At 64.9% G+C, this 41159-nt stretch carries 35 protein-coding genes and 1 pseudogene; 10 read left to right on the top strand and 26 right to left on the bottom strand.

The annotated features are described in order from the left end of the window. The 3 genes from IRZ56_RS08795 to IRZ56_RS08785 form a co-directional block, all read right to left on the bottom strand. On the bottom strand, positions 1-1934 hold a 1934-nt coding region (locus IRZ56_RS08795), incomplete at its 3' end, for a T6SS effector BTH_I2691 family protein (protein WP_328311273.1). 345 nt (positions 1935-2279) lie between these two features. Further along, the gene (locus IRZ56_RS08790; protein ID WP_196144599.1) at positions 2280-5339 is read right to left on the bottom strand and encodes an efflux RND transporter permease subunit; all 3060 of its coding nucleotides are present in this window, start codon (positions 5337-5339) and stop codon (positions 2280-2282) included. 5 nt (positions 5340-5344) lie between these two features. Then, positions 5345-6445 (bottom strand): efflux RND transporter periplasmic adaptor subunit, encoded by a 1101-nt coding sequence (locus IRZ56_RS08785; protein WP_196144598.1) that lies wholly within the window; start codon positions 6443-6445, stop codon positions 5345-5347. A gap of 171 nt (positions 6446-6616) precedes the next feature. On the opposite strand from IRZ56_RS08785, the gene IRZ56_RS08780 reads away from it, so the two are divergent. Continuing rightward, a complete protein-coding gene (locus tag IRZ56_RS08780) occupies positions 6617-7246 on the top strand; it encodes a TetR/AcrR family transcriptional regulator (protein ID WP_196144607.1) in 630 nt (209 codons plus the stop codon). 208 nt (positions 7247-7454) lie between these two features. On the opposite strand, the gene IRZ56_RS08775 is transcribed toward IRZ56_RS08780, so the two are convergent. Continuing rightward, entirely contained in the window at positions 7455-8243 is a 789-nt protein-coding gene (locus tag IRZ56_RS08775) for a class I SAM-dependent methyltransferase (RefSeq protein WP_196144597.1), read from the bottom strand. Between the two features lie 93 nt (positions 8244-8336). Between IRZ56_RS08775 and IRZ56_RS08770 the strand changes: the two genes are divergently transcribed. Continuing rightward, positions 8337-8960 (top strand): energy transducer TonB, encoded by a 624-nt coding sequence (locus IRZ56_RS08770; protein ID WP_196144596.1) that lies wholly within the window; start codon positions 8337-8339, stop codon positions 8958-8960. Here IRZ56_RS08770 and IRZ56_RS08765 read toward each other — a convergent pair whose 3' ends face one another. The 7 genes from IRZ56_RS08765 to ppc all read right to left on the bottom strand — a co-directional run bounded on the left by IRZ56_RS08765 (position 8961) and on the right by ppc (position 16372). Further along, positions 8961-9647: an extensin family protein gene (locus IRZ56_RS08765; RefSeq protein WP_196144606.1), complete on the bottom strand. Its 687-nt coding sequence runs from the start codon at positions 9645-9647 to the stop codon at positions 8961-8963. Positions 9648-9653: 6 nt separating this feature from the next. Then, positions 9654-10484: an isocitrate lyase/PEP mutase family protein gene (locus IRZ56_RS08760; RefSeq protein ID WP_196144595.1), complete on the bottom strand. Its 831-nt coding sequence runs from the start codon at positions 10482-10484 to the stop codon at positions 9654-9656. A 33-nt stretch (positions 10485-10517) separates the two neighbouring features. Further along, complete coding sequence (locus tag IRZ56_RS08755; protein WP_196144594.1) at positions 10518-11387, bottom strand: DUF72 domain-containing protein; 870 nt, start codon at positions 11385-11387, stop codon at positions 10518-10520. A gap of 3 nt (positions 11388-11390) precedes the next feature. Continuing rightward, the gene (locus IRZ56_RS08750) at positions 11391-11678 is read right to left on the bottom strand and encodes a hypothetical protein (protein WP_196144605.1); all 288 of its coding nucleotides are present in this window, start codon (positions 11676-11678) and stop codon (positions 11391-11393) included. A 395-nt stretch (positions 11679-12073) separates the two neighbouring features. Then, complete coding sequence (tsaB, locus tag IRZ56_RS08745) at positions 12074-12748, bottom strand: tRNA (adenosine(37)-N6)-threonylcarbamoyltransferase complex dimerization subunit type 1 TsaB (RefSeq protein ID WP_196144593.1); 675 nt, start codon at positions 12746-12748, stop codon at positions 12074-12076. Between the two features lie 88 nt (positions 12749-12836). Continuing rightward, entirely contained in the window at positions 12837-13487 is a 651-nt protein-coding gene (gene adk / locus IRZ56_RS08740) for an adenylate kinase (RefSeq protein ID WP_196144592.1), read from the bottom strand. 257 nt (positions 13488-13744) lie between these two features. Further along, positions 13745-16372 (bottom strand): phosphoenolpyruvate carboxylase, encoded by a 2628-nt coding sequence (gene ppc / locus IRZ56_RS08735; protein ID WP_196144591.1) that lies wholly within the window; start codon positions 16370-16372, stop codon positions 13745-13747. 137 nt (positions 16373-16509) lie between these two features. On the opposite strand from ppc, the gene IRZ56_RS08730 reads away from it, so the two are divergent. The 3 genes from IRZ56_RS08730 (at position 16510) to IRZ56_RS08720 (ending at position 18372) form a co-directional block, all read left to right on the top strand. After that, on the top strand, positions 16510-16854 hold the full coding sequence (locus tag IRZ56_RS08730; protein ID WP_196144590.1) for a pilin assembly protein: 345 nt from the start codon (positions 16510-16512) through the stop codon (positions 16852-16854). Between the two features lie 263 nt (positions 16855-17117). Continuing rightward, positions 17118-17531, top strand: coding sequence for a DUF4398 domain-containing protein (locus tag IRZ56_RS08725; RefSeq protein WP_196144589.1), 414 nt, complete (start codon positions 17118-17120; stop codon positions 17529-17531). Between the two features lie 52 nt (positions 17532-17583). Continuing rightward, the gene (locus IRZ56_RS08720) at positions 17584-18372 is read left to right on the top strand and encodes an OmpA family protein (protein ID WP_196144588.1); all 789 of its coding nucleotides are present in this window, start codon (positions 17584-17586) and stop codon (positions 18370-18372) included. A 121-nt stretch (positions 18373-18493) separates the two neighbouring features. On the opposite strand, the gene IRZ56_RS08715 is transcribed toward IRZ56_RS08720, so the two are convergent. The 15 genes and pseudogenes from IRZ56_RS08715 to IRZ56_RS08645 form a co-directional block, all read right to left on the bottom strand. Continuing rightward, complete coding sequence (locus IRZ56_RS08715) at positions 18494-18820, bottom strand: hypothetical protein (protein WP_196144587.1); 327 nt, start codon at positions 18818-18820, stop codon at positions 18494-18496. Beyond that, positions 18817-19740, bottom strand: coding sequence for an alpha/beta hydrolase (locus tag IRZ56_RS08710; protein WP_196144586.1), 924 nt, complete (start codon positions 19738-19740; stop codon positions 18817-18819). Before IRZ56_RS08710 ends, IRZ56_RS08715 begins: the two co-directional genes overlap by 4 nt. Beyond that, on the bottom strand, positions 19712-20989 hold the full coding sequence (locus IRZ56_RS08705) for a flavohemoglobin expression-modulating QEGLA motif protein (protein ID WP_196144585.1): 1278 nt from the start codon (positions 20987-20989) through the stop codon (positions 19712-19714). Before IRZ56_RS08705 ends, IRZ56_RS08710 begins: the two co-directional genes overlap by 29 nt. Positions 20990-21123: 134 nt before the next feature. Then, a complete protein-coding gene (locus tag IRZ56_RS08700) occupies positions 21124-21672 on the bottom strand; it encodes a hypothetical protein (RefSeq protein ID WP_196144584.1) in 549 nt (182 codons plus the stop codon). Positions 21673-21718: 46 nt separating this feature from the next. After that, the gene (locus IRZ56_RS08695) at positions 21719-22423 is read right to left on the bottom strand and encodes a TetR/AcrR family transcriptional regulator (protein WP_196144604.1); all 705 of its coding nucleotides are present in this window, start codon (positions 22421-22423) and stop codon (positions 21719-21721) included. A gap of 270 nt (positions 22424-22693) precedes the next feature. Continuing rightward, complete coding sequence (lysS, locus tag IRZ56_RS08690) at positions 22694-24196, bottom strand: lysine--tRNA ligase (RefSeq protein ID WP_196144583.1); 1503 nt, start codon at positions 24194-24196, stop codon at positions 22694-22696. A 93-nt stretch (positions 24197-24289) separates the two neighbouring features. Beyond that, positions 24290-25385 (bottom strand): peptide chain release factor 2 gene (prfB, locus tag IRZ56_RS08685; RefSeq protein WP_196144582.1). Its coding sequence is split into 2 segments (ribosomal slippage): positions 24290-25312 and positions 25314-25385, totalling 1095 coding nucleotides; the frame shifts between segments, so codons are not numbered across the junction. 353 nt (positions 25386-25738) lie between these two features. Then, on the bottom strand, positions 25739-26743 hold the full coding sequence (locus IRZ56_RS08680) for a response regulator (protein WP_196144581.1): 1005 nt from the start codon (positions 26741-26743) through the stop codon (positions 25739-25741). A gap of 51 nt (positions 26744-26794) precedes the next feature. Continuing rightward, positions 26795-27808 (bottom strand): annotated as a pseudogene (locus IRZ56_RS08675) (chemotaxis response regulator protein-glutamate methylesterase). Next, complete coding sequence (locus IRZ56_RS08670) at positions 27805-30084, bottom strand: hybrid sensor histidine kinase/response regulator (RefSeq protein WP_196144580.1); 2280 nt, start codon at positions 30082-30084, stop codon at positions 27805-27807. Before IRZ56_RS08670 ends, IRZ56_RS08675 begins: the two are co-directional and overlap by 4 nt. Continuing rightward, positions 30081-30746 (bottom strand): chemotaxis protein CheW, encoded by a 666-nt coding sequence (locus tag IRZ56_RS08665; RefSeq protein WP_419183255.1) that lies wholly within the window; start codon positions 30744-30746, stop codon positions 30081-30083. Before IRZ56_RS08665 ends, IRZ56_RS08670 begins: the two co-directional genes overlap by 4 nt. Next, positions 30743-31993: a CheR family methyltransferase gene (locus IRZ56_RS08660; protein ID WP_196144579.1), complete on the bottom strand. Its 1251-nt coding sequence runs from the start codon at positions 31991-31993 to the stop codon at positions 30743-30745. Before IRZ56_RS08660 ends, IRZ56_RS08665 begins: the two co-directional genes overlap by 4 nt. Beyond that, positions 31990-32496, bottom strand: a complete 507-nt coding sequence (locus tag IRZ56_RS08655; protein WP_196144578.1) for a chemotaxis protein CheW — start codon at positions 32494-32496, stop codon at positions 31990-31992. Before IRZ56_RS08655 ends, IRZ56_RS08660 begins: the two co-directional genes overlap by 4 nt. A 5-nt stretch (positions 32497-32501) precedes the next feature. Then, positions 32502-34124, bottom strand: coding sequence for a methyl-accepting chemotaxis protein (locus tag IRZ56_RS08650; RefSeq protein WP_196144577.1), 1623 nt, complete (start codon positions 34122-34124; stop codon positions 32502-32504). 114 nt (positions 34125-34238) lie between these two features. Then, complete coding sequence (locus IRZ56_RS08645) at positions 34239-34961, bottom strand: tellurite resistance TerB family protein (protein WP_196144576.1); 723 nt, start codon at positions 34959-34961, stop codon at positions 34239-34241. Between the two features lie 213 nt (positions 34962-35174). Here IRZ56_RS08645 and ydcS point away from each other — a divergent pair, with 213 nt between their 5' ends. The 5 genes from ydcS to IRZ56_RS08620 all read left to right on the top strand — a co-directional run bounded on the left by ydcS (position 35175) and on the right by IRZ56_RS08620 (position 41071). Beyond that, a complete protein-coding gene (gene ydcS, locus IRZ56_RS08640; protein WP_196144575.1) occupies positions 35175-36326 on the top strand; it encodes a putative ABC transporter substrate-binding protein YdcS in 1152 nt (383 codons plus the stop codon). Between the two features lie 531 nt (positions 36327-36857). Next, positions 36858-37898, top strand: a complete 1041-nt coding sequence (locus IRZ56_RS08635; RefSeq protein ID WP_196144574.1) for an ABC transporter ATP-binding protein — start codon at positions 36858-36860, stop codon at positions 37896-37898. Position 37899: 1 nt separating this feature from the next. Next, positions 37900-38835, top strand: coding sequence for an ABC transporter permease (locus IRZ56_RS08630; RefSeq protein WP_196144573.1), 936 nt, complete (start codon positions 37900-37902; stop codon positions 38833-38835). Continuing rightward, a complete protein-coding gene (locus IRZ56_RS08625; protein WP_196144572.1) occupies positions 38825-39631 on the top strand; it encodes an ABC transporter permease in 807 nt (268 codons plus the stop codon). Before IRZ56_RS08630 ends, IRZ56_RS08625 begins: the two co-directional genes overlap by 11 nt. 15 nt (positions 39632-39646) lie before the next feature. Beyond that, on the top strand, positions 39647-41071 hold the full coding sequence (locus tag IRZ56_RS08620; protein ID WP_196144571.1) for a gamma-aminobutyraldehyde dehydrogenase: 1425 nt from the start codon (positions 39647-39649) through the stop codon (positions 41069-41071). Positions 41072-41159: the final 88 nt, after the last annotated feature.

Below are 41159 nucleotides of genomic sequence, written 5' to 3'. Positions count from 1 at the left end.
GCCGGGGCGGTATGATCCAGCGCGCCCACGCCATGGCGTGCTCCATTGACTAGCCGCTCATGCACCTCCTGCGCACGGCCTTCGACCCACAGGCTGACGGAGATCGTGCTGTCGGCCAGCTTCGGGTCGAGCACGGCGAGGCTCAATAGCCCGTCCTGGAGGATGGGGCGGACATTGCGCAGGTTGCTGAGGGATTGCGCTTCGAAGGCTCTCATACTGCGCAGCCTCTGTTCGCGGGCCTTGGCGACCGCCTGGTTGGCCTGTTTCTGCAGCTGGCGCAGGTGGGCGCTTTGCAGGGCGTAGTATTCACCGAGCTTCATCTGCACCTGCAGCTCGATCAACTGGACGCCGTTGTGCAACCACTGCGTGGCGGCGTTCAGGCGCCTCACCGCGTTCGGGACTTCAGGGGCCAGACTCGGCTCCAGGCGTTTGCTGGCGGCATTGACGGCTCCTTGGAGGTCGGCCACCGCCTGCTTGAGGCCGTCACGAAATGCCAGGCCAAGGTCATCGCTGGTGATGAACTTGTTGAGCACCGAATAAAGCTTCTCGCTGTCGTTCCAGTCGACTTCGTTGGTCGAGAAGCTGGGCAACAGCGCGTCTAACAACGATTCATTGCGCATCAGCAGGGCGCGGTAGGCTGGACTGGCAGGGTCCTGCAGCCATCGCAGCCAGAGTGCTTCACTGGGACCTGGCGGTGCTTGCGCCTCCGACCTCAACGCTTCGGTGATTCCGCCCGCCAGGCATGAAGCCAGGGTCATGCTGTAGGCGACGGCGGAATCAGAGTCCTGGCCATCGTAATCGTATTGCTCGATGAGCTTGAAGGCGGAGCTGTCGCAAAGCGCCGCATAGGCCTGGGCGTTCAGGTCGATGTAATGCTGGTATTGGGCGTCCTGACGTTCGTACTCGGCCTGGAAGGCGGCCCGGGCCGGCTCGTCATAGCGCTCTTCGAGTCGGGCATCGCTTTCATCGCCGCGCTGATCCACCACGCGTTGGCGTTCGATACGCGGGTCGACGAAGACCGGAGGTCCATCGCCAGACTGCGGCTCGAAGCTGGATACGGCCTCTTCGGCCCAGGCGCGGTGCTGGGCGCGAATGATCTGCAGGATATGCGAGGTTTGCAGCTTGTACGCCCGCAGCGGTTCTTCACGCCATTGCTGGCGAGCCACCAGCCAACCGAGACGCGCATGGTTGTATTCCTGGATCAGGCCGACGGTGTCATCGATGACCACGGCCAGCACGCCCTGCTCGAGCTGGTGCTTGGCCATGGCATGGGTCACGTAGTTGCGCAAGGCGGTATGGCGCAGGTAACGGCTGTGGAAGCCGTGTGCGCTGTCGAAGGGCCCCGGTAGCTGCTTGGCATACTCGAACACCTGGCGGTCGACTTGCAGGTTGTCCGGTGTCATGAGCATGCCGAACCTGCCTGGGTTCGTCCGGAGCTGGGTCAGGTCCAGTTCATGAAAGCGATCCGAGGGGAATGTGCCATCCCTGTAGGCGTTCAACACGCTGAGCGGCCATGGATCGCTGGCGAAGGCGATCCAGGCGGTGCTGTAGGTCTTGGTGTCGAAGGTCAGAAAGGCCGAGGGGATATCGTGGTCTTTGCCGGAGCACCAGTCGGGCAGTGGACGAGGCGGCCCGAGCGGCGGCTCGATGGGGTTGAAGCGACGCAGATAGCCTTGTTCGGTGACCTCGTAGGCGTGCCAGATCCGGCGATCGAGCAGGACGTACAGGTAGCCCATGCGCAGGGTGCGCAAGCCCATCTTGGTGTCGACGCGACGGCCCTCCAGCGGCGGTGCTGCGGCGGTGGAGAGCAGGTCTGGGACCAAGGCCTGGCGCAACACCAGGACAGGCAACCCCTGGCGTTCGCAGGCCTGGCATTGGCCGGGAGGGAGTGCCGATTCGGCGATGACATGGGCGATGTTCTGGCTGAGGTTCATATCAAAGCCTCAGATCGCATTGGCTGGGCATGTGAATTCCTTGTCTACAAAGCGACCGTCGAGCTGGCCTGGTAGGCGACAGCCTCGACGTCCCTGGATCACCTGTTATCGAATCCAGCGGTTAACGCTAAGGGAGAAGGACTTCTCAGAGGTAATTCATGCGTCCCAAGGGTTTGTAGGAAGCTTCGCTTTTTGCGATTTCGGCGCAGCATCGGGGCTGTTATTCACATGACCTGGCGGACCTTGTCCATCCGCAGGCGCAGCCATTGCGGGGCGAGCCCGTTCCTACAGGGTCGGCAAGCCGGAGCACGTGTCCGGCTTGCCGCAGCGCTCAGCCTTCGTGCTTCACCCCTTCTTCACCCTGAACCATGCCGCATACAGCGCCGGCAGGAACAACAGGGTCAGCACCGTCGCCACGATCAACCCACCCATGATCGCCACCGCCATCGGCCCGTAGAACACGCTGCGCGACAGGGGGATCATCGCCAGCACCGCCGCCAGCGCGGTGAGCACGATGGGCCGGAAGCGCCGTACCGTGGCTTCGATGATCGCCTGCCAACGGTCCAGCCCAGCGGCGATATCCTGCTCGATCTGGTCGACCAGGATCACCGAGTTGCGCATGATCATCCCCGCCAAGGCGATGGTGCCGAGCATGGCGACGAAGCCGAACGGCTGGCGGAACACCAGCAGGAACAACGTCACGCCGATCAGCCCCAGGGGGGCGGTGAGAAATACCATCACCGTGCGCGAGAAACTGCGCAGCTGGATCATCAGCAACGTCAGCACCACCACGATGAACAGCGGCATGCCGGCATTCACCGATTTCTGCCCGCGTTCGGAGTCCTCCACCGTACCGCCCACCTCCAGCAAGTAACCGTCCGGCAACTGGTCGCGCACCTGCTGCAGGGTCGGGAGGATTTGCTTGACCAGCGTCACCGGCTGCTCCTTGCCGTAGATATCGGCGCGCACGGTCACCGTCGGCAGGCGGTTACGGTGCCAGATGACCCCTTCCTCGAAGCCATATTCCAGCGTCGCCACCTGCGACAGCGCCACGCTCTGGCCGTTATCGGTGGGCAATGCCAGGCTGCCCAGATTACCCAGCTCATGGCGCTCCTGGTCGGTACCGCGCAGCAGGATCTCGATCAGTTCATTGTCTTCACGATACTGGCTGACGGTGGTGCCGGTGAGCGAGCTTTGCAGGAAGCTCGACAGGTGCGCAGTGCTCACGCCCAAGGCACGTGCGCGATCCTGGTCGATCTCCAGGAATACAGCCTTGCTCGGCTCCTCCCAGTCCAGGTGCACGTTCACCACGTGGGGGTTCTCGCGTACCTTGTCGGCGACCTGACGCGCCAGGGCGCGGACCTTCTCGATATGCTCGCCCGTCACGCGGAACTGCACCGGGTAGCCCACGGGAGGGCCGTTTTCCAGGCGTGTGACCCGCGAGCGCAGCTCGGGGAACTGTTCGTCCAGCGTGGCGATCAGCCAACTGCGTAACGCCTCGCGATCTTCCAGGCTCTTGGCCAGCACCACGAACTGAGCAAAGCTCGCCGCCGGCAATTGCTGGTCCAAAGGCAGGTAGAAACGCGGCGAACCGGTGCCGACATAAGCAACGTAGTTCTCGATGCCGTCCTGTTGCTTGAGCAAGGCCTCCAGGCGCTTGACCTGCTCGGCGGTGTTGGCCAGCGACGCGCCCTCGGCGAGCTTGAGGTCGACCATCAGCTCAGGCCGGCCCGACGCCGGGAAGAACTGCTGGGGCACGAAGCGGAACAACAGCAGGCTGCCGACGAACGCAGCGAGGGTCAGCACGATCACCGTCTTGCGCCGCCGCACGCACCACCCCACCACGCGGCGCACCCGCTGGTAGAACGGCGTACCGTACGGGTCATGGCCAGCCTCGCCATGGCGCGCCGCGTGGCGCTTGGCCAGGTCCGGCAGCAGCCGGTCGCCCAGGTAGGGCACGAACACCACCGCGGCGACCCAGGAGGTCAGCAAGGCGATGGTCACCACCTGGAAGATCGAACGGGTGTATTCGCCGGTACTCGAGGCGGCGGTGGCGATCGGCAGGAAGCCCGCCGCAGTGATCAGGGTACCGGTGAGCATCGGAAAGGCCGTGCTCGACCAGGCATAGCTGGCCGCCTTGAGCCGGTCGAAGCCCTGCTCCATCTTGATCGCCATCATCTCCACGGCAATGATCGCATCGTCCACCAGTAGCCCCAGGGCCAGTACCAGCGCCCCCAGGGAAATCTTGTGCAGGCCGATGCCGAAGTAGTGCATGGCGGCGAAGGTCATGGCCAGCACCAACGGAATGGCCAAGGCCACTACCAGGCCGGTGCGCAGGCCCAGGGAGAAGAAGCTCACCAGCAGTACGATGGCCAGGGCCTCGACCAATACCTGGACGAACTCGCCGACCCCGGCCTTCACCGCCGCCGGCTGGTCGGAGACCTTGCGCAGTTCCATGCCGGCGGGCAGGTTGCGGGCCAGACGGGCGAACTCACCCTCCAGGGCCTTGCCCAGGACCAGAATGTCGCCGCCCTCCTTCATCGACACTGCAAGACCAATGGCATCTTCCCCCATGAAGCGCATGCGCGGCGCGGGTGGGTCGTTGAAACCACGGTGCACATCGGCCACGTCGCCGATACGGAAGGTCCGATCGCCCACTCGGATGGGGAACTGGCGGATCTGCTCGACCGTGTCGAATTGCCCGCTCACCCGCAGTTGCAGGCGTTCGCTGGGGGTTTCGAAGAAGCCGGCGGTGCTTACCGCATTCTGCTCCTGCAAGGCTTGCTGCACGGCCTGTAAAGGCACGCCCAGGGTCGCCAGCTTGACGTTGGACAGCTCGATCCAGATCTTTTCGTCCTGCAGGCCGAGCAGCTCCACCTTGCCCACGTCCTTGACCCGCTGCAGCTGGATCTGGATGCGGTCTGCATAGTCCTTGAGCACTGCGTAGTCGAAGCCTGCGCCGGTCAGGGCATAGATATTGCCGAAGGTGGTGCCGAACTCGTCGTTGAAGAACGGGCCCTGGATTTCCGGCGGCAGGGTATGGCGGATATCCGCGACTTTCTTGCGAATCTGATACCAGAGTTCTGGGATGGCTTGCGAATGCATGGAGTCGCGGGCCATGAAAGTGACCTGGGATTCACCCGGGCGCGAGAACGAAACGATGCGCTCGTACTCGCCGGTTTCCATCAGCTTCTTTTCGATGCGTTCGGAGACCTGCCGGGAGACTTCTTCGGCAGTGGCACCCGGCCAGATCGTGCGAATGACCATGGCTTTGAAGGTGAACGGAGGGTCCTCGCTCTGCCCCAGCTTGGTGTAGGACATGGCGCCAACCGCTGCCAGGAGAATCATCAGGAACAGCACGATCTGCCGGTTGCGCAGGGCCCAGGCGGAAAGATTGAAACCCATCGGGACTACTCCTTGGCCGCCAGGTTCACGTCACGGTTGGTGCGGTCCACGGGCCGGACTTGCTGGCCCTCGCGCAATACATGGCCACCGGCGGCCACCACCCAGTCGTCGGCCTTGAGGCCTTCGAGTACCGGCACGCTGTCGGCGCCATAGGGGCCCAAGCGCACCACGGCGCGCTCCAGCCGGTTGTCCTTGCCGACCCGCCAGACGTAAGCCTGGCCCTGCTCGGCGGTGACGGCCGACAGCGGCACCGACAGCGGCGCCTGCTCGGCATGGGCAATGAACACCCTTGCACTTTGGCCCAACTCTGCCGGCGCGCTGGCCGAGGTGAAGGCAATGCGCGCGGCGAAGGTACGCGAACGCGGATCGGCCGCCGGAGACAACTCGCGAATACGCCCTTCGTAGCGCGCATTGGGATGCGACCACAGCTCCACGCTGACCGTTTGCCCCACGGCAAAACGGGCGAACTGCTGCTCCGGCAGGCCGATGAGCACTTCACGCTCGCCGTCGGCGGCCAGGGTGAAAACGGTTTGCCCGGCGGCCACCACCTGGCCCACCTCGACTTGGCGCTTGGCGATCACGCCAGCCTGGGGCGCGCGCAACACCGCGTACTCGGCCTGGTTGCCGGCCACGTCGAATTCGGCCTGGGCCTGTTTGAGCCGGGCCAGACCGGCGCGGTAAAGATTCTCGGCGTTGTCGAACTGGGAATGGCTGACCATCTGCTTGTCGAGCAGCCTCTGGTAGCGGTCGCGCTCGGTCCGCACCAGGGCCAGGTTGGCCTGGGCGGCAGCAAGCTGGGCACGGTTGGCCTCCAGTTGCAGGCGCACATCCTGCGGGTCGAGTTCGGCCAGAGGCTGGTCCGCCTTGACCCGCTGCCCTTCCTCTACCAGGCGCTTGGTGACCTTGCCGCCGATCCGGAACGCCAGCTCCGGTTCGAAGCGAGCCCGCACCTCGCCAGGGTAACTGTCGGCCGACGCTCCGGCCGGCTGGGGCTGGACCACCAGCGCCGGGCGAGGCGCCGCGGGTGCCGCGGTTTCCTGCCCGCAAGCGGACAGCAGCAGGGCCAAGGCGGCAGGCAAAACGATGGGCAAGGCATGACGCAACATGATGGAAATCCTTTCGAGGGCAGCGCCTGGAATATTTATACTGGCGAGTATATTAAATCAGCTGATCGGGCCGGGGAAGCGGGTAGATGCGAGAAAACGTTCCCCCAACGCACGCCCATCGCCGCCAGACCCGGTAAGATGGAAGCCTTTTTCAACCAGATTCGGATCCTCATGTCCCACGACGCACCCATAGGCCCGGGCCGGCCCAAGGACCTGGCCAAACGCGAGGCCATCCTCGAAGCCGCCAAGACACTGTTTCTCAGCCTTGGCTATGCCAACACCAGCATGGATGCGGTCGCTGCGGCGGCAGGTGTTTCAAAACTCACGGTCTACAGCCATTTCACCGATAAACAGACGCTGTTCGGTTCGGCGGTCATGGCGACTTGCCAGGCGCAATTGCCGGATTTGATCTTCGAACTGCCCGAGGGGGTGCCGCTGGAGCAGGTGTTGCTGAACATCGCTCGCGGGTTCCATGCGTTGATCAGCAGTGAAGAGTCGGTGAGGTTGAGCCGATTGATCATTGCCCTGGGGAACCAGGACCCTGGCTTCGGGGAGTATTTCTGGGAGGCGGGGCCAAAACGGGTGCTCGGGGGGATGGAGGCGCTGCTGCGCTGTGTTGCGCAGCGGGGGCTGCTGGCGATCGACAATCCGCTGCGGGCGGCGGAGCATTTCTTCTGCCTGGTGAAGGGGGCGCCGGATTATCGGTTGTTGCTGGGGTGTGCGCCGGCGTTGGTGGGGGATGAGGCCGAGGCGCATGTGCGGGAGGTGGTTGGGTTGTTCATGCGGGCGTATCGGGTTTAGGCGCTTTTTTTGTGCCGCCTGCCTTGCGACGTGTTTGTCGTGAAATATGCAGCGCTTGTGAGACCGCGCGCCGCGCGGGCGGCGCGCGATCTACGCATCACTTCAACCCCAAGACAGGAACCCAAAAACGCTGGCTCCTGCATCCGGCCTCCTGACGTCGCAATTGGCGGCGCCTGGGCTGTTGCGTAAACGGCGGTGGCGGTGCCACTCACCCCCCAGCCTTGAGCGCCTTCTTGGGATAAATGTCATACCGACTCGACTTCCCCTCCAGGCTGTGACTCGGCTTGGGCCCCTCGATAATCGGCGCCTTGCGCGGCCGCTTGACCACCACCCGGTGCGAAGCCAACGCCAGGGCCGCCTCGAGCAACGCCGGCGCATCCAGGTCATCACCCACCAAGGGCCGAAACACCCGCATCTCCTTCTTCACCAACGCACTCTTGTCCCGATGCGGAAACATCGGATCAAGGTAGATCACCTGCGGCGCCTCGCCCTCCCAGCCGCGCATGCGTTCGATCGCATTGCCCGTCAGCAAGCGCATGCGCGCCACGATCGCGCCAACCTCCTCATCACCGCGCGCCCGTGCCAGGCCATCTTCGAGCAAGGCCGCGATCAACGGCTGGCGCTCGATCAAGGTCATCTGGCAGCCAAGGCTGGCCAGGACGAACGCGTCCTTGCCCAGTCCCGCCGTGGCATCGAGCACCTGGGGCCGTACGCCCTGGGCGATGCCGACCGCCTTGGCGATCATCTGCCCATTGCCACCGCCATAGAGCCGCCGATGAGCCGCCTGCCCTTCGACGAAATCCACCCGCACCGGCCCCGGTGCCTGCGGCCCCAACTGCTGGATCTGCAAGCCCTCGGCCCCCACCTGTACGGCGAAGCCGGCAGCGTCGTCCACCAGCGGCAAACCCAGACGCTCGGCCCATGCCACCGCCTGGGCCTGAAATTCGATCGACAAGGCCTCGACCCTGATACCCGCGCCCTGCTCTAGCTCTGCCATCCGTTCCCGCACTCGAAAAATTAATGAAATCCCGGCCACCGCCGATACACGCAGTATCCGCTATTCTGCCAGAGCACAACGCGCGCGACTGCCATGTCAGATACTCTTCCCATCGGCTTGACCTACCTGTCGCCTGTCGACCACTTCGGTCGGCAGAACACCCAGGCACTCGGGGGCGTCAGCCACCTGTGGCAGGATTTCTTCGCCCGCGCATTGGCCGAACAGCAGGCGCCGGAGCCCGACCCAGTCAGCCAGGCCATCGAGAAGCAGGTCGATCAGCACAGCGGCGAACCAGTGGGCGGTGCACACGCTCTGGCGCAGATTCGCCTGCAGCGCGCCTGCGACCTCCATGACAGCGAAATCATCCCACCCGAACCCTTGTTCCTGCCCAAGGCCGAGCTCGAGAGGGAGCTGCTGGAAAGCGCCCCCGAGCCCTTCAGCGCCGCCGAGCTCATCGAGCAGCAACGTCAGCTCGACCTGAACAACAGCTGGTTGCGTCCGGTGGTCATGAGCCAGGGCCAACCGCTACCCGAGCCAGGCCCGGCACCTTCGCCGCGCCCACTGTTCCTGCCGATCGCCGAGTTCGAGATGGACCTGCTGGACAAAGCCCCCGAACCCTACGATGAGCCCACCCTGGCCCAGCAACGGAACGACCTGGAATTCGACATCCATTGGGCCCGCCCAGTGGTGCTGAACAACGTGCGCGTACACGCCTGATCAGCGACAGACCTGCCAGAAGCCCATATCCAGATGAAAATGGTTGTGGTGAGCAGCGTTGTAGTCCGGCCCCAGTACTGTGCTGAAACTGGCGCACGCCGCCTCATGCACCCGCCGCAAGAATTCGGCCTCCCGCCCCTGCCTCTGCCAGTCCCGCGCCAGCACGATACGCCGGCCGTCCTGGAGGCGAAAACCGCTGATATCCAGGGCATTGGCGGTGGCATGCTGGCTCAGGCGCCCCTGCTTGCGGTGATAGACGTTACGACAGGCAAAGCTGCCCAGGTGCTCGACCTGCGCCACCGGTTGGCCGAATACACGTCGTGCCGCCGGTTGCACGCCATGGGTTTCGAACAACGCGTAGGCCACCGCCAGCGGGCACGACGCCAGGAAGCTACTGCCCAGCCGTGCCTGGCCACCTTCGATGCGCCAAACGTTTTGCAGCGGACACGTTGCCGTCGGCGGGCTGTCGGCCTGCGCCCGATAGCGCAGGGATGAGGTCTGCAGCGCCTGGCGGCACAGGTCGGCATCGGTGCGCAGGCGCGACAGCTTGTAGGGGGTGAGCAGGTTCGGTGGCTGGCGTACATCCAGCACTGCCCAAGGGTTCCAGGTCGACGGCAGTCGCCAGCCCAGCTGCCAGGCAAGGGCCGCCAGCAGCAGCAGCAGGCCGACGGCCAGCACCGACAACAGGCGCATTCAGCGCCGGAACAGCTCGTTGAGTTCGGTGAACGGCATGGCCTGTTCGCCATAGCCGAACGTGCCCTCGTCGCGAATCTCCAGCGCCGCGCGCCGGAACGCCCCCAAGGCCGCCCGGGCCAGGGACGAACCGACGCTGATGCGTTTCACGCCCAGATCCTGCAACTGGTTGACGCTCAATGCCACCCCAGCCATCCCCATCAGCACATTGACCGGCTTGGGTGCCACGGCCTGCACCACGGCACGGATCTCGTCGACACTGCGCAAGCCGGGGGCATACAGCACATCGGCACCGGCTTCGGCATAGGCCTGCAGGCGGCGGATGGTGTCATCCAGGTCCAGGCGACCGTGCAGCAGGTTCTCGGCCCTGGCGCAGAGGGTGAAGGGAAATGGCAGTTCACGAGCAGCCTGCACCGCAGCACGTACACGCTCCACCGACAGGCCGAAGTCGTAGATCGGTGCATCGGCATGGCCGCTGGCATCTTCGATCGAGCCGCCTACCAACCCTACCCCGGCGGCCTGCCGGATCGCCTCGGCACAGTCCTGCGGCAAGTCGCCAAAACCGTTTTCCAGGTCGGCCGCCACGGGCAAGGGCGTAGCATCGACAATCGCCCGGGCATTGCTCAGCGTTTGTTCGAGGTCCAAGGCCGCCTGCGCATCAGGCCGCCCCAGGCTGAAGGCAAGGCCGGCACTGGTGGTCGCCAGCGCCTCGAACCCAAGGCTGGCCAGAAACTTGGCAGACCCAGCATCCCACGGGTTGGGAATGACGAACGCGCCCTCGCGTTCATGCAACGCCTTGAAGGCTTCGGCTCGCAGGGTTTGCACATCCATGGTCATGACCTCCAGCAGCGTGTTGAGGATTGCTCAGAGTAGCCCCAGTTGTTCGACCTCAGGCGCGCGGGGCAATTCCGGCAGCGGCGCAAGGCCGGGCAGACGCGCCATCAGGCGCTGGTGAAAGCGCTGGGCCAGGGCAGCGGCCAGGCGGTTGTCGGCCGTGTGCAGGAAGACATAGGGGCTGCGGCCTTCCTCGATCCAAGTGGCAACCTTGTCTACCCAGGGTGTGAGGAAAGGTTCGTTGGCGTCCAATTGCGGATGCCCGATGAAACGCACTTGGGGATGCTGGCTGAAGGCGGCCGGACGTGGAGGCACCCGTGGTTTCTTGGCCTGTGCGTCCAAAACGCCGGGGTCACGCAGGGTGCAACTGAACAATGCACGCGGGTCCAGGCAGATACGCTCGACGCCACGCTCGCGCAGCAGCCGATTGAGCAGGCGCTCCTCTTCGCCACGGGCGAAAAATGCGTCATTACGCACCTCGACCGCCACCGGCACGCCGATCTCATCGAGAAAATGGCACAACTCCCCCAGGCGCGTAGGGCCGAACTGCGCGGGCAACTGCAGCCAATAGGGCGAAACCCGTGGGCCCAGTGGTGCCAGCAGCCGCGTGAAATCGAGCGCCGAGGCCAATTGTTCGCCTAGGTGGCTCGCGTGGCTGACGTCGCCAGGAAACTTGGCAGTGAAACGGAAATGCTTGGGCATCACCTGCGCCCAGCGCTCCACCGTGGCCGGTGCCGGGCGGGCGTAGAACGTGGTATTGCCCTCAACGGCGTTGAACACCTGGCTGTACAGCCCAAGGTATTCGGCAGGACGGGCGTCGGCAGGATAGAGGTAGTCGCGCCAGGCGTTGTCACTCCAGGACGGACAACCGAGAAAATAAGGAAGAGGCGATGGATTCATCCATCAAATGTACAGGTCCAGCCCCAGCACTTCCATCTCCCAGTCGGTGAAGCCGGCCGTGGCCAGGTAGCTGGCCAGAGCGGTGGCGGTACGTCGGTCGCGGGCCCGAGGGAAGACCATGTCCTGTTGCCGGGCTGGAACCCCGGCCGTATGGCGCCGGGTTCCCGGGTCCTGAGGCACCTGCACCTCGTCGACCACTTCGGCGTCCTCGATTGTTTCGTCGCGCACCGGTGCCTTGCGCGCAGGGCGCTTGATCGGATAGGACTGCGGGGAGAAACCATCGATACGCATGGACAGGGCACTCAGGATCAGTGATGGCAATTTAGCAGCACCAGGGATCCGTCGCTAATGCCCGATTTGTTAACTGGACCACAGTTTAGACAAAAGGTTCGGGGTTGGGCTAATGCCGGTCAGTTAATCCATTGGGCCGGTCCCGCTATCACTGTCGCCTGGCAAGGGCTTCGCCCTTGGTCGCGGGACAAGCCCGCTCCTACAAGGGATCAGCGCTAGCCGCTTTTTCTCTGCCCAATACAGTCAACGCATAACTATTTTTTTGGCCGGCCCGTGGGGGCGGGGGTTTGCCCCGCGATTGGGCCGGGCCCGCTATCACCTTCGCCCTTGATCGCGGGACAAGCCCGCTCCTACAAGATCTGCGCTATAGGTCTGTTTTTGCCACAAAGGCTCGTTCAGCGCGCCTTGGGTGTGGCGACGTTGTCGCGCAGGTACACAGGTTGTGCCTGCTCGGCAGCGATGGCCTCACCGCGGCCCCAGGCGAAGGTGGCCAGGCTGAGGATGTCCAGGGCGCTGGGCAGCGCCGAGGCATCGCTCTCGCTCACCGGCACCGCCAGGCGCCCGGCATAGCCCCAACCGGTGCCGGCACCGAACCAATCACCGCTGGCGCCTTCGGGCAACTGCACCCGCTCCGGCGGCAGTACCGCCTCGCGCCCGAGCAGGCGCATCTCGCCCTCGCAGGCCTGGTAGCAGCCCCAGTACACCTCGTCCATGCGTGCGTCGATGGCCGCAGCCACCTGCTGCACGCCCCGCTCGCGCAAGGCACCCTGAGCCAAGGCCGCCAGGTTGGACACCGGCAGCACCGGGCGCTCCAGGGCGAAGGCCAACCCCTGAACCACGCCAATGGCGATACGCACGCCAGTGAACGCGCCCGGGCCACGGCCAAAGGCGATGGCGTCGATGGTATTGAGCGCCACACCGGAGTCGCCCAGCAGCTGCTTGATCATCGGCAGCAGTTTCTGGGCGTGCATGCGTGGGATCACCTCGTAGTGGCTGGTCACCTTGCCGTCATGCAGCAAGGCGACGGAACAGGCTTCAGTGGCGGTATCCAGGGCCAGCAACGTGGTCATCGAACGGTATTCCAGGGCAGAGGTAAAAAGAGCGGCAGTATAAACGACAACGGCCCGCAAGCGGGCCGTCGTGACGCACGGTGATGGATCAGCTCAGGGCTGCCAGTACCTTGGCGGTGATCGACTCGACCGAGCCGACACCTTCGATGTGGGCGTACTTCGGCTTGCCATTGTTGGCGGCCGACAGCTTCTGGTAGAAGTCCACCAGCGGCTTGGTCTGGCTGTGGTACACCGACAGGCGGTGGCGCACGGTCTCTTCCTTGTCGTCGTCACGCTGGATCAGCTCTTCGCCGGTGACGTCGTCCTTGCCTTCCACTTTCGGCGGGTTGTGCTGGATGTGGTAGGTACGGCCCGAAGCCAGGTGTACGCGACGGCCGGCCATGCGACCGACGATCTCTTCGTCGTCCACGGCGATTTCGACCACGGCATCGATATCGACGCCGGCAGCGACCATGGCTTCAGCCTGGGGAATGGTGCGCGGGAAGCCGTCGAACAGGCAGCCGTTGGCGCAATCCGGCTGGGCGATGCGCTCCTTGACCAGGCTGATGATCAGCTCGTCGGAAACCAGCTGGCCGGCATCCATGACTTTCTTGAGCTCCAGGCCCAGCGGGGTGCCGGCCTTGACGGCAGCACGCAACATGTCACCGGTGGAGATCTGTGGAATACCGAACTTCTCGGTGATGAACTTTGCCTGAGTACCTTTACCGGCCCCGGGAGCTCCCAGCAGAATTACGCGCATCTTGTGCTCCTCATATTTTTCTATGTAAATCAACGGATTCGGCACAGAAGGCCAACTCCGAAAAATCGGGTGAGACCGAAAATCGGTCAAAAGGCTGCTCAAGATACACAGCGCCCGGCAACCAGACAAGCGTCCCAAAGTTGCAGGAAATCGCCATGCGGGGGCCTTTGGCGGCCTGGTTGCGCCCAGCGCAACCGGCTTGGCCAGCCCCGACCGAACGGCGCATGCCACCCGGCCAAGGCCCTCCCTCTACTGCCTCAGCCGGTGTTGCGAAGGCCTGCGGCGATACCCGCCACGGTCACCAGCAGGGCCTGCTCCAGCGGGCTGTCCAGAGCGGCTTCGCGGCTGCGCGAACGGGCCAGCAACTCGGCCTGCAGGCGGTGCAGCGGGTCCAGGTAGGTATTGCGCAGGCTGATGAACTCCAGGGTCTCGGGGCTGTGCGCCAGTAGCACCGATTGCCCGGTCAGCCCCAGCACCACCTGGCACGACTGCGACAATAGGTCGCGCAGTTGCGCACCCAACGGCAGCAGGTCCGGTTGCACCAGACGTTCGTCGTAGGCCTTGGCGATTTCCGCATCGGCCTTGGCCAGGACCATCTCCAACATGTCGATGCGAGTCCGGAAGAAAGGCCATTGTTCGCGCATCTGCGCCAGCAGTTCGCCCTGGCCCCGGGCCAGGGCATTGCCCAGGGCCGTTTCCCAGCCCAGCCAGGCCGGCAGCATCAGGCGGGTCTGGGTCCAGCCGAAGATCCACGGAATCGCACGCAGGCTCTCGATGCCGCCGGCACGCCGCTTGGCCGGGCGGCTGCCCAGAGGCAGGCGACCCAGCTCCTGCTCGGGGGTGGATTGGCGGAAGTATTCGACGAAATCGGGGTTCTCGCGCACCACGTCGCGGTACGCCTTGACGCCATCGGCAGCCAGCTGGTCCATCAATGCGCGCCAGGCCGGCTGGGGGGGCGGCGGCGGCAGCAGGGTCGCCTCGAGCACCGCGGCAAGGTACAGGTTGAGGTTCTGCTCGGCGATACCCGGCAGGCCGAACTTGAAGCGGATCATCTCGCCTTGCTCCGTGGTCCGGAAGCGCCCGCCCACCGAGCCAGGCGGCTGCGACAAGATCGCCGCGTGGGCCGGCCCGCCGCCTCGGCCGACCGTACCGCCACGGCCATGGAACAGCAGCAGCTCCACTTGATGGTCGCGACAGATACGCACGAGGTTTTCCTGGGCCCGATACTGGGCCCAGGCGGCTGCCGTGGTCCCGGCGTCCTTGGCAGAGTCGGAATAGCCGATCATCACTTCCTGCGGCCCGTGCAGCCCAGCACGATAGCCCGGCAGGCCGAGCAGACGCTCCATCACAGGCCCGGCGTTGTCCAGGTCGGCCAAGGTCTCGAACAGCGGCACCACGCGCATCGGCCGGGTCAGGCCGGCTTCCTTGAGCAACAGTTGTACCGCCAGCACGTCCGAGGCGGCCCCGGCCATGGAGATGACATACGAGCCCAGCGAAGCCGCCGGCGCCGCGGCGATCTCGCGGCAGGTGGCAAGGACTTCGGCGGTTTCCGCCCCAGGCTGGAAATGCGCAGGCAGCAAAGGCCGCCGGTTCTTCAGTTCGGCCTGAAGGAAGGCGATGCGCTGCTCTTCATCCCAGTCGGCGTAACGCCCCAGGCCCAGGTAGTCGGTGATCTCGGTCAGCGCATCGCGATGTCGGGCAGCATCCTGGCGCACGTCCAGGCGCACCAGGAACAGGCCGAAGGTCACCGCCCGGCGCAGGCAGTCGAGCAATGGGCCGTCGGCGATCACGCCCATGCCGCAGTCATGCAGCGACTGGTAGCACAACTCCAGGGGCTCGATCAGCTCGCGGTTGCTGGCCAGGACCTCGGCCCCGGGCGCCAGCGTGGCGGTCAGCGCGGCATGGGCCCAGGCGCGCGTGGCGCGCAGGCGATCGCGCAATTGCTTGAGCAGCGCACGGTAGGGTTCGGCGCTGTCGCCAACCTGCTCGCGCAGCGCCGCACTGGCCTGTTGCATGGACAGTTCGGCGGCCAGGTAGTCGATGTCGCGCAGGAACAGGTCGGCGGCCATCCAACGTGCCAGCAGCAGGACCTCACGGGTCACCGCCGCAGTCACGTTGGGGTTGCCGTCGCGGTCGCCGCCCATCCAAGAGGCGAAGCGGATCGGTGCCGCCTCCAGCGGCAGGCGCAGGCCAGTGGCCTCGAACAGGGCCGTGTCGACCTTGCGCAGGTGGTTGGGGATCGCCTGCCACAGGGAATGCTCGATCACCGCGAAGCCCCACTTGGCTTCGTCCACAGGTGTCGGCCGGGTGCGGCGGATCTCCTCGGTGTGCCAGGCCTCGGCGATCAACCGACGCAGGCGCTCGCGAACCTGCCGGCGTTCGGCGGGGGTCAGGTCACGGTGGTCCTGCGCCGCCAGTTGCCCGGCAATGGCGTCGTATTTCTGGATCAGGGTGCGGCGCGTCACCTCGGTGGGGTGGGCCGTGAGTACCAGCTGGATATCCAGCTTGGCCAACTGCCTGGCCAGGGCATCATCGCTGTGCCCGGCCTGCTTCAGGCGCGCCAGCAGTTCCGGTAGCACCCGCGCCTCGAAGGGCTCGGGCTGGCCGGCGTCGCGGCGGCGAATCAACTGGTACTGCTCAGCGATATTGGCCAGGTTGAGGAACTGGTTGAACGCCCGCGCCACCGGCAACAGGTCATCGTCGGCCAGGTCGCCCAGGGTCGAGCTCAGTTGCTCGGCGGCGCCACGGCGGTCGGCCTTGGCGCTGTGGCGAATATCCTCGATCTTTTGCAGGAACGCCTCGCCATGCTGCTGGCGTATGGTCTCGCCCAGCAACTCTCCCAACAGATGGACATCCTCACGCAAGCGTACATCGATATCGGTCATCGGCCCTCTCTCCGGCGCGGCTCGCCCGCGCACCCGTTCAGGAAGGGAACAGTACTGGCACAGCCGGCCCGGCATGGCAAGCCGCAACCTGGCAAAGCGACTAAAGTGAAAGAAGTCATCCGTGGCCAGAGGTCATCATGAAAATCCGCGAGCTTGCCCAACAGTGGGAACAGAACGCCAAGGGGCGCCTGAGCCCCACCGGCCATGTGCTGCACCTGGACCTGGAGTCCGAGGCGCGCCTGGCTGCTTTGATCGACATGTACCCCAAGCGCACCGCCGAAGAACTGCTCGGCGAGCTGGTCGGCGCAGCCCTCGAAGAGCTGGAGGCCAGCTTTCCCTATGTCCAGGGTCAACAGGTGATCGCCACCGACGAAGAAGGTGACCCGCTGTACGAAGATATCGGCCCTACCCCACGTTTCCTGGCCCTTTCCCGCCGCCACCTGCATACCCTCGGCAGCACCGGCGACGACACCTCCAAGTGAGCCCGGGCGAGCGCCACCAGGGCGCTCGCCATTGCCCAGGCACCTGCGCTACCGGCCAAAGCCGCTGACCGACCAGTCAGAAAAAATTGCGCCTCGAGGGCATTTTTTTCTGAACTATCTGAAAAACGCCTCAGTCACAGCCAATAGCCATCACGCTAAAACCCTGCACACATGCCGTTGTGCACTGTTCAGCCGAAGTGCGCGCATCTGCCAGGGAGAAGCGATGGACTGCTACGGACATTGTCGTTAACAGGAGTGAACCAATGGAGCTGACCACCATGAAGACCCGCACATCGCATGAATCATCCAAGACTGGGCGCGGGCTCAAGCTGGCCGCACTGGCCCTGGGCAGCAGCCTGGTCCTGGCCGGTTGCGCTGGCAACCCGCCCACCGAGCAGTACGCCGTTACCCAATCCGCGGTGAACTCCGCAGTCAGTGCCGGCGGCACCGAATTCGCCGCCGTGGAAATGAAGGCCGCCCAGGACAAGTTCAAGCAGGCCGAAATCGCCATGCATGACAAGAAATACGACGAAGCCAAGCGCTTGGCCGAACAGGCCGAGTGGGACGCGCGCGTGGCCGAGCGCAAGGCGCAGGCCGCCAAGGCGCAAAAGGCCGTGCAGGACGCTCGCCAGGGTGTCCAGGACCTGCGTGAGGAAGGCATGCGCAGCGCCGAATGAGCACAGCCCAGCCTTTTCTTGAGCCTTCGCCATTTTTCAAAGGATGAACACTATGCGCAATTACGTCATGATCCCCGCCCTGCTGGCCCTGAGCGTAGGCCTGGCCGCCTGCTCCCACGACCCGAACCCGAACCTTGAGTCGGCACGCACCAATTTCTCGGCCCTGCAGAGCGACCCGCAGGCCAGCAAGCTGGCGGCCCTCGAGACCAAGGACGCCCAGGACTGGCTGAACAAAGCCGACAAGGCGTTCATGGACCGCGAGGACGAGAAGAAGGTCGACCAGCTGGCCTACCTGACCAACCAGCGCGTCGAGGTGGCCAAGCAGACCATCGCCCTGCGCTCGGCCGAGAACGAACTGAAGAACGCCTCCGCCCAGCGCGCCCAGGCCCGCCTGGATGCCCGCGACGCACAGATCCGCAAGCTGCAGGAGAGCCTCAACGCCAAGCAGACCGACCGAGGCACCCTGGTGACCTTCGGCGACGTGCTGTTCGACTTCAACAAGTCCGAGCTCAAAAGCAGCGCCTTCCCCAACATCACCAAGCTCGCCCAGTTCCTTCAGGAAAACCCTGAGCGCAAGGTGATCGTCGAGGGTTATACCGACAGCGTCGGTTCGGCCACCTACAACCAGGCCTTGTCCGAACGCCGCGCCAACAGCGTGCGCATGGCCCTGGTGCGTGCCGGCGTAGACCCGACCCGTATCGTCGCCCAAGGCTATGGCAAGGAATACCCGGTGGCCGACAACAGCAGCAACTCCGGCCGCGCCCAGAACCGCCGCGTGGAGGTGACCATCTCCAATGACAACCAGCCGGTGCAGCCGCGTTCGGTGAGCCAGGTGCAATAACGCCTGGGTCTTGAAAGACAGGGGCTGCTTTGCAGCCCCATCGCGGGACGAGCCCGCTCCTACAGGGTGTGCACCACCCTTGTCGGAGCGGGCTTGTTCCGCTGTGGGCCCGTGCAACGCATCACTGCACCTGCTGCGGCGTCTCCTGCCCCAGGCAACGGATCGCGCGCTTGCGGTTGTCCACCAGCACGCCGGTCAGGCCTTTCTGCTGAGTATCGAACAGCACCAGCACACCATCGATGCACTGGGCCACCTGGGGCGCAGGGTCCAGGGAGACCTTGTAGTCTTCGCCGGGGAGGGTCTTGAGCATGGTGAAATCCTGCAGCAACAGGGCGTCCTCGGGCTTGGCGAAATGCACGTAGCCGTAGTACCAGAGGGTGCCGACCGTCACGATGATGCTGCCGACGGCGGTCAGGATCAGCGGGATGGCGTTGCGTTCTTCACTCATTGCTTGTTCTTCTCGTCTGGGTAGTTGGGCACTTCGGCCAAGCGCCGAAGGCCATTGAAGTGGCTGGGGTCATCAAGAAAGCGCAGCATCACCTGACGCCAGGTCGGGTCGGCGAAGGTCTGCACATGGCCACCCCGGGTCAGTTGCAGCACCCGCGGCGGCGGTGCGTGCTGGTACAGGCGGATACCGCTGTCCATCGGCACCAGGTTGTCGTCGATGCTGTGGAAGAACAGCTTCGGCGGGCTGTCCAGGCGCTCGATGGAGCGGATCGCGCTATCGCCGTCCGGTACCAGCCATGACAGCGGCACTTGCAACGGCCAAGTCAGCCAGGACGTGCTCAGGGCGAAACGCCCCACTTCCCGATAGCTGGCCGGTACCCCGTCGAAGACCAGGGCGCTGAAACGCTGGCGTTGCTCGGGATGGGCAGCCAGGTAGTGGATGGCCATGGCACCGCCCAGGCTCTGCCCCAGCAGCACCAGCGGCTTGCCCTGGGCTTGCGGGGCCTGGTCCAGCCAGGCCATGGCTGCGGCGATGTCCTGGTAGACCTCGGGCAGGCTGGGTTTGCCCCGGGACAGGCCATAGCCACGGTAGTCGATCAACAGTACCTGGTAGCCCTGCTCGGGCAGCCAGTAGCTACCGCCCAGGTGCCAAGCCAGGTTGCCGCCGTTGCCGTGCAGGTGCAGCACCGTGCCCTTGACCTTGACCCCAGGCTTGGCCGGCAGCCACCACCCGTGCAGACGCGTGCCGTCGGCCGCGGTGAGGGTCAGGTCGCGATACGCGAGCCTGGCCTTTTCCGGCGTGAACGCAAGGCCCGGCTCCGGGAAGAACAGCAAGCTGCTGCAGCCCCCGAGCCCCAGCAGAAGCAGGCCCAGGATCAGCAGGCGACAGGCGTCAGAGAATGTTCGCGTAGTCGGCTTCAATGCGATCCAGGCTCAGGTGGTTGAGGAAGTTGGAGAAGCACATCCAGGCCGACAGGGCGTTGAGGTCGCGGAACTGCTCCGGCAGGTACTTGGGTGGCTCCACCAGGCCCTCCTCGACCAGCTGGCGCAAGGTACGCATGTCTTCCAGAGTGGTCTTGCCGCAGAACAACAGCGGGATCTGCTCGAGCTTGCCTTTCTTCACGGCCAACTGAATATAGTTGTAAACCATGATGAAACCCTTGAGGTAGGACAAGTCCTTGGTGAATGGCAGGCCATTGGGCACCGAACCGCGGAATACCCGGCTGGCATTGCTGTAGCTCTGGGCCATCTCGAAGCCCTGGCCGCGGAAGAATTCATAGACCTGCAAAAAGTCCGCACCCTCCTCCACCATGTGGATCGCCCGCGTGCGGTTGGTGAGCTTGCGCAGACGGCTGGGGTAGGAGGCGAAGGCGATCACTTCCATGAGGATGGCCAGGCCTTCCTGAGTCACGGTCGACGAGGGCGGCCCCTTGGCCAGGAAAGTGCAGATCGGCTGGTTGAGCCCATTGAGCGTGGTGCCCACGTGCACCAGCCCCTCGTGAACCTCCAGGGCGCGTACGTCACGGCTGTTGAACATCGCGTCGGCGCGCACCTTGATGTAGTCGGCACCGGCGGCGGCGTCGGCGACGATACCATCGGACTCGAACACCCGGATGGTCTCCTCGGCTTCGCCGAACACCTTGTTCAGGCGGTGCTGGAGAATCGCCACGGCTTCCTTGGCAGTGAGGTTCTTCGGTTCGTCCTTCAGGTCCCCCCGGCCATCGATGTTGTTCAGGTAGTCAGAGAGCATCAGGCCCAGGTCGGCCAGGGTCGGGTCGCCGGCATGGAAGGCGTCGGAGGCCGCGCCATAGAGCTCTTGGGAAATCAGGCCGAAGTCCTCGGTACCACGGGCCTCGAGCATGCGCACCACCATGCGGTACTCCTTGCACATGCGCCGCATGATCTGGCCGACCGGGTTGAACTGGCCGAGCTGGCGGGTGATGTCGCGCTCGATGCTCTGGAACTCGGCCTTCACTGCGCTGGAGTCGAACGACAGGGGGCGGCCCTGATAGTAGGCGCGGTCGACCGCCGGAGGCTCCTTGCCCTTGGCCTTGAGGAAGCCCTGGCGGATGTTGTCATCCCACTTCACCGCGTCCAAGACCCGGATCGGGGTCTGCGCCGCGACGATGCGGTCGGACAGGGCGCGGATGGTTTGCTGGTACTCGTCCACCGGGGACTCCTTTCAGAACAGGATACCTGTAGCGGCCCTATCGCCGGCAAACCGGCTCCCACCGGTACACACGCAATGCCCAAGGGCGGTGATATACCTGTGGGAGCCGGCTTGCCGGCGAAGAGGCCACACAGTCATTTGCCGGAACGCTGGAAGCGTGCCACCTCGACGAACAAGTCGGAATTGGCTGGGTCGTCCAGGTAGGCCAGGACCCGCTCCGCCGGGCTGTCGATCAACACCCCCGGCCCGTTGTCCTCCAGCCCCTCGGTGCTGCGCCCGTTGAGCTCCTTGTTCTCCAGCGCCTGCTGGACCTGGTCGACATCGAGGTTATAGAGCACCAGTTCCTTGTCGTCGACGATATCGAAGCCACCGATCAGGAAGTTGCCGCCCAGGCGCTTGGGCACCCCCGCCGACAGGTACCAGCGGTTGCCATGGCGCGACACGGTAAAGACGTACTCCTCGGGCGCCTTGCCCTTGGCGGTGGCCACCGCCCGGTAGGCATCGCCGCCGACGCGGCTGATGGCGAGCTTGAGCGGCTCGCCCCAGGCGTCCTTGCTGCTCCATTTGCCAAGCAGCGCCTTGGGCGCGGCCTGGTTGCTGGGCAAGGGTTCATGGAAGGTCACCAGACAGCCACCGAGCATCAGGAATGACAGCGTCAACAACACCACACGCCAGGCTTTCATCAGGTTCTCCTTGAAAAAGTCGGTCGCCCCTGGGGTCGGTCCCAGCCTAGGCCGATGCCAGCACCAGGTGCAGGTACCGGGTAAGGATAGCGAGCATCTGCCCATCGGCTTGCGCATTCACATCCTTGAGCAGGCCCTGATATTCCATCTGCTCGATTATCGCCGTCAACATCTGGGCGTCTTGCTCGGGCTGGCGCGACCCGACCACCTGCAGCATCTGGCGTGCGCCATGCAGCAGAATCTGTTCGTGGGCGGTGACCAGTTCGGCCAGGCGCGGGCACAACAGCGCCTCCTGGCGGAAGGCCTGTTCGGCCATGATGAAATCGCGCCGGGTGTGCAGCTGGCGGCTGACATAGTCGGCCATCATGCGCGCCACGTCATCAGCCAGGCGCGCCCGGGACGCAGGGCTGCCATCGCCCTGGGCGAGCAACTGGCGCAGCAGCACTTCGGAACTGGCCCACAGCTTGGCCATGTAGGCGGCACTGCGCTCGACATACTGGGCGAAGGTGTCGGTGAGCAGGTCTTCGATGTCCTTGAAGTAGTAAGTGGTGGCCGACAAGGGCACACCTGCCTCGGCGGCCACCGCCCGGTGCCGCACACCCCTTACGCCATCGCGCACGACGATGCGCATGGCCGCGTCGAGGATCTGCTGGCGGCGCTGCTCGCTGCCCTGGCGGGCGGTCTTGCGCCCCTGGTATTGCACGCTTTCGGCGACGGCGCTGGCCACGCCTGCTGCGCCTTGTTGGGCCATTGCGGGAGTCACGATGAGTACCTCGTTGAGTCTCGGCGAGGGTAAATCCCTCTTTTGCAGTAAAGGTTCGTAATTTATGACCGACCAGTCACGAATAGATTGCAGGCAAGAAAAAACCGCCTCGAAGGCGGATGACATGCATGGCCATATCCGCGGACCGCTATGCGGTCCTTTCGCGGCACAAGGCCGCTCCTACAGGAGCTGCATATAGCCCGTAGGAGCGGCCTCGTGCCGCGAAAGGGCTGCACAGCAGCCCTGTAGACCGTTTGCTCAGGCCTGCGGACGCATGTGCGGGAACAGGATCACGTCGCGGATCGACGGCGAGTTGGTCAGCAGCATCACCAGGCGGTCGATACCGATACCTTCACCGGCAGTCGGCGGCATGCCGTACTCCAGGGCACGGACGAAGTCGGCGTCGTAATGCATGGCCTCGTCGTCACCTGCGTCCTTCTCGGCCACCTGGGCCAGGAAGCGCTCGGCCTGGTCTTCTGCATCGTTGAGCTCGGAGTAGGCGTTGGCGATCTCGCGGCCACCGATGAACAGCTCGAAGCGGTCGGTAACGGCCGGGTTCTGGTCGTTGCGACGGGCCAGCGGCGAGACTTCGAACGGGTACTCGGTGATGAAGTGCGGCTGCTCCAGCTTGTGCTCGACCAGCTCTTCGAAAATCATCACCTGCAGCTTGCCCAGGCCTTCGTGGCCCAACACCTTGGCGCCGGCTTTCTTGGCGATCTCGCGGGCACGGTCGACGTCCTGCAGGTCGGCGGCGGTGAGTTCGGGGTTGTACTTGAGGATCGAGTCGAACACCGACAGACGGGCGAACGGCTCGCCGAAGTGGAACACCTTGTCGCCGTACGGCACGTCGGTAGTGCCCAGTACCAGCTGCGCAAGCTCGCGGAACAGTTCCTCGGTGAGGTCCATGTTGTCGCGGTAGTCGGCGTAGGCCTGGTAGAACTCGAGCATGGTGAACTCGGGGTTGTGCCGGGTCGAGACGCCTTCGTTACGGAAGTTGCGGTTGATCTCGAAGACTTTTTCAAAGCCCCCCACAACCAGACGCTTGAGGTACAGCTCCGGCGCGATGCGCAGGAACATGGCCATGTCCAGGGCGTTGTGATGGGTTTCGAACGGCTTGGCCGCGGCGCCACCGGGAATGGTCTGCAGCATCGGCGTCTCGACTTCGAGGAAGTCGCGCTCGATGAGGAACTTGCGGATGTGCGAGATCACCTGGGAACGCACACGGAAAGTGTGGCGGGTTTCCTCGTTGACCATCAGGTCGACGTAGCGCTGGCGGTAGCGCTGCTCGGTGTCGGTCAGGCCGTGGTGTTTGTCCGGCAGCGGGCGCAGCGACTTGGTCAGCAGGCGCACGTCGGTCATCTCGACGTACAGGTCGCCCTTGCCGGAACGGGCCAGGGTGCCTTCGGCGCTGATGATGTCGCCCAGGTCCCAGGTCTTGACCGCGGCCAGGGTTTCTTCCGGCAGCGTCTTGCGGTTGACGTAGACCTGGATGCGCCCAGTCATGTCCTGGATGACCATGAACGAGCCACGGTTGAGCATGATGCGGCCGGCAACCTTGACCGGGATCGCGGCTGCTTCCAGCTCTTCCTTGGTCTTGTCCGCGTACTGTTTCTGCAGGTCGTTGCAGTAGCTGTCGCGACGGAAGTCGTTGGGGAAGGCGTTACCCTTGGCACGCTCGGCGGCAAGTTTTTCCTTGCGCAGGGCGATCAGGGCATTTTCTTCCTGTTGCAGGTCTTGCGATTCGGTCTTGAGGTCGCTCATGTCGTCATTGTTTCCATCAGGTGTTCGTTGCCCCTGTCGGGCAGGGCACGCGATACCGGCCCAGAGCCAGGTATCGCGGCGGTGGTATGCGGTTTACAGCCCCTGCTTGAGGCTCGCTTCCAGGTACTGGTCGAGGTCGCCGTCCAGGACCTTCTGGCAGTCGCTGCGCTCGACGCCGGTGCGCAGGTCCTTGATACGCGAGTCATCCAGCACGTAGGAGCGGATCTGGTGGCCCCAGCCGATGTCCGACTTGCTGTCTTCCAGCGCCTGCGAGGCGGCATTGCGCTTTTGCATCTCCAGCTCGTACAACTTGGCCCGCAGCATCTTCATGGCGGTGTCCTTGTTGGCGTGCTGGGAACGTTCGTTCTGACAGGCCACCACGGTGTTGGTCGGAACGTGGGTGATACGTACCGCCGAGTCGGTGGTGTTCACGTGCTGACCACCGGCACCGGAGGAGCGGTAGGTGTCGATGCGCAGGTCCGACGGGTTGATCTCGATCTCGACCTTGTCGTCGATCTCGGGGGAGACGAACACCGCCGAGAACGAGGTGTGGCGACGGGCGCCGGAGTCGAACGGGCTCTTGCGCACCAGGCGGTGCACGCCGATCTCGGTGCGTAGCCAGCCGAAGGCGTACTCGCCCTTGATGTGCACGGTGGCACCCTTGATGCCAGCGACCTCGCCTTCGGACAGCTCGATGATGGTGGCATCGAAACCACGCTTGTCGGCCCAGCGCAGGTACATGCGCAGCAGGATGTTGGCCCAATCCTGCGCCTCGGTACCACCGGAGCCGGCCTGGATGTCCAGGTAGGCGTTGTTCATGTCCATCTCGCCGCTGAACATGCGACGGAACTCAAGCTGGGCCAGGACTTCCTCCAGACCTTCCAGCTCGGTCACGACATCGCTGACGGCGCCTTCGTCGTTCTCCTCGACGGCCATGTCGAGCAGGTCCTTGCAGTCGGACAAACCGTTGGACATTTTGTCCAGGGTCTCGACGACCTGTGCCAGCATGGCACGCTCGCGACCCAGCCCCTGGGCGTACTCGGGCTTGTTCCAGACGGCAGGGTCTTCCAGTTCGCGGTTGACTTCGATCAGGCGATCAGCTTTGTGATCGTAGTCAAAGATACCCCCGAATGGACTGGGAACGTTCGGTGAGGTCCTTGATGGTGTTCAGGATTGGTTGGATTTCCATGGGCTGGCTACTCGCGCGAATTCGGTGAAAAGCCAGCGAGTATAACGCAGTCCGTGCCAGGGCGGCAGACCCGCCGGGCGGTGGAAACATGCGTCTTTGTAGGAGCGGGCTTGTCCCGCGATCAAGGGTGCAGCCCTTGTCAGGCGACGGTGATATCGGGCCCGGCCCAATCGCGGGACAAGCCCGCCACCCGGCCTGCGCTGTTTCCAGAGACACCGCCGTACCTGTGGGAGCTGGTTTGCCAGCGATAGGACCGGGGCAAGCAAATCAAGACAGTTGGCTCCCACAGGGTTCGTGTGCACGCTCAGGGTGGAAGCCGGCTTGCCGGCGATTCGGGCCGAAGCGCTTCCGGATCAGGCCACACCCACCTGGTTGCGCCCGTTGTTCTTGGCCAGGTACAGCCCCTTGTCGGCCGCCGAGATCAGCTGCCGGCTATGGCTGCCGATGCCGGGCGTGAGGGTCGCCAAGCCGATGCTCACGCTCAGGTGCGCATCAGGCTGGGGCGCGATGTGCGGAATGTTCAGCGCCAGCACCGTCTGGCGCAGCTTCTCGGCGATCAACCGCGCCCCGCCGGGCGAGGTATTGGGCAGCACCAGGGCGAACTCCTCGCCACCATAGCGCGCCGGCAGGTCGGTGGGGCGCGAGCAGGAACCACGGATGGCTTCGGCCACCTGACGCAGGGCCTCGTCGCCCGCCAGGTGGCCGAAGCTGTCGTTGTAGGCCTTGAAATAATCCACGTCGATCATCAACAGCGACAGTTGCTGCTGCTCACGCATGGCCCGACGCCATTCCAGCTCCAAGTACTCATCGAAGTGGCGGCGGTTGGACAACCCGGTCAAGCCGTCGGAGTTCATCAGCCGCTGTAGCATCAGGTTGGTATCGAGCAACTGCTGCTGGCTGACTCGCAGGGCGCGGTAGGCTTCGTCGCGCTGCAGCAGGGTCAGGTAGGAGCGCGAGTGATAGCGAATCCGCGCCACCAGCTCGATGTTGTCCGGCAGCTTGACCAAGTAGTCGTTGGCGCCGGCAGCGAAGGCGGCACTCTTGACCAGCGGGTCTTCCTTGGTCGACAAGACGATGATCGGGATGTCCTGGGTGACCGGGTTATTGCGGTATTCGCGCACCAGGGTCAGGCCGTCCAGCCCCGGCATGATCAGGTCCTGGAGGATGACCGTGGGCTTGATGCGCATGGCCTGGGCCACCGCCTGGTGCGGGTCGGCGCAGAAATGGAAGTCGATGTTCTCCTCGTGGGCCAGCCCACGGCGCACCGCTTCGCCGATCATCGCCTGGTCGTCGACCAGCAGGACCATCGCCGCACTTTCGTTGATGGTCGTGAAACCTTCGATCGGTAGATCATTCATGCCTGTTCACCTGGTCACGGCCGGCCAGGCGGCGTGACTCAATACATAACTTCATTTTGGATAGATCTCCATCAACCGCCCGGCGATACGCTCCAGCGGCCGGATCTCCACAGCTGCGTCGATCGCCGCGGCGGCCTTGGGCATACCATAGACGGCGGAACTCTGCTAGTCCTGGGCGATGGTCAGGAACCCTCGCTGGCGCATCTGCTTGAGGCCCTGGGCGCCGTCGCGGCCCATGCCGGTGAGCAGCACGCCGACGGCATCGCCGGTCCAATAGCGCGCCACGCTCTCGAAGAACACGTTGATCGAGGGGCGGTAGATCTCGTTGACCGGCTCGGCGGTATACGCCAGCTGGCCGCCTTGCATCAGGCGAATATGGTGGTTGGTGCCCGCCAGCAGGACCTGCCCCGGCTGCGGCGGCTCGCCTTCGCAGGCCAGGCGTACCGGCAGGCCGGACACCCCGCTGAGCCATTCGGCCATGCCGGCGGCGAATACCTGGTCGACATGCTGGACCAGCACGATGGACGCCGGGAACTCGCGTGGCAGCCCCTTGAGCAGTACTTCCAGGGCCGCCGGCCCGCCTGCCGAGGAACCGATGGCCACCAGGCCACGACGCTGGGACGCTTCAGGCAGCGGCGCCGACACAGCCCGGGTCGTCGCGGGCCGTTGCTGGCCGATCAGCCAGCCGATATTGAGGATCTTGCGTAACAGCGGCGCGGCCGCTTCCCGGGCATCCCCGGCCCCCAGCGACGGCGTGTCGACCACATCCAGGGCACCATGGCCCATGGCTTCGAACACCCGGTGCACGTTCTGCTTGCGGTCGACCGTGACGATGACGATAGCGCACGGGGTCTCGGCCATGATCCTGCGAGTGGCCTCGACGCCGTCCATCACCGGCATGATCAGGTCCATGAGGATCAGGTCCGGGGTTTGTTCGGCGCACAGCCTCACCGCCTCGGCGCCATTGGCCGCCACCCAGAGCACCTGGTGCTCGGGCTCCAAGGCCAGGGCGCGGCGCAGGGCCTCCACGGCCATGGGCATGTCGTTGACGATGGCGATCTTCATCCCTGGGCCCCTCCGATCAGCTCCACCACCGCGTCCAGCAGCGCGTCGTCGTGGAAGCTGGCCTTAGCCAAATAGTAGTCGGCACCGGCGTCCAGTCCACGTCGCCGGTCTTCTTCACGATCCTTGTAGGACACCACCATTACCGGTAGCGATTGCAGCCGTTGGTCTCGACGTACCAAGGTGACCAGTTCGATGCCGTCCATGCGCGGCATGTCGATATCGGTGATCAGCAGGTCGAAATCATCGCTGCGCAAGGCGTTCCAGCCGTCCATGCCGTCCACCGCCACGGCCACATCGTAGCCACGGTTGCCCAGCAGCTTGCGCTGCAGCTCGCGCACGGTGAGCGAGTCGTCCACCACCAGGATGCGCTTGCGCACCAGGCCGCGCCCGCCCCGGGCACCACGCTCGATACGCTCCAGGCGCCCGGTGCTGAGCAGCTTCTCGACCGAGCGCAGCAGGTCTTCGACGTCGATGATCAGCACCACCGAGCCATCGTCGAGCAAGGCACCGGCGGAAATGTCCTGGACCTTGCCCAGGCGCGCATCCAGCGGCATCACCACCAGTACCCGCTCGCCGACCAGGCGCTCCACCGCCACGCCGTAGAGCTGGTCGCGCTCGCGGATCACCACGACCCGCAAGCTGCGTTCGTCGTCCTGCCCTGCCGGGCGGTTGAGCAACTGGCTCGCGGCCACCAGGCCGATGTGACGGCCCTCGTGCCAGAAGTGCTGGCGCCCTTCGATCTGCACGATCTGTTCGGCGGACACCTCCAGGGTGCGTTCGATGTGCGCCAGCGGGAAAGCGTAGGCTTCGCCGCCCACCTCCACCACCAGGCTGCGCACCACCGACAAAGTCAGCGGCACTTCCAGATGGAAGGTGCACCCCTGGCCGGACACCTGGGTCAGCTCGATCGAGCCGCGCAGTTCGCGCACCATGTGCTGCACCGCATCCAGGCCAACGCCTCGCCCGGACACCTCGGTGACCTGCTCACGCAGGCTGAAGCCCGGTAGGAACAGGAAAGTCAGCAGCTCCGCCTCGCTCATCTGCGCCACGGTCTCGGCCGGCGACAGCGCACGCTCGACGATGCTGCGGCGCAGGCGTTCAAGGTCGATGCCGGCGCCGTCGTCGCTCAGTTCGAGAATCAGCAGCCCAGCCTGGTGGGACGCACGCAGGCGCAACGTGCCATCGACCGACTTGCCCGCCAGCAGGCGCCGCTCGGGCAGCTCGATGCCATGGTCGACAGCATTGCGCAGCAGATGGGTCAAGGGGGCTTCGAGCTTCTCCAGCACGTCGCGGTCGACCTGGGTCTTTTCGCCCTCGACCTGCAATTGCACCTGCTTGCCCAGGGAGCGCCCCAGGTCGCGGACCATGCGGCTCTGCCCGGCCAGGACATCGGCGAAGGGACGCATGCGGCAGGCCAGCGCCGTGTCGTAGAGGTTTTGTGCACGCTGGCTGGCCTGCCAGCCGAACTCGTCGATTTCAGCAGCCTGCTGTTGCAGGATCTGCTGGGTTTCGCCCAACAGGCGTTGGGTCTGGGCCAGGGCTTCGAGCACCTCCTGGCTCTGACCGCTGCCTTCGAGCTGCTGCTTGAGCCCATCGAGGGCGCGCATGCCCTGGCCGTGCATGCGCTTGAGGCGCTGCAGGCTGGCCAGGTAAGGCTTCAGGCGCTGGGTTTCCACCAGCGACTTGCTCGACAGGTCCAGCAGGCTGTTGAGGCGGTCGGCCGTCACCCTGAGCACCCGCTCAGCCCCTTCCCCGCCGCGCTTGGCGGCTTTGCGCGACGGGCCGGGCTCGGCCTGCGGCTCGCTCACGACCACTGCCGCGTCCGGTTCCACGGTCGCAGACGACGCCGGATTGGCAGGCACGCTCGATTCGGCGGCAACCGGTGCGTTGGGGTCGAGCAGGCTGGCCAGCTGCGCCAGGAAGGCCGGCACCGCCGCTTCGCTGCCCTCATCGCCCGGCGTGGCGATACGCATCAGCAGGTCGGTACCCTGCAGCAGGGCATCGATATGCTCGGCACGCAGCAGCAAGCGCCCCTCCTGGGCGGCCACCAGGCAGTCCTCCATGACATGGGCCACGTTGACCCCGGCATCGATGCCGACGATGCGAGCGGCGCCCTTGAGAGAGTGGGCCGCGCGCATGCAGGCTTCCAGCTGGTCGGCCTGGGTCGGGTTGCGTTCCAGCGCCATCAGGCCGGCACTGAGCACCTGGGTCTGGGCCTCGGCTTCCAGGCTGAACAGCTCGAGCAGCGATGCGTCGCGCATTTGTTCAGGGGTCATGACAGGCTCCGCTTCACGGCAGACAGTACGTGTCGTTCATCCAGCACCCGCACGCTGCGGCCACGCCATTGCAGTACCGCCGCGGTGAAATGCGCGGCGTCCTGGCCATCGACCAGGCGCGCTGGGTCCAGCCGGTGGATACCATCGATCTCGTCCACCGCGATGACCACCGGGCCACCTTCGGCCGCAAGAATCAGCATGCGTGGCATGACCCGGCCATTGCGATCCTGGGCCGGCAGTAGTTCCATGCCCAGCAGGTCGGCCAGCGACAGGCACGGCACCAACGCACCGCGCACGTTGGCTACGCCTTGCAACACCCGTGAACGCTGGTGCGGCAATGAATGCACGGCCTGCAGCGGCGCGATTTCCGCAAGGCACGCGCAGGCCAGGGCCAGCCACTCCTCGCCCAGGCGGAACAGCAGCATGGAGCGCCCGGCGCTGTCTTCCTCCGGCGGCAGCACCACGTCCTGCTCGTCCTGCAGCAGGGCATAGCGGTCCAGCAGACGGGTGGCCGCCGCGGCATAGACCTGGCAGTTACGGCAATGGACATGACGTTCGAGCAACGGGCACTGCTTGTCGCCGTGCACACCGATGCGGTTCCAACAGTCGTCGATGAGCTCGTCATCCCGAGCGATCAGGTGCATCCCTTGTACGTCACTCATCGTTCAGACTCCCGCCCCGCACGCGCAGCCCGCGCCTGCAGCCGACGGGCCCCTGCCTCGTCGCCCAGGGAAGCGAGCAAGGCTGCCAGGTGCACCAGCGCCTCAGGGTGCTGCGGCTCCAGGTACAGCGCCTTGCGATAATGGCTGAGTGCGGCCTGGATATCGCCTTCGGTGTCGCTGAGCAGGCCCAGCCAATAATAGACCTGGGCCTTGGGCGGGAACTGTTGCAGATACTGCTGGCAGCTGGCCCGAGCCTGTTCGCTGTCGCCGGCATTGGCCTGGCGCGCGATGCGCTCGAGCAACTGCCGCTCGCCTTCGCCTTGGGCCGGTGCGTGGGAAACCGCAGGCAGCGGACGAGGCATACGGGCGGGCCGAACCACCGGACGCGGCGCCAAGGGCGGCATCGTCACTGGGCGAACGGCAGGTACCGGGCGGCTGGCCGGGGGCGGTGGGTCTTGCTGACGAACGTAGGCGAACGACTGGGCGATGCCCAGCGGGCGCATGCCCAGGCGCGCCAGCAGGCTGCCCTCGGCCGGGCCGATGAACAGCACGCCCTGGGCATGTGTCAGGTGCTTGAGCACTTCGAAGACCCGCCGCTGGGTCGGCACGTCGAAATAGATCAGCAGGTTGCGACAGAACACGAAGTCGTAGAGCCCTTCGCGGCTCTTGAGCAGGGGGTCGAGCACATTGCCCACCTGCAGGTTGACCTGGTCGCGCACCCGCTCGGCCAGTTGATGGCCTTCGTCGGTTTCACTGAAGTGCCGGTCACGGAAGGCCAGGTCGATGCCACGGAAGGAGTTGCGCCCATATACCGCCTGCTCGCCGCGGGCGATGGAACTGGGGCTGATGTCGATGCCATCGATGCGGAACATCGCCGGGTCCATGCCGCCATCGAGCAGCGCCATGGCGATCGAATAAGGCTCCTCGCCCGTCGAACAGGGCAGGCTGAGAATGCGCAGCGGGCGGGCGCCAGCCAGCTCGGCCAGGCGCTTATGGGCCAGGCCCACCAGGGCAGTGAACGACTCCGGGTAGCGGAAGAACCAGGTTTCCGGGACGATCACCGCCTCGATCAGCGCCTGTTGCTCGTCTGCCGACTGTTGCAGGCGCAGCCAGTAGTCGTCCAGGTCGCTTGCCTGGCAAGCGGCGCAACGCTGCTGCAACGCCCGCTCGACCATGGGCGCACCGACCGAGTCCACGTCCAGGCCGATACGCTCCTGCAGGAAGCGGAAGAAATGCTGCTGGCTCATGCCGTCACCTGCCCGGGTAGCTCAGGAAACAGCAACCGGCGCACATCGTCCGGCAGCAGGTCGCCCACCTCGATACGCTGCATCAGCCCGCTGGCGTCCTGGCGTACCGGCCCCAGGTACGGCGCATCGGTATTGTCCACGCCATAGGGCTGGAATTCGTCGGGGCGGCAACGCAGGGTATCGGTGGCTTGCTCGAGGACCAGGCCCAATTGCTGGTCGCCAAGATAGTGCACCAGCACCAACCGGGTGCTGGTACGCATGGGGGCCGGGGTACCGAAGCTCAGCGCCGACAGGTCCAGTACTGGCACCAGCGCACCGCGGTGGGCCAGGATACCCGCCACCCACGCAGGGGCTTGAGCGATGGGCTTGAGCGTACGGCGCGGCAATACCTCGATCACCTCGCGCACATCCAGCGCAAAACGCTGGTCACCAATGCGAAATTGCAGGTACAACGTACCCTTGCTATCCCCTGCCTGCTCCTCCTGGAGCTGCACGTCGTTCATCGCGGTCAGACTTTGAAGCGCGACACGCCGCCGCGCAGTCCGGCAGCCACCTGGCTCAGTTCATCGATGGCGAAGCTGGCCTGGCGCAACGACTCCACGGTCTGGGTGCTGGCATCGCTGAGCTGGGCCAAGGCCTGGTTGATCTGCTCGGCACCGGTGGCCTGGGCCTGCATGCCCTCGTTGACCATCAGCACCCGCGGCGCCAAGGCCTGTACCTGGTGGATGATCTGGCTCAACTGCTCGCCCACCTGCTGGACTTCGAACATGCCCCGCCGCACTTCCTCGGAGAACTTGTCCATGCCCATGACCCCGGCCGACACGGCGGACTGAATCTCGCGCACCATCTGCTCGATGTCGTAGGTAGCCACGGCCGTCTGGTCGGCCAGGCGGCGTACCTCGGTGGCGACCACGGCGAAACCACGGCCGTACTCGCCGGCCTTCTCCGCCTCGATGGCGGCATTGAGCGACAACAGGTTGGTCTGGTCGGCCACCTTGACGATGGTCACCACCATCTGGTTGATGTTGCTGGCCTTCTCATTGAGGATCGCCAGCTTGGCGTTGACCAGGTCGGCAGCGCCCATCACCTGGTGCATGGTTTCTTCCATGCGCGCCAGGCCCTGCTGGCCGGAGCCGGCGAGCACAGAGGCCTGGTCGGCGGCGGAGGTGACCTCGGTCATGGTTCGCACCAGGTCACGGGAGGTGGCGGCGATCTCACGCGAGGTGGCGCCAATTTCCGTGGTGGTGGCGGCGGTCTCGGTGGCGGTGGCCTGCTGTTGCTTGGACGTGGCGGCGATCTCGGTAACCGAGGTGGTCACCTGCACCGAGGAGCGCTGGGCCTGGGCCACCAGATTGGCCAAGGCCTCGGCCATTTCGTTGAAGCCGGTCTCGATGCTGCCGAACTCGTCCTTGCGATCCAGGCTCAGGCGCATGCTCAGGTCGCCCGAGCGCAGTTTGTCCAGTGCATGCACGACGCGCTGCACGGGCGCTGTGATCGCGCGCAGCAGCAACAGGCCGCAGATGCCGGCGGCGACGATCGCCAGCAGCAACGAAACGACCATGCTGCCCTTGGCGGTCGCCACCGCAGTGACGATATCGTTGGTCGCCGACTCGGCCGATTCCCGGTTGCGCTCGATCACCCCGTTCAGGTGCAGGCGACCGTTGACCCAGGCTGGCGTCAGTACATCGTTGACCAGGCGCTCGGCCTCGTCATAGTTCTTCTGCCGATAGGCTTCAAGGACTTGGTCGAGGATCTTGATGTAGTCCTCTTCCAGGCGCCTGAAGGTATCGAGGGCGGTCTGGTCGTCCGGGTCGTTGATCGTATTCTGGTAGCTGGCCATGTATTGCTTGAGGTGCTCTTCGAACGACTTGAACTGCGCCAGGTCAGCCGCTGTCAGCTCGCGACGGCTGGACAGCCCCACCAGTTGCTGGCTGGTCACGTAGCTGTCGACCCAGGCACTGCGCAGCATCGAGCTGTAGTAGAAACCTGGAATGCTGTCGGACCCCACCGACTCCTCGCTTGCCTCGATCGCCACCAGCCGTGAGTAGGCGGCCACGATCATCAGCAGCATGATGGCGATGATCACGGCGAAACTTGCCAGGATCCGTTGGCGCAAGGTCCAGTTCTTCACATTCAGCCCTCAGGAATTCGATACGAGCGGGGAAAATCGCCAGAGTATAGCGTAGGCGACCAGCGCAATCGCAGCTCAATCAAAGGGTGAAGGGGGCATCCCTGCCCATGCCGGTCATTGCCCCGCGGCGAGCCTGACCTGTGCTTCCAGCTCCTGGCGCAAGGTCGCGTCCAGACGCAGCTGGCGCGCCAGTTCATCCAGGTAGGCGCGCTCCATGAAGTTCTCCTGGTCGACCATCATCACGCTGGCCAGGTACATCTCGGCGGCCATTTCCGGTGTCTGCGCGGCACTGGCGACTTCGGCCGGGTCCAGCGGCTTGTTCAGTTCGGCATGCAGCCAGTGCTGCAGCTCGCGGTCGTTGTCGAGCCTGACGAACTCGCCTTCGATCAATGCCCGCTCACGTTCGTCGATATGGCCATCGGACTTGGCGGCCGCCACCAGGGCGCGCAGCACGGCCTGGCTGTGCTGCTCGGCCTGGGCTGCAGGCAGGCGGTCGAGGGTCTGCGGCTCCTGCGGCTGGGCCGTGCCCTGGCGCGCCTGCCAGTTGCCGTACGCCTTGTAGGCCAGCACGCCGAGGGCGGCCAGGCCGCCATAGGTCAGGGCCTTGCCACCGTACTTGCGGGCCTTCTTGTTGCCCAGCAGCAAGCCCATGGCACCTGCCGCCAGCGCGCCGCCGCCGGCTCCGGAGAGCAGGCTGCCCAGACCGCCCTTGCCCGCCTGGCCGCCGAGCAGGTCGCCAAGGCCGGAAGCCTTGCCTGCGCCGCCCTTGCCTGGCGAATCCTGCAGCAACTGTTGGCCGGACTTGAGCAGTTGGTCGAGCAAGCCACGGGTATTCATCTGGCATTACCTCTTCGCTGGAAAGGAAAGTCCCAGAGTAGGCCCGCACACTGAATTCACGCTTAATGCATTTGCTTCCGGATGTTGCGCGGCTACTCGATAAAAACGAACTAGACTCGACTGCGGCCCGCGCCAACCGCACTACGCTTATCCCATCGCTTCACTGCTTTCTTGACGACTGCCCCGACTAGAACGTTAAAAAGAGGGAACACCATGCCAGTGCACAAGACCGCATTGTCCAGCGCCGTGACCTGCGCCCTGCTGGCCAGCGCCCACCTGCAGGCCGCCGGCCTGCCCCAGAGTCTCGGCGACGGCGAAGGGCGCCTGGATATCGTGGCCTGGCCCGGCTACATCGAACGCGGCGAGAGCGACAAGGCCTATGATTGGGTCACCGGGTTCGAGAAGGCCACCGGCTGCAAGGTGAGCGTGAAGACCGCCGCGACCTCCGACGAGATGGTCAGCCTGATGACCAAGGGTGGCTACGACCTGGTGACCGCCTCGGGCGATGCCTCGCTGCGCCTGATCGCTGGCAAGCGGGTGCAACCGATCAATACCGCGCTGATCCCCAACTGGAAGAACATCGACCCGCGCCTGCGCGACGGCGGCTGGTACGTGGTCGACAAGCAGGTCTACGGCACGCCGTACCAATGGGGCCCGAACGTGCTGCTGTACAACACCACGGTATTCAAGCAACCACCGAGCAGCTGGAGCGTGGTCTTCGAGCCCCAGGACCTGCCGGACGGCAAGCCCAACAAGGGGCGAGTGCAAGCCTACGACGGGCCGATCTACATCGCCGATGCTGCGCTGTACCTGAAGTCGGCCAAACCGGAACTGGGCATCCAGGACCCTTATGAACTGAACGAGGCCCAGTACAAGGCCGTGCTCGACCTGCTACGCCAGCAACAGCCGCTGGTCCATCGCTACTGGCATGACGCCACGGTACAGATGAGCGACGTGAAGAACGAAGGCGTCGTCGCCTCGAGCTCCTGGGGCTACATGGTCAACAGCCTCAAGGCCGACAACCAGCCGGTGGCCTCCACCATACCGAAGGAGGGTGCCACCGGCTGGGCGGACACCACCATGTTGCACAGCCAGGCCAAGCATCCGAACTGCGCGTACAAGTGGATGGACTGGTCCCTGCAGCCGAAGGTGCAAGGTGACGTGGCAGCCTGGTTCGGTTCGCTGCCGGCAGTTCCTGCTGCGTGCACCGGCAGCGAACTGCTCGGTGCCGAGGGTTGCAAGACCAACGGTTTCGACAACTTCGACAAAATCGCCTTCTGGAAGACCCCACAGGCCTCGGGCGGCAAGTTCGTACCTTATAGCCGCTGGACCCAGGACTACATCGCGATCATGGGAGGGCGTTGAGAGCGATTGACGCATTTCCCAATCTGAGGATCGCGGTAATCCTGTAGGAGCGGGCTCGTCCCGCGATTGGGCTGGCACTGCCATCGCCGCTGCTGGCAAGGGCTTCGCCCTTGTTCGCGGGGCAAGCCCGCTCCCACAGGGACAGCGGTATTTCAGGATTGCGGTAATCCTGTAGGAGCGGGCTCGTCCCGCGATGGGCCGGCACTGCCTCCGCCGTTGCCTGGCAAGGGCTTCGCCCTTGTTCGCGGGGCAAGCCCGCTCCCACAGGGACAGCGGTATTTCAGGATTGCGGTAATCCTGTGGGAGCGGGCTCGTCCCGCGATTGGGCTGGCACTGCCATCGCCGCTGCTGGCAAGGGCTAGCCCTTGATCGCGGGGCAAACCCGCTCCCACAGGGACAGCGTTATTTCACGATTGCGGTAATCCTGTGGGAGCGGGCTCGTCCCGCGATTGGGCCGGCGCTGCCATCGCCGTTGCATCGCAAGGGCAAGCCCGGTCAGGCAGAAGACAACGATTGCACGGAGCCAACGCAATGCCCCTAGCCGTCCAGCTCACCGAGGTCACCCGCGCATTCGGCGAGGTCATGGCCGTCGACCGGGTCAGCATCGACATCCAAGAAGGCGAGTTCTTCTCCATGCTCGGCCCTTCCGGGTCGGGCAAGACCACCTGCCTGCGCCTGATCGCCGGCTTCGAGCAGCCCGGCAGCGGCTCGATCCGCCTGCACGGCGTGGAAGCTGCCGGCCTGCCGCCCTACCAACGCGACGTCAACACGGTGTTCCAGGACTACGCGTTGTTCCCGCACATGAATGTACGCGACAACATCGCCTATGGCCTGAAGGTCAAGGGCGTAGCCAAGCCCGAACGCTACGCACGGGCTGACGAAGCCCTGGCCATGGTGGCCCTGGCCGGCTACGCCGAACGCCGGCCGGCACAACTCTCCGGCGGCCAGCGCCAACGTGTGGCCCTGGCCCGCGCGTTGGTCAACCGCCCACGGGTGCTGCTGCTCGACGAGCCCCTCGGTGCCCTGGACCTCAAGCTGCGCGAGCAAATGCAGGGCGAGCTCAAGAAGCTCCAGCGCCAACTGGGCATTACATTCATCTTCGTCACCCATGACCAGTCCGAGGCCTTGTCCATGTCCGACCGGGTCGCGGTCTTCAACCGCGGGCGTATCGAGCAGGTCGACACGCCGCGCAACCTCTACATGAAACCGGCGACCACCTTCGTCGCTCAGTTCGTCGGCACCTCCAACGTGATCCGCGGCGACCTGGCCAGGCGACTCACGGGGGATGCATCGCCGTTCTCCATCCGCCCCGAGCATATCCGCCTCGGCGGCCAGGCCGATGCCAGCCAAGACATCCAGGTCAGCGGCCTGCTGCATGACATCCAATACCAGGGCAGCGCCACACGCTATGACGTGCAGCTGGACGATGGCCTGCTGCTGACCGTGAGCCAAGCCAATGACCAATGGCAGGCGCACCCGTTTCCCTGGCAACCCGGCCAGCGCGTGCAGGCCCATTGGCCACGGGCAGCGATGACCGGACTGCGGGAAACCTTGCCTGGCGAGGTGCAGTAAAGTGAGCCTGGCCCTGGAGCGCGACACCCGGCCTTCGCGCCGCCTCAGCACCCTGCTCTACCGGCGCCCCAACCTGTACCTCGCGTTGCTGCTGGCTCCCCCCCTGACCTGGTTCGGCGCGATCTACCTCGGCTCGCTGCTGGGCCTGCTCTGGCAGGGCTTCTACACCTTCGACGACTTCACCATGGCGGTGACGCCGGACCTGACCCTGGCCAACTTCGCCGCACTGTTCGCCCCCTCGAACTTCGACATCATCCTGCGCACCTTGGTGATGGCCATCGCCGTTACCCTGGCCAGCGCGGTACTGGCCTTTCCCATCGCCTACTACATGGCCTGCCATACCCGTGGCCGGACCAAGGCGTTCTTCTACATCGCGGTGATGATGCCGATGTGGGCCAGCTACATCGTCAAGACCTATGCCTGGACCTTGCTGCTGGCCAAGGGCGGCGTGGCCCAGTGGTTCATCCAACAGTTGCACCTGGAGCCACTGCTGCAGGCGGCCCTGAACGTTCCCGGTGTGGGCGGCAGTACGTTGTCGACCTCCCACCTGGGGCGTTTCCTGGTGTTCGTGTACATCTGGCTGCCGTTCATGATCCTGCCGATCCAGGCCGCGCTGGAGCGCCTGCCCCCGTCGCTGCTGCAAGCCTCCGCCGACCTGGGCGCCCGGCCTGGGCAGACCTTCCGCCTGGTGATACTGCCACTGGCGGTACCGGGCATTGCCGCGGGTTCGATCTTCACCTTTTCCCTGACCCTGGGCGACTTCATCGTGCCCCAGTTGATCGGGCCGCCGGGCTACTTCATCGGCAGCATGGTCTATGCCCAACAGGGCGCGATCGGCAACATGCCCATGGCCGCCGCCTTCACCCTGGTGCCCATCGTGCTGATTGCCGTGTATCTGTCGATCGTCAAACGCCTGGGGGCCTTCGATGCACTCTGAAAAAGCCTCGCTGGGCCTGCGCCTAGCGGCCTGGGGTGGGCTGCTGTTCCTGCACTTTCCGATCCTGATCATCCTGCTCTACGCCTTCAATACCGAAGACGCCGCATTCAGCTTCCCGCCCAAGGGGTTCACCCTGAAGTGGTTCAGCGTCGCCTTCTCGCGCCCGGACGTGCTGGAGGCGATCAAGCTGTCGCTGCAGGTGGCTTGCCTGGCCACCCTGATCGCCCTGCTGCTGGGCACCCTGGCGGCAGCGGCCCTGTACCGGCGTAGCTTCTTCGGCAAGGAAAGCATCTCGCTGATGCTGATCCTGCCCATCGCCCTGCCCGGCATCATCACCGGCATCGCTTTGCTGGCGGCCTTCAAGCAACTGGGCATCGAACCGGGCATTTTCACCATCGTGGTCGGCCACGCCACATTCTGCGTGGTGATCGTCTACAACAACGTCATCGCGCGCCTGCGGCGCACCTCCCAGAGCTTGATCGAAGCCTCGATGGACCTGGGCGCGGACGGCTGGCAGACCTTTCGCTACATCATCCTGCCCAACCTCGGCTCGGCCCTGCTGGCCGGCGGTATGCTGGCCTTTGCCTTGTCGTTCGACGAAATCATCGTCACCACGTTCACCGCCGGACACGAACGCACGCTGCCGATCTGGTTGCTCAACCAGCTCAGCCGCCCACGCGACGTACCTGTGACCAACGTGGTCGCCATGCTGGTGATGCTGTTGACCATGTTGCCGATTCTCGGCGCCTATTACCTGACCCGTGGCGGCGAAAGCGTTGCGGGCAGCGGCAAATGACCTAGGAGGACTCCCATGCAAACCCGAATGCTGATCAATGGCCGCCTGGTGAACGGCGAAGGCCCGGCCTGGACCGTGCTCAACCCGGCCCTGGGCAGCGCCCTGGCGCAGATCAACGAAGCCAGCGAGGCCCAAGTGGACGCCGCGGTGCGCGCCGCCGACCAGGCCTTCGACGCCTGGTCGCAGACCACGCCCAAGGACCGTGCCCAGGCCTTGCTGGCCTTGGCCGACACGGTCGAGCGCCATGGCGAGGAGCTGGCCCGGCTGGAGTCGCAGAACTGCGGCAAACCGTTCGCCGCGGCGCTGGGTGACGAGATCCCGGCCATCGCCGACGTATTCCGCTACTTCGCCGGTGCCGCCCGTTGCCTGGGCGGCTCGGCGGCCGGCGAATACCTGCCGGGGCACACGTCGATGATCCGCCGCGACCCATTGGGCGTGGTCGCCTCCATCGCGCCCTGGAACTACCCGCTGATGATGCTGGCCTGGAAGATCGCGCCAGCCCTGGCGGCAGGCAACACAGTGGTGCTCAAGCCTTCGGAGATGACGCCGCTGACCGCCCTGCGCCTGGCCGAACTGGCCCAGGACCTGTTGCCCGCCGGGGTGCTGAACATCATCTTCGGCCGTGGCCAGACGGTCGGCACACCACTGGTCACCCACCCCAAGGTACGCATGGTCTCGCTGACCGGCTCCATCCCCACCGGCGCCCGCATCATCGGTGCTACCGCCGAAAGCGTGAAGCGCATGCACATGGAACTGGGCGGTAAGGCGCCGGTGCTGGTGTTCGACGACGCCGACCTGGATGCCGCCATCGAGGGCATCCGCACGTTCGGTTTCTACAACGCAGGCCAGGACTGCACCGCCGCCTGCCGCCTCTATGTGCAGGACGGCATCTACGAACGCTTCGTCGAGCGCCTGGGCCAGGCAGTGGCCAGTATCAAGCCAGGCCTGCAGGACGCCGCCGATACCGAGCTGGGCCCCCTGATCAGCGCCCAGCATCGCGACAAGGTCGCGGGCCTCGTGCAGCGGGCTATCGCCCAGCCACACATCCGCCTGGTCACGGGCGGCAAGGTGCTACCAGGCGATGGCTTCTTCTTCGAACCCACGGTGCTGGCCGATGCCCAGCAGGACGACGAGATCGTGCGCCACGAAGTGTTCGGCCCGGTGGTGTCGGTGACGCGCTTCAGCGACGAAGCCCAGGCCCTGGCCTGGGCCAACGACTCCGACTACGGCCTGGCCTCGTCGGTGTGGACCCGCGACACCGGCCGCGCCCATCGCCTGGCGGCGCGCTTGCAGTATGGCTGCACCTGGGTCAACACCCATTTCATGCTGGTGAGCGAAATGCCCCATGGCGGGCAGAAGCATTCGGGGTATGGCAAGGACATGTCGATGTATGGCCTGGAGGACTACACCTGCGTGCGGCATGTGATGATCAAGCATTGAAAGTAGCCGGCCGGTGCTTACACCCGTCCAATCGCGGGCAAACCGTCTCCCATCAGGCCCTTGTGGGAGCGGGCTTGTCCCGCGATTA

The organism is Pseudomonas guariconensis (assembly GCF_015680235.1).
GTDB lineage: Bacteria > Pseudomonadota > Gammaproteobacteria > Pseudomonadales > Pseudomonadaceae > Aquipseudomonas > Aquipseudomonas guariconensis_A.
The sequence above is the reverse complement of the archived record's forward strand: the minus strand, read 5'-3'. Positions and strand labels throughout refer to the sequence as shown.

What these genes read in the sequence shown, in the direction of transcription:
- IRZ56_RS08790 (WP_196144599.1), bottom strand. Translation starts at nt 5,339, where the DNA reads ATGGGTTTCAATCTTTCCGCCTGGGCCCTGCGCAACCGGCAGATCGTG.
- IRZ56_RS08785 (WP_196144598.1), bottom strand. Translation starts at nt 6,445, where the DNA reads ATGTTGCGTCATGCCTTGCCCATCGTTTTGCCTGCCGCCTTGGCCCTG.
- IRZ56_RS08780 (WP_196144607.1), top strand. Translation starts at nt 6,617, where the DNA reads ATGTCCCACGACGCACCCATAGGCCCGGGCCGGCCCAAGGACCTGGCC.
- IRZ56_RS08775 (WP_196144597.1), bottom strand. Translation starts at nt 8,243, where the DNA reads ATGGCAGAGCTAGAGCAGGGCGCGGGTATCAGGGTCGAGGCCTTGTCG.
- IRZ56_RS08770 (WP_196144596.1), top strand. Translation starts at nt 8,337, where the DNA reads ATGTCAGATACTCTTCCCATCGGCTTGACCTACCTGTCGCCTGTCGAC.
- IRZ56_RS08760 (WP_196144595.1), bottom strand. Translation starts at nt 10,484, where the DNA reads ATGGATGTGCAAACCCTGCGAGCCGAAGCCTTCAAGGCGTTGCATGAA.
- IRZ56_RS08755 (WP_196144594.1), bottom strand. Translation starts at nt 11,387, where the DNA reads ATGAATCCATCGCCTCTTCCTTATTTTCTCGGTTGTCCGTCCTGGAGT.
- IRZ56_RS08750 (WP_196144605.1), bottom strand. Translation starts at nt 11,678, where the DNA reads ATGCGTATCGATGGTTTCTCCCCGCAGTCCTATCCGATCAAGCGCCCT.
- tsaB (WP_196144593.1), bottom strand. Translation starts at nt 12,748, where the DNA reads ATGACCACGTTGCTGGCCCTGGATACCGCCACTGAAGCCTGTTCCGTC.
- adk (WP_196144592.1), bottom strand. Translation starts at nt 13,487, where the DNA reads ATGCGCGTAATTCTGCTGGGAGCTCCCGGGGCCGGTAAAGGTACTCAG.
- ppc (WP_196144591.1), bottom strand. Translation starts at nt 16,372, where the DNA reads ATGACCGATATCGATGTACGCTTGCGTGAGGATGTCCATCTGTTGGGA.
- IRZ56_RS08730 (WP_196144590.1), top strand. Translation starts at nt 16,510, where the DNA reads ATGAAAATCCGCGAGCTTGCCCAACAGTGGGAACAGAACGCCAAGGGG.
- IRZ56_RS08725 (WP_196144589.1), top strand. Translation starts at nt 17,118, where the DNA reads ATGGAGCTGACCACCATGAAGACCCGCACATCGCATGAATCATCCAAG.
- IRZ56_RS08720 (WP_196144588.1), top strand. Translation starts at nt 17,584, where the DNA reads ATGCGCAATTACGTCATGATCCCCGCCCTGCTGGCCCTGAGCGTAGGC.
- IRZ56_RS08715 (WP_196144587.1), bottom strand. Translation starts at nt 18,820, where the DNA reads ATGAGTGAAGAACGCAACGCCATCCCGCTGATCCTGACCGCCGTCGGC.
- IRZ56_RS08700 (WP_196144584.1), bottom strand. Translation starts at nt 21,672, where the DNA reads ATGAAAGCCTGGCGTGTGGTGTTGTTGACGCTGTCATTCCTGATGCTC.
- IRZ56_RS08695 (WP_196144604.1), bottom strand. Translation starts at nt 22,423, where the DNA reads ATGGCCCAACAAGGCGCAGCAGGCGTGGCCAGCGCCGTCGCCGAAAGC.
- lysS (WP_196144583.1), bottom strand. Translation starts at nt 24,196, where the DNA reads ATGAGCGACCTCAAGACCGAATCGCAAGACCTGCAACAGGAAGAAAAT.
- IRZ56_RS08680 (WP_196144581.1), bottom strand. Translation starts at nt 26,743, where the DNA reads ATGAATGATCTACCGATCGAAGGTTTCACGACCATCAACGAAAGTGCG.
- IRZ56_RS08670 (WP_196144580.1), bottom strand. Translation starts at nt 30,084, where the DNA reads ATGACCCCTGAACAAATGCGCGACGCATCGCTGCTCGAGCTGTTCAGC.
- IRZ56_RS08665 (WP_419183255.1), bottom strand. Translation starts at nt 30,746, where the DNA reads ATGAGTGACGTACAAGGGATGCACCTGATCGCTCGGGATGACGAGCTC.
- IRZ56_RS08660 (WP_196144579.1), bottom strand. Translation starts at nt 31,993, where the DNA reads ATGAGCCAGCAGCATTTCTTCCGCTTCCTGCAGGAGCGTATCGGCCTG.
- IRZ56_RS08655 (WP_196144578.1), bottom strand. Translation starts at nt 32,496, where the DNA reads ATGAACGACGTGCAGCTCCAGGAGGAGCAGGCAGGGGATAGCAAGGGT.
- IRZ56_RS08645 (WP_196144576.1), bottom strand. Translation starts at nt 34,961, where the DNA reads ATGAATACCCGTGGCTTGCTCGACCAACTGCTCAAGTCCGGCCAACAG.
- ydcS (WP_196144575.1), top strand. Translation starts at nt 35,175, where the DNA reads ATGCCAGTGCACAAGACCGCATTGTCCAGCGCCGTGACCTGCGCCCTG.
- IRZ56_RS08635 (WP_196144574.1), top strand. Translation starts at nt 36,858, where the DNA reads ATGCCCCTAGCCGTCCAGCTCACCGAGGTCACCCGCGCATTCGGCGAG.
- IRZ56_RS08625 (WP_196144572.1), top strand. Translation starts at nt 38,825, where the DNA reads ATGCACTCTGAAAAAGCCTCGCTGGGCCTGCGCCTAGCGGCCTGGGGT.
- IRZ56_RS08620 (WP_196144571.1), top strand. Translation starts at nt 39,647, where the DNA reads ATGCAAACCCGAATGCTGATCAATGGCCGCCTGGTGAACGGCGAAGGC.